Genomic DNA, 56,875 nt, shown 5'->3' on the forward strand with positions numbered 1-56,875 from the left:
ATGATCGCGATGGACGCCGCGAGCAGGAGCGGCGATCGCACACCGTCACACCGCTATTCGCTCGAGGACTTCGGTCTCACCGATGCCGTCGTCGACGACGCCTTCGACGGTCTGGTCGCTCGGCGTTAGATGCTCTCGCTGACGTCGGCGGCGTGCACCACGATCGGGTAGGGCTGCGGGACCTGGAAGTGGTAGCCCTGCGCCAGCGGGCAGTGCAACGCGACCAGTGAGGCCACCTGTTCGGGGGTCTCGATCCCCTCGGCGATGACGCTGAGATCGTTCGCCGCGGCGTGGCTGATCAACCCGCTGAGCAGGTGGTCGACGACGTCGGTGCCGAGGCCTGCGGTGAGTGACGCGTCGATCTTGAACCCGTCGATGGGCCAGGTGATCATCCGGCTCAGCGACGACCATCCACGACCGACGTCGTCGATGACGATGTTGGTGTCGAGAGCGCGGAGTGAGGAGATGGCCTCGATCGCCTCGGAGTCGTCGAGGGTGGCCGACTCGACGAGTTCCAGACACAGGCGTTCGGCGGGCAACGCGCCCTCGGCGACCGCGTCGAGCAGCAGCTGCAGACGCGCCGGCCGGATCAGGTGTGCGCCGTCGACGTTGACGTGCAGCACGGTGTCCGCCGAGGCGGCCATCACCGCCATCGCGGTACGCATCACCGACAGGTCGATGTCGAGCATGATGTCGGTGTCGCGGACGGCGGGCAGGAACCGGCTCGGCGGCAGCAGGCCGTCGGTGGGGTGCATCCAGCGGCACAGCGCCTCGTACCCGTGGGTGCGGCGGGTTCGGGGGTCGACGATGGCCTGGAAGTACGGCCGGATCTCGCCGCGCTGCAACCCGGTGATGATCTCGTCGAGGGGGTAGACCCCGGCGGTCACCTCCCGGTCGCGCTGCAACTCGAGTTGTTCCTCGAGGACGCGGGCGTACTTCTGCAGGAGGGTGAGGTCGTCGACGTCGAGTTCGCGCACCTCGGTGTCGGTGAGGCACAACGTCCCGATCGCGGTGTGCTCGCGGCTGAACAGCGGTACACCGACGTAGGTCCGCAGGCCGGCCTTGCGCAGCGGGGTGAGCAGTGACTCATTGATCGTCGAGTCGGTGGTGTCGGCGATGACCAACGGCCGCCCGGTGTCGACGACCTCCCGGCAGGTGGTGTCCTGGCGAGGCGTGACCGTGCCGGTGAGCCCGCGGACACCGTGCGCGGCGAGGACGTACTGGTTCTCGTCGTCGAGGATGTGCAGGATCGCCATCGAGAAGTCGACCGCACGGGCCGCGAGCTCGAGGGTGGTGGTCAGAGCAGCGCTGACCGCCTTCGGGTCCACGTAGTTCGCCGCGTTCCCGCCGCGCGAACTCGAGCGGTCGTTCATCATCGCGATGGTAATACGACAGTCCCGACGGCGGACTGATGTGGCCGCAAGTCGGTCGAACAGCTGAACTTTCGCTACAGGCCGAGGGACCGGGCCAGGCCGTCGGTCTCCCTCTGCGGCCGTCCGAACAGCTGTGCGCCGGTATGGGCCCGCTTGAAGTACAGGTGGACGTCGTGTTCCCACGTGATGCCGATGCCGCCGTGCATCTGGACCGCCTCACCGGCGACGGACGCCGCGGCCCGCGCGCAGTGGATGCGTGCCGACGCGATGGTGGTGTCGGGGCCGACCGGCGATCCGCCGTCGGTCGACCCGACGTCGCGCACCAGGGAGTGCGCCGCGGCGTAGGAGATCGATCGCGCCGACTCGACCGCGACGAACATGTCGGCCATCCGGTGCTTGAGGGCCTGGAACGAGCCGATGGGGCGACCGAACTGGTTGCGGGAACCGGTGTGGGCGACGGTGCGGTCGAGAAGTTCGGCAGCGACCCCCACCTGTTCGGCACTGACCGCGACCGCGGCGACGGCCTGCAGCCGGTCGATGAGGTCTCCGGGCGCGGCGATCGTCTGCGACGGGGTCTCGTCGAAGGTGACCCGGGCCAGCGGTCGCGTCGGGTCGAGAACGGGGAGCGCGGTGCGTGAGACGCCGTCGGCGTCGGGGGAGACCTCGTGCAGTGTCGTGTGCGTCCCCGACCGCGCGATCACCAGGAACACGTCGGCGTACTCGCCGTCGAGCACATAGTGCGCCGTCCCGGTGAGCAACCCCCCGTCGGCGACGACCCCGGGGCTGTCCCAGCCGGTGTCGTCCGCCCAGCACAGGGCGGCGACCGACTCCCCCGCGGCGATCGGTGGGAGCAGCCGTGCACAGGCGTCGTCGTCGCGGGTGAACAGCAGCGCCTGTGTCGCGAGCACCGATCCGAGCATCGGCACGGGGTGCAGCGACCGGGCGAGTTCCTCGAGCACGACGTGGCTCTCCACGAGCGTGGCTCCGACGCCACCGAACCGTTCGGGGACGGCGAGGGCGGCCACGCCCACCTGCTCGGCCAGCGTGGTCCACAGCGCGGCGTCGAATCGGGGGGTCGCGGCCATCGCCGCGCGCAGGGACGCCGACCCGCCCCGACGGGCCAGCGCGGTGCGCACCGCATCGCGCAGCGCGGCCTGTTCGGCGGTGTCGACCCCGGGCGCGGCGAACACGATGTCGTTCATGCGGTGATCGCCGCCAACACCGTGCGTCGGTGCCGCGCAGCGGTGCCCCACGCGGACTGCAGCGCACGGGTCTTCGTCATATACAGCGAGAGATCGTGTTCGGCGGTGTAGCCGATCGCGCCCAGGGTCTGCAGCGCGGTGCGCGCGGCGAGGTCGGCCGCGCGGCCGCAGGCCACCTTGGCGGCGGAGACGTCGCGACCGGTCGTCGCGGCGCCGGCGTCGACGGCGAGTGCGGCCCCGTGCACGAGAGGGCGTGCCATCTCGACGGCGATGGCGACATCGGCGAGGTGGTGTTTGACGGCCTGGAACGATCCGATCGGTCGGCCGAACTGGGTGCGGTTGCGCGCATGGTCGCTCGCCGTCGACAGCATCGCCGACGCGAGGCCCACCAGCTGGGCCGCGGTGGCCAGAGCGCCGAACTCGAGGGCCCGTCGTGCGTCGACGTGGGTGGCCACGGACTCGCGGGCGACGACGGTGGAGACGGTCCGTGATCGGTCGACCGAGGCGTGGGTGATGTCGGTTTCGGCGCTAAACAGTGTCGAATCCTGCAGGAGCAGAACCAGATCGGCGACCGCCGCGTCGGCGGCGTAGGGCACCTCGTCGGGAACCGCGATGGTCGCGAGACCCCCGGTGAGCAGCGGGTCCAGCAGATCGGCCCGCCCCGCGGTGGACAGCACGGTCGGGACGACGGCGATCGTCTCGGCGACCGGACCGGGAACGCAGTGGCGACCGAGTTGTTCGGCCGCCACGACCATCTCGACCGCGCCTGCGCCGACCCCGCCTGCCTCCTCGGGGACGAGCAACGCGGTGACGCCGGTGTCGGCGAGCCTGCGCCACACGGCGCGTCCCGGAGCGTGATCGCCGTCGTTCCACGCCCGCACCACCGCCGGCATGTCGGCGCGGGCGAGCATCGCGTCGATGCTGCCCGCGAGATCGAGGTGTTCGGTGTCGAGCAGGAATCTCATCGGTCGCCCCTCGGCAGTCCCAGCAGGCGCTCGGCGATCACGTTGCGCTGGATCTCGTTGGTGCCGGCGTAGATCGGACCCGACAGGGAGAACAGGTGACCGCCCATCCAGTCGTGGTCCACTCCGGGGGAGTCGACGCGTTCGGCATGCGCGCCGAGGAGGTCGAGCGCGGTCTCGTGGGTGGCTATGTCCCACTCCGACCAGAACACCTTCGTGATCGACGACTCCATGCCGAGTTGCCCGCCCTCGGCGAGACGGCTCACCGTCGCGTACGTCGACAGCTCGTAGGCGCGGGCTCCGATCCACGCGTCGGCCACGCGTGCGCCCAGTGCCGTGTCTTCGTCAGCGGGATCACGCTGCCCCCACAGCTCGAGGAGTCGGTCGGTGGTCGCAAGGAACCGACCCGGTGACCGCAGCGACAACCCGCGTTCGTTGGCCGCGGTGCTCATCGCGATCTTCCACCCGTTGCCCGCCTCGCCGATGACCCCCGAGTCGCCGGGATGGTCGGGGTCGTCGGGGACGAAGACGTCGTCGAGGAACAGTTCGGCGAAACCCGGCTCGCCGTCGAGCTGCGCGATGGGCCGCACCGTCACGCCCTCGGCGCGCAGGTCGAACATGAAGTAGGTCAGGCCCTTGTGGCGGCTCGAATCGGGGTCGGTGCGGAACAGGCCGAAGCCGCGGTCGGCGAAACTCGACCGCGAGCTCCACGTCTTCTGGCCCCGCAACAGCCACCCGCCCTCGGTGCGGACCGCGCTCGATCGCAACGACGCGAGGTCGCTGCCCGCCTCGGGTTCGCTCCAGGCCTGTCCCCAGATGTCGTCGGCCCGAGCCATCCTCGGCATGATGCGGGCGAGCTGGTCGGGGTGCGCGTGGTCGAAGAGGGTCGGGGCGAGCAGGAAGATGCCGTTCTGGCTGACCCGGCCCGGGGCGCGCGAGCGGTAGTACTCCTCCTCGAACACCACCCAGTGCAGAAGGCTCGCGTCGCGGCCGCCGAACTCCTCCGGCCAGCTCACCACCGACATCCGCGCGTCGGCCATCGTGGCCTCCCACGCGCGATGCGCGTCGAACCCCTCCGCGGTGTCCATCGACGGCAGTGGGGTGGTCGGGACGTGGGCGTGCAGCCATTCCCGGACCTCGAGTCGGAACGCCTCGACATCGTCGTCGAACTCGAGATTCATCTACGACGCCCCACTGGCCTTCATCGACCGGGCGTCCATGCCGCCCAGCGCATCCCCGCCGGATGCCTCGGCGTTGGCGCTGTGGGCGAAGTGATGCCAGCCGAACACCGAGTCCATGGAGTTCCTCAGACCCATCTGGTCCTCGCAGATGTTCACGGCCTTCTTGCACAGCGCCAGCCCCAGCGGGGGCATCTCGGTGATCGACGCGGCGATCTCGGCGACCTTCGTCGACAGCTCGTCGCGCGGCACCACGTGGTTGACCATGCCCCAGTCGAGCGCCTCGGCTGCCGTGAAACGCCGGCCGGTGAAGAGGATCTCCTTCGCGCGACGGGGACCGAGCACGAAGGCGTGGGCGAAGTACTCCACGCCCGGGATACCCATACGGGCAACCGGATCGGAGAAGAACGCGTCATCGGAGGCGACGATGAAGTCGCAGATCCACGCCAACATCAGGCCCCCGGCGATGCACGCGCCGTGCACCTGCGCGATCAGCGGCTTGGGGATGTCGCGCCACCGTCGGCACATGCCGACGTAGACCTCCATCTCGCGCGCGAGGCGCTGATCGCCCCCGGTGCGGTCGGTGTGGTCCCACCAGATGGTCGCCGTGTTCGGGTACTCGACGTGGGCATCGCGTTCGGGTGTGCCGATGTCGTGGCCGGCGGAGAAGTGTTTGCCGTTGGCCCGCAACACGATCACGGTGACCGCGCGGTCGGAGACGGCACGGACGAACGCGGCGTCGAGCGAGTAGGTCATCACCGAGTTCTGCGCGTTGCGGTAATCGGGACGATTGAGGGTCACGTAGGCGACACCGTCGACCACCTCGTAGGCGACCGGGCTGGAGTCCGCGGTCAGCTCGGCGCCGGTGAGAGGGGCCGGGATCTCCGGTGGTGAGGTCATGGCCCGACCATACCTAGCAAGTGCTTGGTTGGTAAAGCGACCTCAGGGCGCCGCCGGGACGTCTGCGGTGGTGGCAGCCTCGCGCAGACGCGCCACGATGCGCTCGACATCATCGGCGTCCGACGGTGAGCCCGGGCAGGCCACGAGTGACGCGGTCACACGGTGCGTCGGGCTCCCACCGTCGCGGGCGACCGCGACCGGTACCGCCACCGACATCGTGGGCACCGTCCCGGACAGATCCTCCGGGCGGTAGTCCGACGTCATCAGGTCGATCAGCAGGTCGGCGATGCGGCGTTGCACCGCGGGGGCCGAATCGGCGCGGTGCACCGAGTGCAGTGCCGCCATCACCTCGGTCGCCTCGCGCCCCAGGTTCTCCACGGTGACACCGCGATCACGCACGGTGTCGATCACGCGCGCGACCGCCTCACGGGCTGCCGGCGGAACGGTGCCCAGCCACTCCGCGCGCTCGGCGGGGCTCTCCCACGCGATGAACTCCCGACACAGAGGAGCCCAGATCGGGATGCGCATACCGACCTGCGCCCACGCGATGTCGCCGGCGATGTCGGTGACGGTGATCGACGCGTCGGTGCGCTCGGCGAGGAAGACCGGCACACCGAGGTCGCGTGCGGCGGCCCGGATCGCGGGCCCACACGCGATGACCAGGGGACTCGTCCTCGCCGAGGCGGCCATCCGTCCGAGGAACGTCGGAGCCAGCGCGAAACGGTGGTCGTCGCCACGGATCACCCACCCGTCGGTGCACAACTGCGTCAGCACGGCGTGCGCGGTCGCCCGCGTCATACCGACCGCGCGCACGATCTCGGCGAGCGACGGACGCCCGGCGGGATCGGAGGCGAGGAACTCGACGACGGTGACCACGCGGTGCGTCGGGGCCGACGCCGGTTGACGCTCCCGTGTCGTGGTGTTTACTGTCACATAGTCGAACGCTACTGTCGAATAATCGACACCACAAGCGCTGAGCCGAAGGAATCGCATGCTCGACGGTGGATACGAGCTGTCGCACCTCGCCGCCCTCGAGGCGGAGTCGGTGCACATCATCCGGGAGGTCGCGGCCACCGCGCAGCGACCCGGCCTGCTGTTCTCCGGCGGCAAAGATTCGGTGGTGATGTTCCACCTGGCGCGCAAGGCGTTCTGGCCCGCACCCGTCCCGTTTCCGCTGATGCACGTCGACACCGGGCACAACTTCGACGAGGTGATCGAGTTCCGCGACCGGATCGTCGCCGAGACCGGTGTGCGGTTGCTCGTCTCGAGCGTGCAGGACGACATCGACGCCGGCCGCGTCGTCGAGCAGACCGGCCCCGGCGCGAGTCGAAACCGACTGCAGACCGCGGCGTTGCTGCGCGGCATCACCGAGAACCGTTTCGACGCGGTGTTCGGCGGGGCGAGGCGCGACGAGGAGAAGGCCCGCGCCAAGGAGCGGGTCTTCAGCTTCCGCGACCGGTTCGGCGCCTGGGATCCCCGGGCGCAGCGCCCCGAGCTGTGGAACCTCTACAACGGCAGACACGCACCGGGCGAACACATCCGGGTGTTCCCGCTGAGCAACTGGACCGAGCTCGACATCTGGCAGTACATCGCGGCCGAGTCCATCGACCTCCCGCCGATCTACTACGCGCATGACCGCGAGGTCGTCGAACGCGACGGGATGCTGCTGGCGCGTACCCGCTTCCTCGAGACCGCCGACCACGAGACCGCGCGCACCGAGACCGTGCGCTTCCGGACCGTCGGCGACGCGACCTGCACCGGTTGCGTTCTCAGCACCGCGACGACGGTCGCCGAGGTGATCGACGAGGTCGCCGCCACCCGCCTCACCGAGCGCGGCGCCACGCGAGCCGACGATCGCATCTCCGAATCGGGGATGGAAGACCGCAAGAAGGAGGGCTACTTCTGATGGCGTTGCCGATCGCGGCCGAGGGCCGAAAAGAACTGCTGCGCCTCGCGACCGCGGGAAGCGTCGACGACGGCAAGTCGACGCTGATCGGACGGCTGCTCTACGACTCGAAGTCGATCTTCACCGATCAGATGGAGTCGATCGAGCGGACGAGCGCCGAACGCGGCGACGAGTACGCGAACCTCGCCCTGCTCACCGACGGTCTGCGCGCCGAGCGCGAACAGGGCATCACCATCGACGTCGCCTACCGCTACTTCGCGACCCCGCGGCGCAAGTTCATCATCGCCGACACCCCGGGGCACGTGCAGTACACGCGCAACATGGTCACCGGGGCATCGACCGCCGACCTCGCGATCGTGCTGATCGACGCCCGCAAGGGAGTGCTCGAACAGACCCGGCGGCACGCGTTCCTGTCGTCGCTCCTCGGCATCCCGCACCTCGTGCTCGCGGTGAACAAGATGGACCTCGTCGACTACTCGCAGGCCCGCTTCGAGGAGATCCGAGACGAATTCTCCTCGTTCGCCTCGAAACTGACCGTCACCGACCTCACCTTCATCCCGGTGTCGGCGCTGCTCGGCGACAACGTCGTGACCCCGTCGGCGAACATGGGCTGGTACCACGGCGCGCCGCTCCTCGACCATCTCGAGGAGGTGCACATCGCCTCGGACCGCAACCTCATCGACGCCCGACTGCCCGTGCAGTACGTGATCCGACCCCAGCGCAGTGACGGTTCCGATCACCGCAGTTACGCCGGGACCGTGGCCGGCGGCACGTTCTCGCCCGGCGACGAGGTCGTCGTGCTGCCAGGCGGGTTCACCACCACCATCGACCGCATCTGGGCACCCGGCGGTGTCGAGGTGGCGCAGGCGTTCCCGCCGATGGCGGTGTCGGTGTCGTTGCGCGACGAGATCGACATCAGCCGGGGCGAGATGATCGCGCGACCGAACAACCGTCCGTGGGTGGGCCGCGACGTCGACGCGATGCTGTGCTGGTTCTCCGACGACACCACCCTCTCGCCGGGCAACCGCTACGTCATCTCCGCGACCACGGCATCGGCACGCGCGGAGATCACCACCCTCAACTACCGGCTCGACATCAACACCCTGCATCGCGACGAGACCGCGGAGACGTTGTCGGTCAACCAGATCGGGCGCGTGACGCTGCACGCCCAGCAGCCGCTGATGTTCGACGCCTATCGCCGCAACCGCGACACCGGCAGCTTCATCCTCGTCGACGAGACGACCAACACCACCGTCGCCGCGGGAATGATCAGCGGCCCGGTCGAGCACCAGAGCACCGTCGTCTGGCACGGGTCGAAGGTGTCACCCGATCAGCGCCCGTATCGTGGTGCCACGATCTGGCTCACCGGACTGTCCGGATCGGGAAAGAGTTCGATCGCGGTGGAGGTGGAGCGTCGCCTCGTCGCGGCCGGGCGCCCCGCCTACCTGATGGATGGTGACAACTTGCGGCACGGACTCAACTCCGACCTGGGCTTCGGTGACGACGACCGGCGCGAGAACATCCGACGCACCTCCGAGGTCGCGTCGTTGTTCGCCGACTCGGGCTCGGTCGCGATCGTCTCGCTGATCAGCCCCTTCGCCGCCGAGCGTCGGCGCGCACGCGAGATCCACGCCGCCGCGGGCCTGCCGTTCTACGAGGTGTTCGTCGACACCCCGCTCGCCGAGTGCGAGCGCCGGGATCCCAAGGGCCTCTACGCCCGGGCACGCCGCGGAGAGGTGAAGCAGTTCACCGGGATCGACTCGCCCTACGAACGTCCCACCGACGCCGAACTGGTGGTGACCCCCGAGCACGGGTCGCCGACCGACATCGCCGACGCCATCATCCGGGATCTCGGACTGTGACCCGTGGCGCGTCCTCCGATGCACGTCTGGCCGCCGAACTGGCCACCGCGGCCGGCGAACTGCTCGTCGGTCTGCGAGCCGAGAGTGGACTGAGCGGCACCGACCTCGGCGACGCCGGTGACCAGCAGGCCAACGAGTTGCTGCTGGAACGGTTGCGGGCGGAGCGTCCCGACGACGCTGTGCTGTCGGAGGAGTCGGCCGACGACCGCCGACGGCTCGCCGCCGACCGCGTCTGGATCGTCGATCCCCTCGACGGGACCCGCGAATACCGCACCGAGGGTCGCCACGACTGGGCCGTCCACGTGGCGCTCTGGTTCGCCGGCAGCGGCCTGGTCGCCGGTGCCGTCGCCCTGCCCGCGCTGGGGGTCACCTACGACACCGGTTCGATGCCGACCGAACCCGTTGCCGGACTGCTCGATCCGCGCACCGACGACACCGTGCGCGTGGTGGTCAGCGGGTCGCGGCCGCCGACGTTCTCCGACGCCGTCGCCGACGCGGTCGGTGGTGTCGTCGCGCCGCTGGGGTCGGCCGGCGCCAAGGCGATGGCCGTGGTCCGCGGCGAGGCCGACGCCTACGTCCACGCCGGCGGTCAGTACGAATGGGACTCCGCCGCACCGGTTGCCGTCGCCGAGGCCGCCGGGTTGTTCTGCAGCCGTGTCGACGGGTCGCCGCTGCGGTACAACGCCGACGACGTCTATCTGCCCGACCTGGTGATCTGTCGGCCCGAACTCTCCGACACCATCCTGTCGGCGCTGCGCCGGGCGCGGTGACCCGGGCGGTGGCCCCACGCACCTGGGGTCTGCTCGGGTGCGCGATCGCAGCCGAGGTCGCGGGTTCGCTCGCCCTCAAGGGCGCGCTCGACCATCCGGCCCTCTACGCGGTGGTCGCCGTCGGCTACCTCGGAGCCTTCGTCCTGCTCGACCGTGTGCTGCGCGCCGGTCTCGGACTCGGCGTCGCCTACGGGATCTGGGGTGCACTCGGCGTCGCCGCGACCGCGGTGCTGTCGGCGGTGATCTTCGGCGAGGCGTTCACCGCCCTGATGATCGTCGGCATCGTCCTGGTGATCGGCGGGGTGCTGTGCATCGAGTTCGGTTCCCCCGCGCGCCGCTCGCCGGAGGCCGGCGACTGATGGGGTGGTTCTTCCTGGCGATCGCGGTGCTGGCCGAGGTGTCGGGCACGGTGGCGTTGCGCGTCGCCGCAAGTGGGCGCCGGGTGTTCTACCTCGCCGTCGCGGTCGGGTACGCGATCTCGTTCGTCGCGCTCTCGGCCACCCTCGCCGCGGGCGTCGGACTCGGTGTCGCCTACGGCATCTGGGCCGCGACCGGTGTCGCGCTCACCGCGCTCGCAGGTCGCGTCCTCTTCGGCGAGGCGCTCACCCGGGTGATTGTGCTCGGCATCGTGGCGGTGATGGCCGGGGTCGTCCTCATCGAGGTCGGGGCCCGGTGACCGCCATCGCGTGCCGTGGGCGAAGCTCATCGATATAGTCGCTACACAGATGTACGGTCGACCGTTCCCCGGTCGACCCCGCTGCGCGGCGGAACCGAATGGGCCGCCACCGCGTCTGATGGTGTGGGTGACGATCGACAAGAGTGGAAGAGGGGATCGGGTGGAGTTGGATTTCGAGTCGCTGCGTCGCGAAGCTCAGGAGCAGATCACCGAACGGATGGGCGAGCTCACCTCGATGATGTCGAAGGTGAGCGCCCTTCAGGCCGAGGCTCGTGCGTCGATGGGCACCGCCGACTCCCGCGATCGCCTGATCTCGGTGACCGTCAACGCGTCCGGGGTACCGATCGAGATCGAACTCGACTCGTCGGTCTATTCGGAGTACTCGCCGTCGGAACTGTCCGCCGAACTGTTGTCGGTGGCGCAGGATGCTGCGGTCGACGTCCAGGAGAAGGTCGGCGCGATCACCACTCGGATGCAGGCTGCGGCGCGGATCGAGCATTCCGACAGCATCATCCCGGAGATCCCCGGGATCAACGATCTGCTGGCGACCCAGCGGCCGAGTGTCGATCCCCCCACGGCGGATTCACGGCTGCGACGCGAATTCGACGGAGGGGGGAACTGATGGGTATGCGGGCGGATATCGAGGGTTTGCGGAGGTCCGCGGCAAACTTCGGCGAAGCCGCGGTTCTGACGCGGTCTGTCCTGAGCAGGGTGGCAGCCGAGATCGACAGTCACGATGCCGGGACGTGGGGCGGGGACGAACCCGGCGGTGTCTTCGGCGATGGCTACGTACCTGTGCACGCGCAGAACAAGGCGAACCTCGTCGAGATCGCCCAGCGGTTGGAACAGGCCGCGGACGGTGTGAACAGAGCTGCCGACCAGTTGGAGGAACAAGAGCGGGCCAACTCCGAACGCATCGGAGGCTGAGGCCGGTGACGCTCACCATTCCCGGCCATCTCGACGCGGCGCTGTCGTTTCTCGGCATGAGCAACTTTCCCGAGGGAGACGAGGACGCCCTCCACGCGATGGCTCAGTCGTACCGGTCGGTCAGCAACCTGCTGTCGACCGCCTCGGACGACGTCTCGCGAGGGGCCGACCAACTCGGTGACGTGATCGAAGGCATCGTCCACGATGCGATGCATTCGTACTTCACGGAGATCGCCGGCTCACCGAACGGACTCGAGCAGGTGGCCAAGGATTACGCCACCTCGGGCGACCTTGCGAGGGCCACGGCCGAATACGTCCTCATGTGCAAAGAGCTCTACATCATCCAGCTCGAGATCTTCGCGGCCGTCTTGACGGTGTGCATCATCTCCGCCTTCGAGACGTTCGGCGCGTCGATGGCGGTGGCCGCCGCCGAGGGCGTCGCGACTCGCGTGGCCCTTCAGACGTTGGTCAAGCAACTCACGACTCAAATTCTCGAGCGAGTGATGGCCACGACCGCAAAGGAGATCGGTGTCCACGCACTGAAAGGTGCGGCGATCGGCGCGGCGATGGACGGCGGCAAGGCCGGTGTCGGGTCTCTGCTCCAGCAGCTCGTGGGCAAGAACTACTTCGGAGGGCCTGTCGATCTCGGAAAGGTCGGGGGCGAGGCTCTGCAGAAGGGGGCTGCCGGGGCGGTCGGCGGTGCCGTGGCCGGAGCCGGGAAGAAGGTGGTCGACGGGCCCGCACCCTTCGGACCGCAGCCTGCTTCGCCTACCGTTCGAGATCGACTGCAGGGAGTTTTCACCGATCGCGCCGACACCACCGACGCGTATCGCAGGTACGTAGACGGCTCGATGACCGACGCCGAACGGCGTGCCTATCAGGACAAAGTGCTCGCCGACAAGGGTCCGGAGCTCGCGGGGAAATCCGGGGCCACTGCCGCGGAAAAAGGGTACGAGAAGCTGGCCGGCAAGGGTCCTGGGCAGCCAGAGGTGCCGCCGTCGCTCGCCGGTCCATCGGTGAGCAGCTCGTCCGTCGAACGTCTGGTCGTCGGCAGTACGCCGGTGGAGCCGCGCTCCGCGCCGTCGTCGTCCAGAGGTACTGAATCGTCTGGTCAGGATTTCGTGGCGCAGCCGCCGCAAGGCGCAGCCCGCGACCCGGGCTTCTCGGCGCAACTCCCCGGCGACGATGGGTGGACACCGAACGACGGTCAGCCATTCCGCTACGAGCCGCTGTCCGGCGTCTCGTCGGAGACGGGTTCATCGCTGTCGCCAGACGGATCTGCCCAGTTCCTCCCGTCCGCCGCCCTCAGTGAGGGTGTGGCCCAGCCTTCTGTCGAATCCGTCGACGAACCCAAGGGCAGACGGGGTCTGAACCTCGACACCACCTAGTCCACTACCGGGGTCTCGACTCATCAGATGCTGACCGCAAATTTGGGCCTGCCGACCGTATCGGCTTGTGTTTGACTATGTTTGACTTGGTGGATGGAAACGACTGTGCCACACGAGCCGTCGACCCAGCGGACGGTAATCAAGTGGGTCCTCGTCGCCGTCGCGTTCGCGATCACTGCTGGCACTGTGGTGTACCCGCTCGTGTTGGTGCCCGACTTCAAGGTATTTTTGACGGCGGGCATCGTCACCGTGCTAGCAGGTGTGGGCGTCTGGATATCGGTGCCGAGTCCACCGCGCGTCGCGTTCGCCACTGTCGTGAGGTCGATCGTCTTCGTGGTCGCAGCCGTGGGCGTGTACGCGAATCTCGATGCGGCGACGCGTGCGTTCGAACTTCGATCGGACAGGGCCGCGACGGCGAATGTCCTCTCCCGCTACGCAACGGTGACGATCGGTGCGTACTCAACCGACGGGCTTCCGGTGACGATCCACAATCGGGCGCTGACCGCGGAGTACATGAAGGTGGCCATCGAGGCGAGGGGGCCTGACGGCATCGTGATCGCCAGTGAGCGGCAGGGTCCCGTGGTGGGAGCGCGAGGGACGCTGCGAACCATGTTCTTCAAGCCAGGAAAGAGGCGGACGGACCCGCATGATGATCCTGCTTTTGATGTCCGTGACAAGTACATGCGCGCCGCAACATTCACGATTGTCTTCGCTGACACCGAAGCTTATAGCTCCCGGCGGACGTCGAGATGACCACACGCTCCCATCGCAATGAGATCGCCCTGGCCGGTGCCGCGTTGGGTACCTTTGCCGCGTTCTCGACGGTCAGCCGTCCCTACGCGGCCATCGGCGGGGTCATCGCAGTGTTCGCGATGTTCGCCAAGGCGCCTTCTGGTGACCATGAACGCAACCGCATTTCTTCGGTCGTCAAGATACTCGCGTCGCTCGGCGCTGTTGTTTCGGTGGCCGCGAGCATCTCCTACTGGACGAGCTATTCGTCAGATGCGGCGCTCGCGGGCGGTCCTACGGTCACAGCGCGAGCCATAGGTCCGCTGTCCCCCGACGCGTCGGGTTACGCCGCGTCGCTGACGCTGGAATTGACGAGTCACACCGAGGAAGGTTCATACATCATCAACGTCTCGGTGATGGACGGACACAACAACAGCAACTCTGTGTCGTTGCTGGCCATCGATTTTCGCCAGGGTAGGCCGATCACGCGAACTGTGCTGGTGCTCAACGACTTCGTGACAATCGCGGCTACCTCGAACCCGGAGGTGGCCTTCGACGGCCTCATCAAACTGAAGAGTTGATCAGGCCGGACCGTCAGCGCTGTCCCGTGGTAGGGGCGCCCCCGGAAGAGTGTCCTCGGCGCTGGCCGCATTGAACGCCGAGATCCGCTCGCCCATCTGACCGAACGCCTTGCCGGCGGCCGTGGCGGCGGTGGTCACGATGAGGTCGCCGAGCTCGGCCGGGCTCATCGACATCGCGCCGTCGTCGATGCGCAGCGAGACAAGCGCGCCCATGGCATCGACGCGCACCGTCACGTTCTCGTCCTCGGAGGTCTCGTCGACCGCGATGGCCGATATCGCCTCGCTCACCGACTGCATCCGTTCGAGTGCGCGTCGTGCCGACGCTTCGATGTCGTCGAAGGTGATCCCGAACTTCGGCGGCATCGGCGCGGAGTCGGGAAGTGGTGCGCGGGGCGGGAATCCGGATTCGGTCATACGCGTCGCATCCACGTGTCGGGTTCGGAGTCGTCGAGGTAGGAGTCGACGTGGAGGTCGAAGTCGGCCGCCTCGCGTTCGGTCGGCAGGTTGAGGTAGGAGACGGCCTCGAGAGGATGCCCGTCCGCCAGCAATTGTCTGCGGTGTGCTGCCGCAGCGCGTTTCCCGGCCTGTTGACACAGCAGCAAAATGGTGCGTGCAAGGGCGTCGGCGGGTTTGTCCATCTCCGACCGCTCGATCTTGATCGCGGTGGGCAGGCCCTGTTCGGTGGTCCGCACCTCGATCGAGCCGGACGGCGTCGCGGCGCGGCCCACCGTCTGCAGAGCGTATTCGGCCGATGCCGATGCCGCGGTTTCGGGGTCACCGTCTCCTACGGCACCGTCGGAACCCGACGTCGGCTCGTCGTCGTAGGGGGTGTCGTCGAATGGGTCGTACTCGTGGTACCCGGTCACCGCTCCATGATCGCATCTCCGGATGCGGGGGAGTGGTCTACGTGGGGGTTGTACACAGAGTGCCGCGGCACGCATCTGACTGTGTGTGTGCCGAACATCGTGAGCAGCGCCGGCACTCGTCCACGCCGGGTTGCCCACACCCACGGCAACACGCATCGACATGTCCCGACCTCGGCACACCGACGGTGACGGCCGCAGATCCTGTCGACGATCTTCCACCTGGAACCATTCGACCCCGGGCGACGTCGGATGTGGTGACCGGGCAGCGATCGTGAACCCGGTTCTAGTGACCGCTACTAACGACCACGTAGAAATATGACCTCAGCTGCGATAAAGTTCAGGCCGATCGACACCGGACATGCGTCCAGCTGCACTCAACAGGGGAGATCTCGATGACTGACTTCGTTGCGGATCCGAACGCGATCCGCGGTTACGGCGCCGCTTCGTCTGCCATCGGTGGTGTGATCGACAGTGCCTCGGCCATGGACCTCGCGGCCAACGTCGCGGTGATGGTGCCGGTGTTCGGGCTCATCGGCCAGGACTTCCTGGCCAGCTTCGGTATGTCGCAGTTCGCCAACGCCGTGTCGACCGCCTCTCTGGTCGCGGTGCATCAGGGCACGGCCGTGTCGGCTGTGTCGACCGCGGCGAAGTACGAGGGCGCCGACGGCGACACCTCGGCCGCGCTGAACTCCGCGGCCTCCTCACTGTGACCGAGGGTGCGGGCCACGGGCCGGCACCCGCATCCGGATCCGGGCCCAGCGTGATGGACATGCTGGACCACAGCGCTGTGGCGCCGTTGCTGCACATGCCGGTCAACGACGTCCTCAAGCAGATGGGTCTCCCGCCCCTTCCGCAGCTGCCCCCGATGCCGCCACTCCCGCAGATGCCTCCGCTGCCGACCATCGACATCGGCGCGCTGCTGAAACCGCTCACCGATCTGATGAGTGGGTTCGGCTCGGGTGACATGTCGTCGGCACCGTTCAACCCGATGCAGCTGTTCGAGGGTCTGATGCAGGCGTTCCAGAGCGTGGTGCAGATGGGTGGTCAGGCCATGTCGGCGCTGACCCCTCTGTGGACCGGTCCGGCGGCCGCGCAGGCGATGGCGTCGGGGACCGCGGCACAGGCCAACGGCACGGCGACCGGCGCCCAGAGCGGCGACATCTCCACCGTCGTGGCCACCGCGACCGCCACCGTCGCCAAGGGTGTCGCGATGTTGCAGGGCATCATCGCGAGCTTCGTCGCGACGTTGCCCGCGGCGATCGGTCTCGCCTTCACCCCCGGCGGGCAGGCGGCCATCATCGCCTCGGCGACGGTCCATCTCAACGAGGGGCTGGCCGTGGTCGCCGAGACGCGCGGCGAACTTTTCGCGCACACGGCGAACATGACCCGCGCCGGTGCCCCGGTGGCGATCACCGCCGTCCCGCAGGTCGCCTCGCAGATCCCCGGCATGGCCATGACCACCGTGCAGACCATCAGTCAGCCGATCCAGTCGCTCATCAAGGCGGGTGGCGGCGCCGGCGGGCTCGGCGGACGCCACAGCGCGGACCTCGGCGGACGCGGCGGCGACGACTCCCCACTCGGGGCACGTGGCGAAGGTGCCTCGTCCGGTGGCGCCGGTGGCGCCGTGCCGATGGGGCCAGGTGGGTTCGGTGGAGTCGGATCATCCACTCCCGCAGCGCCTCTGAGCCCGCGCACCACTCCGGACTCGCTCGGTGGGCCACGCGGTGGCATACCCGGCGGGAAGGTCGTGGGTGACAGCGAGGAGCGCGTGGTGACCCGTGCGACCACGCCGGCCGCGATGCCGATGGGCGCAGGTGGCGCCATGGGTGCCACGCCGTCGGCCGGCGGTCAGCACAACGCCGACCGCGAACAGGTCGTCGACGCACGCCACACCGAGGAGATCGTCGGCGAGATCCCCTCGGCCAGCCCGACCGTCCTCGGCGGGGTGGAAGCCCCTGTGAGTCAGTCGATCTGGGAAGAGTCCGACGAGTTGGAAGCCTGACTGTGTCCGCCCCACCCCCCACCGCCCGCGAAGGAGCACCCCGATGACCGCGAACCTTTCCGTCGACACCGAACACCTCTCCGAGGCGGTGCGACGCCTCGAGTCCATCGCCACGTCGCTGGAGAAGACGATGGGGACTCATCGCGCCTCCCTGACGGTGCCCGCGGCGGGCTCCGACGAGGTGTCGGTCGCCGCCGCGAAATCTTTTTCCGATTCGGCGGAACTTTTCTCCGATCAGCTCGTCAAAGGAATATCGGCCATCCGCGACGTCGCCGGTGCGCTGCGGGAGCAGACCTCCGCCGTCGACAGCCACGACGAAGCGGTGGCCGGTGATCTGACGGCGCTGTAGAAACCGCGCCCTACACCTGCGCACGCACGAACGACGAACCAGGAAGGTATCGAGCACATGACGGGCTTCACCGGCATCAGGTGGGATGCGCGACCGGCTGAGCAGCTGAGTCGCGACCTGAGCCGTGGGGCAGGGGCCAAGCCGTTGTTCGAGGCGGGGATGTCGTGGTCGGCGATCGCCACCGCGCTGCACGATCTCGACCGGGAATTCGCCGGTATCCGCAAGCTCGTGGGCGAGGGCTGGCGCGGCAAGGGTGACGCCGCGATGGCGCAGTCGCTCGACAAACTGTCCACCTGGGTCTCGGAGACCGCGGACATGGCCTCACGCAACGCTACTGCGGCCGAACGGCAGGCGGTCGCGCACACCGTCGCCATGGCGGCCATGCCCGACGCCGAGGTCATCAGCGCGCTCGGGCAACTCGAGGACGCACTCAAGGCCGTTGCGGCTCCGCCGCATTCGCTCATCGCCGGCGGACTCGCCAAGCTCGACGAGCAGGCGCACGGGATGAAGGCCCAGGCCGCGCGGGTCATGGAGTCCTACGAGCTGGCGACGACACCGGTGGCGAAATCGTGGGAGTCGGTGCCCGTGCCCGACCACCTCGTCCACCGCGCAGCACTGACCGCGGAGAGAGAGAAGGCCGCGGCCAAGATCGCCGAGCAGCAGGGTCTGATGGGGCAGGGTGCGATGCTCGCCCAGATCGCCGCGATGAGCGCAACCCCGTTGGGCGCCTACCGTTCCGACGAGTACGTCACGCAGACCCGCCGCGACCTCGCCCGCATCGACGCCGCCGCCCAGGCCCAGGGAGAGGTCGTGGTGCAGGCGGCCGGTTCCGGCGTCGACGGTGTGGTCGCCGACGGACAGTCGGCCACCCAGTCGCAGTTCGTGCCCGCCACCCCGATGTCGTCGGCGGTGGCCAGTGCGCCGGGGCATCACAGTCAGGCCCCGCTGCCGGTCACGACGAACTATGCTTCTGTACAGGAAGCGGCATCGGCGGGGTCGCAGGTGGCCTCGCCGTCGGTCATCGGGGTACCGGACGGGGAGGGGACATGATCATGGTCGACACCTCGACCGCGTCGTTCGACCTCGAGCTGGGCGAACTCCTGGCCCTCTGCGACGCTCTCGTCATCCAGACCCTGCCCGCGGTCCTGCGCGTCGAGGAACCCTACGAGACCGACTCCGCGGCAGTCGACTTCCGTGCTGCCGGACACTCCACCCTCGCCGAACGCGGTGTGCTCGACGCCATGGGCAACGTGCATCCGACTCTCCGGTGGATGCTGCAGGCGGCAGCCGCCCCGGAGTGGATGCTGGAGCTGCGGCGCATCGACGTCACGCAGGTCTACCGGATGTGCATCGTGGCCGACGGTGAACGCCGCGTGCTGGTCTCCCGTTCCGGGGAGCGCTTCTCCTTCGAGGAGATCAGGGCCGACGACGATGCCAAGTTGCTCGTCCGCGAGGTCACCGCGCGCATCGGTGCCACGGCAGGCGCACCGATCACCCCGCTCCGCGTCCCGAGTGACGTGCTCGACGCCGCTCTGGCCTCGTGCGTCGACGAGGTCGATTACACCGCAGCGCTCTTCCATCTCGGTGTGCCCGAGGCGCAGGGCCGCGCTGTCGCGGCGACACTGTCGCACTGCGTCGGTCAGACCGAGATCGTCGTGAACAACACCTCGCCGACCGACCGTGCCGTGCTCGCCGTTTTCGACACCGACCGCGGGCGAGTCGTGTCGCTCGCCGTGCCGTCGCTCGGAGGCGAGCGATGGACCTCCATCGCACCCGGCGACGACTACGCCGTGGTCTCGGCGGTGCGACAACTCGCACAAAATCTTCCTGGACGCGATCGATGATCGCGCAACGGGATTCGAGCGTGGCAACCGCCTCGACTCGTATGACGGCGTTCGACTCGCGGATGCCAACGATGAAAGGAACGCACTGTGGCAACGCAGGTTGATATCGAGGGGATGAACGCGGCCATCAACAAGGCCAAGGATGTGCACCAGCAGATGGTCGGCCTGCTCGCGCGCGTCAACTCCACCGTGAGTGAGTCCAGTGGAGTCTGGAAGGGTGCCGCGCAGGCTGCCTTCATGAACGTGACCTCGGAGTACCACCAGGCCGCGACGAAGATGAACACCTCGATGGACGAGATGATCAGCATGCTCAACCAGAACATGAACCAGTACTCCTCGCAGGAGGAGCAGGCGCAGAGCTCGATCAAGTCCGCCGGCGGCGGTCTGAACACCGCAGTCTGACGCCGACCCCACCACCACAGGAGAACATCATGGGACAGATCCATTACGACTACGCCGGCATCGAAGGTCTGCTGTCGCAGGCCAAGTCGGAGCAGGCCCAGCTCGTCCAGATGACCGAGGAGATGAACGGCATCCGCAACCAGACCGCGTCGCTGTGGGAGGACCCCGCGTCGGCCGAGGCCTTCCAGGCCGTCTACCAGAAGTGGATCCAGGGCTCGCACGAGGTGCAGCAGGTCCTCGCATCGATCGTGACCGCGGCGGGCTCGGGCAACTCGGACATGCAGTCCACCAACAGCTCGATCGCCAGCGGCTGGGGCTGATCGACACCGCACCACGAACCATCAACGGGCGGCGCTCCTCTCACGAGGTGCGTCGCCCGTTGCGTGGGTAGGGGACCTCAGGCGTCGTCGGGCTGATTCGAGTGACGGCCGGGCGGAGGGCTGTGTCGCCCGATCCGCGGGTGCTGATCGGTTGGCGGCCCGTCGTCGCGCAGATCGGGGCGCGGAGGCCCGGGCATGTCCCGTGTCGGCGGCATCGGTGGCTGCCGCCGGTCGAACCCGGGGCCCGGCGCGTACGGGTTCTGCGGCCCGGGGCCGGGTTCGCCCTGACCGGGACCGGGACCGGGGCCGGAGGTGAAGGGGGCGGGGCGTCGAGGCCCGTTGTCGCCCTGCGGACGCTGCGGCGCCGCGGACACCGGTACCGGTGGCCGGGGTGCGCGCGATCCCTCGATGAGGTTGTTCTCCGCCGGCACCGACACCAGCGTCAGCGCCATCGCGCCCGACGACGTGACGAGATGGATGCGGCTCGTCGACGAGGCGTCCTGGTAGATGGCGACGTCGGCGGTCTCCCCCAACGGCGCCACCTCACCGGTCTCGCGATGTACCCGGATGTGGGTCGTGATGGTCTGATCCTCGGTGGCCTGCCTGCTGTCGAGCAGACAGACGGTGTAGGTGTTCGTCGGATACCGCTGGTCGGTCGCGTTCGCCGAGATGTACAGGCTGCGCGCGTCGTTCACGCCTTCCGACAGAGCGCGCCACGTCTCGGGTCGGTCGGTGCGCACGAGGATCCGCGCACCGAGCGCGATCGCGCGCGCCGCGATCTGGAGCATCAGATATGGGTCGCCGTAGAGGTCGACGCGCCGCACGTCGGGTCCGAAGAGGGGGACGGCCACCGCCGACCCCGACTGATCGGCGCCGATGAGCTGTCCGCAACCCCCGTCGGGGACCACCGTGGCGTCGAGCGCGGCGAGGTCGCCCACGTCGACGGGCATCCGTCGCACCCCGGGCCGTTGCGCCGGTACCGTCCAGGCGATCGCCGGCTCCTGTTGTCCCGCGAGCGATTCGAGGCCGTCGGGTACGTCGAGCTGCAGGTCGCCGACCGAGCCGTACCGGACGACGGTGGCCAGCGCGAACTCGTCGGGACCGTCGTGGGTGATCGTCGTCGACGTCGTCGTCGACAGCGCGGTGGTCGACCAGATGTCGGTGAGGACCGCCGCGTCGAGCGATCCGGGCACCGCCCAGGCGCTCGTCCGGTACGACCCGTAACGCACCTCTTTCCAGTCCTCCTCCGCGGAATCGACCGGTGCGCCGTCCAGCAGACGACCGGTCATCGCCGCGATCTCGCCGGCGGTCAGGATGCGGGTGCGGTACCCCTCGCGGGCCAGATGGTTGCCGACCCGACGCGTGGCGGTGATGGCGGTGCGGATGACGCCTGTCGACCCGCCGCCGCGCGAGGCGATCGCATCGGGACACTGCAACGGGTTGAGCCGCAGCACGATCCACACGTCCTGCTCGGGGACGGCGGGGAGGCTGCCGGTGAGGCTCTGATACGGGCCGGCGACGTGCGAGGCACCACGGGTGCGCCACCCGTGGGCCACGACGTCGATCGACTCGAGCTCGATGTCGAACTGTCGCAGTGCGCGCGCGACGACGCCCAGTTTGAGGCCGGAGCCGCTGACGACGGTCTGGGTGGGGCTCAGGATGCTGGGTCCGACGGGTCGGGAGAGTCGGATGACGGAGATGAGCCGCCCGTCGACCCACCGCAACCCCATCAGGGTGCGATCGGCCGTCGGCACGTCGAACGGCATCGGCGGGTCGTCGGTGTCGCCGACACGGCGACGGAGGAACCGGATGCGGCGGCGCAGCCGACCCCACACCGAGATGAGCCTGCGCGTCGAGATCGCCAACGCGGCACCGATCACCCCGACCGCGAGAGCAGCGGCCGCGGAGGGTATCTGGGCGACACCGATGGCGCGGAGCAGCGCGTAGAGAGCTATCGCGACGATCTCGGCGACGACGATCGATGACAGGGGTAATGCGGAGGTGAGCCCCCCGCTCCGTGGCCGGGTACCCGGCCCAGCCGATTCCACCACGTCGAGTACCTTAACAGCAGTAATTTCTCGACTTGATGACTGTACGAATGCCGGTATCGGCGCACGCCACGGCCTGCGACGAGCATCGACACCGATTGCGGGGGTGGCAGCCGATCATGGCCCAGAGGACCACGAAGTCCCAGGTCAGTGGTTACCGATTCCTGTTGCGTCGCCTGGAGCACGCGCTCGTGCGGCGCGACGTGCGGATGATCCACGACCCGATGAGCGGACACGTCAAGGCGTTGATCGTCGGCCTCGTGCTGACGCTGGTGGTACTCGGTGGCGCGGTGGCGCTGTCGTTCTTCAAACCACAGGGGTCCGTGGGCGACTCGAAGGTGCTCATCAGCAAGCAGTCTGGCCAGCTCTACGTCCTCCTCGGCGACCAACTGCACCCCGCGCTGAACCTGGCGTCGGCGCGTCTGGCCGTCGGTGTCGACGAGAACCCCAACTCGGTGAGCGACAAGATCCTGTCGAAGTACACCCGCGGGCCCCAGTTGGGGATCGCCGGTGCGCCGAGCAGCCTGTCGGCCAAGGGCGCGCCCGGACGGTCGATCTGGACGGTGTGCGACCGCCTCGACGAGCCGAAGAACCCTGACGGCCAGCCGACCGTCGGTGTCGTGGCCGGACCGCCGGTCACCGCGCCGACGACCCGGGGGATCGGACCCGACGACGCGATGTTGGTCCGCAACGGGGACGACGCCTACCTGATCTACCGCAACACCCGTGCCGCCATCGACCCCGCCGACAGCGCCGTGCGCCAGACGCTCGGCCTGCAGGACGCCTCGGCCCGGTCGGTGAGCAACGCGGTGCTCGACGCGATCCCGCCGTCGCGGCCGATCGTCGCGCCGACCATCGCCGACGCCGGACGGCCCAGCACGTTCACCCTCAACGGGGCGCGCATCGGTTCCATCGTCACCGCGACGAGCCTCGACAACTCCGGCGGAACCACCTCGAAGCTCTACGTCGTGCTCAAAGACGGTGTGCAACAGATCTCGCCGTTGGTGGGCGATCTGATCCGTGCGAAGCAGGCGATCAGCGACCGGCCCATCGAGGTGCCGCTCAACGCGCTGACGACGGTTCCGACGGTCGACGAGCTCGCCGTGTCCGGGTACCCCGACACCGCCCCGCGCCTCGTCGACGGCACCACCGACAAGGCCCTGTGCCTGGGATGGACGAAGAACGGCGACGACGCCGCCTCGGTCGGACTGTCCCTCGAACCGGACTTCCCCGTCGGCGACCCCACCTCGATGGTCCCGACGGTCGGTGCGACCGGTGACGGGCTCAGCGCCGACGTCGCCTACATCCCGCCGGGCAGTGGCTATTTCGTGCGCACCACCGGAATCGACGCGAACAGCACCCGTTCGGCCTCGGATTTCCTCGTCACCGACACCGGCGTGCGCTACGGGGTGCCCGCGTCGTCGGCGTCACCCCTCGGGATGCCCGATCCACTCGCCGCGCCCTACGCGATTGTGGCGCTGCTGCCGCCGGGGCCGACACTGGCCCAGAACGCGGCACTCACCGCGCGCGACGACCTGGCTCCCACGGGCGGCAGTTAGATGACCCGCGTTCGTGTCGCGGCGACGACGGGTCTGCTCGCCCTCGCGGTGGCGGTCGCCGGCTGCGGTACCGCCGCCGAGCCCGACGCCACGCCGCAGTCGTCGACGTCGTCGGTGGCGACATCGACATCGCGGACGCCGAGCCCCGCCGAGCAGTCCGCGTCCGCCGAACTCGAGAAGGCCATCGGTGCGACCCGCGATCAGGCGTTCCTGGGGATCCTGCAGATCTCGTCGCTGCAGTACGGGGACCTGAAGTTCGCCGACGACGCGACGCTCGTCGCCACCGCACAGAAGATCTGCACCGATCTGGCGTCCGGTACGCCGCGCGCGTCGGTCGTCGCCGACGTGTCGCAGAACTACGGCGGCGACACCCGTCGCGGCGACTACTTCGTCACCCAGGCGACATCGACGTTCTGCGCGAGGTGACCATCCCTCGACAGCTCAGCGTGAGCGGGTCGTCTGAGTTGTCGGCGGCGTATCTGTGGTGTCGAGGTTGAGGCCGCCGAGGACGGTGGGCGCAACGTCGTCCTGCTCGCCCACGATCTCCTCGCCGTTCTCGGTCGACCGGAGGTAGCGCGCCGACTTGTGTGTTTTCCCGTCCTCGCCGCCCCCGCCCGGGCGTGCACCACCCATCGGCGTTGCGCCCGTTGCTGCGGGGTTGGCCCGCGAATTCGACAACGCGCCCTGCTCGGCTGCCATGGCGCGCTCGGCTGCGGTCATCGCTGATGCCCCGCGAGCCGACAACGCCTGCTTCTCCGCTGCTGCGAGTCCGGCACCCCCCGCTGAGCCGCCACCTCCGGCGCCACCGCCGCCGGCCGCTTTGGCCGCCGCCTGAGCCGCGGCGCGCTTGGCCTGTTCCGCGGCCGCCTTCTCGGCCGAACTCATCGATCCGAGTCCCGCTGAGTTTGTACCAAGTCCGCCACGGGTCAGACCTTGTCCGGTCTGCCCTGCCTTCGACGCGGCTGATTGCGCGGCAGCGGCGGGATTGCCCGATCCAGATTGCGACGGCCCGCCCGCAGGTGGTGTGTTCGCCGGATTGTTCGCGGTCTTCGCGGCTGATGCTGCGTCCGTCGTTGCGCGGCGTTGCAGGGCGGCCGCGGCATCGGAACCACCGCCCCCACCACCGCCGCCGCTGCTGGAACCACCGCCGCCGCCACCGCTCGCACCCCCGCCGCCCGAGAACGGCGCCGCAGCAAACGTGGGTCCGCTTCCACCATTGTTGGGGCCAATTCCGGGGAGGAAGAGGGGAGTGGTCCCTACAGGGCTGCTCGGGTCGGAGATGTTCGACAGGCCACTGCTGACGGCGGTCACAGCGGGGTTGTAGGTGCCGTCGATGGCCATCCGGGCGGCCTGGTCGTAACTTTGCTGTACCTGGAGCTTCGTCTCCGGGGGTGCCGCGCCCATGCTGTCGCGCGGCCCCCTTCCAACTGCTGGATCGCCGACTTCGAGTTGCCGAGACCGGTCGCCCAGACGTTGATCGCACCCGAATTGGCGTGCGATTGGTCGGCGATACCCTGCACGTTGGTGGTGAACTCGGTGAGCTTTCCTCGCATCGTGTCCGCGAGATAGCCGTTCCAGGTGGGGCCCCCGAGAAGCTTCTGGAAAACGCCGTTGAAACCCGCAATCGCGGTGTTCAACGAGTCGGCGACCTGTTGCCACTGCTCGGCGAGTCTCACCAGCGCCGCCGCGTCCGACGGATTCAGGGCAGAGAGGATGGCGTCGAGTGTCAGCGCCCCCGAGGCCTCCGGCGCTGCGTTCGTTTGGAACTTGCCCGCTGCGTCCGCTCCTGGGGATTTCGGGGCCTCGGGAGGCGCGGCCAGCAGACCGGGCAGTCCGCCGCTCACACCTAGGGGGCTTTGCTGCTGGTGGACTGTGCCGTTCACCAATCCGTTGATGAGCGGACCGATTCCTGGCACGGACGTTGTTCCGCTGGAGGACGACGGCGCGCCACCGGTCATGATCCCCGACAGGTCGGGCGGCGGGCTTCCTGACGGCTTCGGATTACGAATCGCTGCGGCGGATTCCTCCTCTTGACCGTCGATGATATTCCCTGCAGCTTTCACCGATTGATCGATCTCTTGGAGTACTGAGTAAAGACGTTGCATAGCCTCCACGGCAATCTTCCCTAGCGCGACTAGGGCAGCCTGGATTGCTGAACCGGAGGGAAAATTCCCACAGCCCATTACCTGTTCCAGGCCCGAAGAAATCAAACGGAGCTGGTCGACTGCCTCCTGAAGGGCGCCTGCTGCGGACTGTAACTGCTCTGCGGCTTCAGTACTGAAGGTGACTTGACCGTCGGTCATGGCGTCCCTCGCATTTGGCTCGGATTCTGCGGCATGTACGGTGCGATTGCCTTGGCTGCTTCGATCGCCCTGGCGCAGGTATCTGCAGAAAATCCCGGATTTATGTTGAAATTAATAGTGGCAGAGCCATAGAACGTCCCCCATGCGACCCGGCAGGTTTCAAATCCGTCGCCGTCGTTCAGGTCTGATCCAGAGTTCTGAAATACTGTTGCGACTACGCGAGCCGATAGGGGAACATCTCTTTCTATAAGTTTAGTGCTCGCCTGTTCGATAAGCTCTCGAATGTTGTTCACATAGATATTTGCAGAGATCGCGTACGAAAGGGCGCCAGGCGGTGGCTGAAGCAGGCATGATTGTGTGACGAGCCGTGTACCGGTAAATCCTTTTTTCTTGCGCGTCGCTCCCAATCGCTGAACTACGGAATCGGGAATCAGCTGGCAAATGTCAGGAAGGTGATCGATATACGGGCTCTTATTGATCGGTACCGTGGTGACCACCCCGGTCATGTCCTTGGTCGAGTTCAGGTCGAAAACGCTGTCTTTCGCGACTCCGGCCGGCACCGACTCCGACGGAGCGCCCGCCGACGAACCGGTACTCGATGATTGCGCGACGGGCGTGTCACCTGTGCTCCCCGAGCTGCACGCGCTGATCGCCAGAACCGACACCAGGCCCAGCACCGACGCGCATGTCGTCGAACGGATGGTTCCCTTGCCGCCCTTGTTCATCACGTCCCGTTCCTCAGATCGCTGTCTGCTTGTGTCGCTTGCGGAGAAGATTGATCACGCGGTTGAGCATTTTTGCCGGGTAACGGAATCGACGGGCATTGCAGCTCCAGGATCGTCGATTATCAACAGGTAGCGACCGTCCTCCGCGATGTCGCGATACCGCGCTTCCATCGACGTCGGACGGCGACCGTCGGTGACAGATCCGATCTGGACGCGGAAGGTGCCGCATGTCGCCGGCGCGACTGTTGTTGAGAACGCCGCCGAAGCCATGTTCGGTCGCTCTCGTGTCACCACGGCAACAGTGGATTCAGCCAGGAGGGGCAGCCGCTCGAACGCCACCGCGGTATCGCTTCGCAGGCGGCCGGCCCCGCTTGATCGCGGCAACATGTCGACGACGGTCTCGGGCATGGAACTGGCGAGGGTGCGCGACACGGTGATGTCGGCGCCGTTACTGATGTGCGCGCCCATCTTTTGTCGTGCGACATACGCGTACTCCGCGCCTGCACGCCAGGCCGCGGTGATGTGGAGATGGTGGATCGGGTCGGCGAAGTCGCGGGATGCGTCGATCCCGCTTACTCCTATCGACACGCTCGGTCGTGTGAACGCTGTCATCGCTGCGAGGCTGCTGCCGGCGAGTGGTGTCTGCTCCGTATCGACGCGCCTTTTGGCGACGTCGTCACCAGGGTCGCCGACGGGGAGGAGCTCGGGCGGGAAGTCCGACCCATCCTGTTGCTCCCAGAGGAGCCGGAAGTCGGTTGTGCTCAGCACCCAGTCGCTGTTCGAAATCAGTAGTCGGTGCCTTCGCGGAGTCGACGGCGATCGCCGTTGCGGCGCAGGAGAGCCCACGAGGCGACGGCGAGCGCGATCGCCAGCAGTGACACACCGATGGCGATGTTACGGGGCGTGTGGTCGGGTGCGGGCGCGGCGGCCGGAGGGGTGATCTTCTCCGCGGCGTAGATGTTGCGGGTGTCGCCGGTACGCGGGTCGGCGACGTCGGTACCGGTGACGGTGGAGTCTGGTGTGGTCGTCGTCAACGCGGTCACGGGATCGATGAGGCCGTACCCGACGGCGTTGTCGCGACCGTCCGACGGGTGGTGTGCGGTGCGGGTGATCCGGTCGATCACCTGTCCGGCGGTCAACTGTGGGAAGCGCGCCTTGATGAGCGCGGCGAGACCCGCCACATACGGGGCGGCGTAACTGGTCCCGGTGATCGGCTGCGACCTGTCCTGCAGCTGCACGGCGTCGATGAGCGGTGGGTTGGCGGTGAGGTTCAGCGACACCTGGTCGGTGCCCGGTGCCGCGACGGTCACCCAGGGGCCGGCGAGGGAGAAATCCGACGGACGGCCGTCGGGGTCGACCGACGCCACCGACACCACGTACGGCGAGAAGTACGCCGGCGACGACTGCGTCAAGACCGACGCCCACGGGTTGGCCAGCCGCGCCCCGTTGGCGCCGGGGTTCTGGGTCTTGCAGTTCTGATCCTGGCTCGAGACGTTGCCGGCGGCGGCGACCACCACGACGTTGCGGCTGAACGCGTATCTGACCGCGGCACCGAGGGATTGGTCGCGCATCGGCACGTTCACCGGGAAGCACGCCGTCTCGGAGATGTTGATGACGTCGGCACCGAGGTTCACCGCGCGGACCACGGCGCGGGCCAGGGTGGTGACGTTGCCGTAACCGTTGGCGTTGATCGGGGTGTCGTCGCCGGCCTGGCGGGCGTCGGCGGGGGCGTAGGACTCCGATGTCTGCCGGATCGCGATGACCTGGGCGTCGGGTGCGACACCGGCGAAACCGTCACCCGACGACTGCTTGCCCGCCGCGATACCGGCCACGATGGTGCCGTGTCCGTCGCAGTCGCGGGTGCCGTCGCCGCCGGAGACGTAGTCGCCACCCGGGATCACCGACAGCCGCGGATGGCGGAACACGCCGGTGTCGATGACCGCGATCTTCTGTCCGGCGCCGCGGGAGAACTCCCACGCCTTGGCGACGTCGAGGGCGACGAGACCGGCCGGCGGGGAGACGAAGTCGCCGCGTGTGGCGATCTCGGTCGCACACACCTGGGTCTGCTTGGTCGGCACGAGCGGCGCGACGGGGCCCTCGCGCGGGATCGGGCCGGTGATGACCGGAGGGAGTTCTCGCGCCATGCCGGGCAGCGCCTGCGCCGGCGCGACGGTGATCAACGGTCCGCCGACACCGATGGCGGCCACCAGCGCGAGGCGCGCGAGACGCCCCGCGGGACCGCTCGTCACAAGCCTCGGGCCAGCGAGTACACGCCGATCACCCACGCCGCCAACGGAACCGTGACCGCGATGATGAGGTACTCGACGAATTCACCGATCCGGCGCAGCACGGGGGAGAACTCCATCGACGGGGTCACCACCCCGAAGGCGAACGCCACCAGTGCCAGCAGCATGCCCAGGCCGATGGCCCAGAGCGTCCACTCGCCGCCCGCGACGGTCTGCACGCCGAGGACCGCGAGGACCCCGATCGCACCGAGGGAGATCATCCCGGTGGCCTGCACGAGGTCGGAGTGCGAGCGTCCGCGCAGGATCAGGGCCATCGACACCAGCAGTCCGAGGACCATGCTCTGCCAGTAGAAGTCGGGATGGGGGACCGCACCGAGGACGGCGGAACCGACGACGACCGCGGCGGCGCCGAGCATCATCCCGGACATGTGCGCGTTCGCGGCCTTGGCGCGGACCTCGAGGGCGGTGGCCTCGGGAAGGGCGACCGCGCCGATCGCCGCGACACCGGCGTTGACATTGGCGGTGGCCGGGGAGTCGATGGCGTCGAGTGACGCCCCCGCCGCGGGCACCGACGGGATCGGCAGGCGCACCAGGAGGATCGTCAGGCGCGGGGCGAGGAGCGCGACCATCAGCGCGACCACGGTGACGATCGCGGCGGTCTCACGGGCACTCTCGCCCGACACCACGGCGATCAGTGCGCCGATCATGACCAGCAGCGAGCTGGTGGCCAGCGCCAGGTGCGTGAAGGGTTCGCCGGTGGTGGTGCGCATCGCCACGATCGCGACGAGCGTCGAGACACCCGCTCCCAGCAGGATGTTGGCGGCGTTGTCGTCTCCGGGCAGCACCGCGAAGCACCCGACGAAGACCGCGAGGCAGGACCCGGTGGTCAGCGCGGCGCCCACGAGTCGGTCGGGTTCGGCGGAGTTGCCGGCGATCAGTCCGGCGACCGCGAACAGGGCGAACGCGACGAAGCCGATCGCGGCGACGTCGTAGCGGTGCTCGCTCCAGGTGGCGGCGATCGCGAGGCCACTCGCCGCGGTCGCGGCGACGAGGAACGCGACGACACCGAGCCATCGTGCGGCGGCGGGTGTCCAGGAACGGAACTCACGTCGGGTGATGCCGGCGACGGCGTCGATGACGTCGTCATAGACCGTGGCGAGTTCCGTCGTCGAATCCGACCGCAGCACGAGCAGATCGCCGTCGAGCACTCCCGACTCGGCCAGCGACAGACCGTCGTCGAGCGGATCGTGGCCGACCTTGCCCAGCGTCCAGCGGACGGTGAGGTCGTCGGGGACGCGTTCTGGTTCACCGAACTGGTTGCGCAGCAACAGTCCGGCGAGCTCGGGGAGGAGGGAGGCGACCGGGACGTCGGCGGGCAGCGCGACATCGACCTGGGTGCGGCCGGACAACACCGACACCCGACACAGTTCGGGTTCGACGGCGCGGGCGATACCCGCGGCGGCCGACGGTGAGAGTGGACCAGATGTGCGCGGCCCGGCCAGGACACCACCGGAGCCGGCCGGGATGATGCCGCCCGTCGGAGCGGATCCCGGCGTCGATGTGGTCATGGAAGACCGCCCCTCCCTGTCATCTGTGCGAAACGTACGATAGCCGACGTCACGATTTCGTACACAGGGAGGGCGTCGATGACGACCGAGGGTTTTGTCCGTCGACCACGTCCGCCCCGCCCCCGTCTGCCCGGCGGTGAGCTGGCCGTTCAGCCGCCACCGGAGATCCCCCGCAACATCCCGGCGAGCATCGTCACGCGACTGCTGCCGTTGGTGATGGTCGTCGCGATGGTCGGCATGATGGCGCTGTTCTTCACCGCCGGGTCCTCGGCTCTGCGCAACCCGGTGACCCTGCTGTTCCCGATGATGATGCTGATGTCGATGGTCGGGATGTTCGCGACGGGCGGCAGCCGCGGCGGAGGCCAGCGATCGGCCGAGCTGAACGAGGAACGCAAGGACTACCTCCGGTATCTCGGGCGCACCCGCGACGACGTCGAGGAGACCTCGCGCAACCAACTGAAGGCCCTGCTCTGGTCGCATCCCGAACCCGGGTCGATCCTCCCGGCGATCGGGTCGCGGCGGATGTGGGAACGCCGCACCGACGACAACGACTTCTGTCACGTCCGCCTCGGGATCGGCGCCCAGCGCCTGGCCACGCGTCTCGCGCCGCCGGAGACCGGCCCCCTCGAGGACCTCGAGCCGGTGTCGATGATGGCTCTGCGACGGTTCGTCCGCATGCACTCGGTGGTGCGCGGGTTGCCCACCGCGATCTCGCTGCGCGCGTTCCCGGCCATCAACCTCGAGGGCGAGACCGCGAAGGTCAACGACCTCGTGCGGTCGATCCTGCTGCAGCTGACCACCTTCCACGGTCCCGACCTGGTGCGCGTGGCGGTCATCTGCGCCGACCCCGACAGCAGCGAGTGGTCGTGGGCGAAGTGGCTGCCCCACGTCGGACACCCCGAACGCCGCGACGGTGTCGGCAAGGTCCGCATGCTCTACCAGTCGCTGCGCGAGTTCGAGTCCGACCACGACCTCGATCTGCAGGAGCGTCCGCGGTTCTCCCGCAACGCGACGCCGGTAGACGGGCGCGCCCAGTGGCTGATCGTGATCGCCGACGGCTACGTCGCCGGCGACGAACGCGTGATCAACGACGGCGGTCTCGACTCGGTGACCGTGCTCGACCTGACCGCACCGAAGTTCGGGCTCGCCGCCCGCAAGGGCACCCAACTCGTCATCGACGGCCCCTCGGTCGGCGCGAAGTCGGCGTTCGGGGTGGAGAACTTCGCCGTGCACGACCGGGTGTCGGTGCCGATGGCCGAGGCCGTGGCGCGGCGCATGGCCCGCTACTCGCTCGCCACCGCGGCGCAGCTGGTGAACCTCGAACCCGACAGCGGGCCCCGCGACCCGGGTCTGATGCGTCTGCTGCACATCGGCGACGCCGCGACCATCGAACCCGACACCGTCTGGCGGACACGCAGTTCCCGTGAGCGCCTGCGGGTGCCCGTCGGTGTCACGCAGGACGGCCAGCCCCTCGAGATCGACATCAAGGAGGCCGCCGAGAACGGCATGGGCCCGCACGGGTTGTGCATCGGCGCGACCGGATCGGGTAAGTCGGAGTTCCTGCGCACCCTGGTGCTGTCGATGGTGACCACGCACTCGCCCGACGCGCTGAACCTCGTCCTCGTCGACTTCAAGGGCGGCGCCACCTTCCTCGGCCTCGACGACTTGCCCCACGTCGCGGCGGTCATCACCAACCTCGAGGACGAGCTCGCGATGGTCGACCGCATGCGCGACGCCCTCGCGGGAGAGATGAACCGACGGCAGGAGGTGCTGCGGGCGTCGGGCAACTTCGCCAACGTCGCCGAGTACGAGAAGGCCCGTCTCAACGGGGCGCCGCTCCCGCCCCTGCCCGCGCTGTTCATCGTCGTCGACGAGTTCTCCGAACTCCTGGCGCAGAAACCGGATTTCGCCGAACTGTTCGTCATGATCGGCCGCCTGGGTCGATCGTTGCAGATGCACCTCCTGCTGGCCTCACAGCGCCTCGAGGAGGGCAAGCTCCGCGGCCTCGACTCGCATCTGTCCTACCGGATCGGTCTGAAGACGTTCTCGGCCAGCGAGTCCCGCACCGTTCTCGGTGTCCCCGACGCCTACCACCTGCCCGCCATCCCCGGCTCGGCGTACCTCAAGTGCGACTCGTCGGATCCGGTGCGGTTCAACGCCTCGTACGTGTCGGGGCCGTATGTCGCAACCCGCGCCGCACGCACCCGCCGCGGTACGTCCGGTCGTGGACCGGTCGTTCCCGTGCGCGCCTTCTCGGCCACGTCGGTCGCCGAGATCGCGCCCCCGCCGGTGGTCGAGGAGATCGCCGCGCCGGTGGAGGAGTCGGGCCCGATCCTGCGCGACGGTCGCACCGTCACCGAACTCGACATGGTGGTGTCGCGGCTCGAGGGTCACGGCCGCGCCGCCCACGAGGTGTGGCTGCCCCCGTTGGAGGACTCGACCCCGGTCGATCAGCTCGTCCCCGTGCGGGATTGGCGCGCGGCCGCCTCGAAGGAACACTCCGCACTGCGGCTGCCCATCGGTGTCGTCGACCGCCCCTACGACCAGCGCCGCGATGTCCTGTTCGTGGACCTCGCCGGCGCGCAGGGGCACGTCGCGGTCATCGGCGGTCCGCAGGCGGGCAAGTCGACGGCGTTGCGCACACTCATCCTGTCCGCGGCGGTGACCCACAGTCCGCTGCAGGTGCAGTTCTACTGCCTCGACTTCGGTGGCGGCACCCTCGCCGCGCTCGCCGGGCTGCCCCACGTCGGGTCGGTGGCGACGCGACTCGAGGAGGACCGCGTGCGACGTACCGTCGCCGAGGTCATGACCATCCTGCGTCGGCGCGAGAGTCGCTTCCGCGAGCTCGGCATCGACTCCATGCAGGAGTTCCGGCGTCGGCGCGCGGCGGGCGATCCCGGCCTCGACGGCGACCAGTTCGGCGACGTGTTCCTCGTGGTCGACGGATGGTCGACCATCCGAGGCGAGTTCGAGTCGATCGAGGACCAGTTCAACGCGATCGCCACCCAGGGCCTCGCCTTCGGTGTCCACCTCGTGCTCGGCGCATCGCGGTGGATGGAGATCCGCCCGGTGATCAAGGACCTGATCGGCACCAGAGTCGAACTGCGACTCGGTGATCCGGCCGATTCCGAGGTCGACCGCAAGATCGCCGCGACCGTCCCCATCGGCCGGCCGGGCCGTGGACTGAGCCCCGACAAACTGCACATGCTGATCGGCATCCCCCGCCTCGACGGCTCGTCGAGCACCCAGGACCTGTCGGTCGGGGTGGCGGCGGCGGTCGAGCAGGTGGCGGCCTTCTACCCCGATCTCGGCGCCCCCGCGGTGCGGATGCTGCCCGAGGCCATCGACCGCGGCGCCCTTCTCGACACCGCGTACGCCGGCCGCGATCGGCGGCCCTCGCAGGTGCTGCTCGGTGTCGACGAGGCCGAACTCGCCCCGGTGTTCCTCGATTTCGCGGCCCAGCCGCACTTCCTGCTCTTCGCCGACACCGAGAGCGGCAAGACCAACGCGATCCGCACCATCGTGCGCGGACTCGTCGAGAACGGTCGCCCCGCCGACAACAAGATCGTCATGGTCGACTACCGGCGGTCGCAGCTCGGCGAGGTGGAAGGCAATCACCTCGCCGCCTACGCGACCTCGGCGCAGGCACTGGGACCACTGGTCGCCGAGATCGCGACGCTGATGGAATCGCGCGCACCGGGGCCCGACGTCACGCCGGCGCAGCTGCGTGACCGCTCGTGGTGGCAGGGACCCGACTTCTACATCGTGGTCGACGACTACGACATGGTCGCCGTGGCGACCGGGAACCCGTTGCTGCCCCTGCTCGATCTGCTGTCGCAGGCGCGCGACATCGGTCTGCACCTCATCGTCGCCCGCCGATCCGGCGGCGCGTCGCGGGCCATGTTCGACCCGATCCTGGCGCGCCTGCGTGACCTGTCGGCCGACGGTCTGGTGATGAGTGCGTCGAAGGACGAGGGCGTGCTGCTCGGCACCACCAAGTGCGCGCCGCGTCCACCGGGTCGGGGCATGCTCGTGTCGCGTCGTGGCGAGGGCCTCGTCCAGGTCGCCTGGACACCGCCGAAGGAGTGACGCGGCCCCTCGCGGGTCAGCGTTCCTGTTCGGTCGGCCGGATCAGGATCTCGTTGACCGCGGCGTGATCGGGTCGGGTGACCATGTAGACGATCGCGTCGGCGATGTCGTCGGCCCGCAACGGATCCCCGGTCGTGGCGTCGGGGGCACCCTTGCCGCCGCCGGTGGTCATCTCGCTGCGGACGACCCCGGGCTCGACGACCCCGACGCGGACCCGCGCGGCCACGAGTTCGCGGCGCAGCGCTTCGGAGAACGCGTTCACCGCGTGCTTGGTGGCGGAGTAGACGTTGCTCTCGGCGGTGGGGACCCGCCGACCGGCGAGCGAGCTGACGGTCACGATGTCGGCGACACCACGCACGCCTCCGACCGCGGCCTTCACGTGCGGCAGCGCCGCGTGGGTCGCGTTGAGCACGCCGCCGATGTTCACGTCGAGCATGCGGTGCCAATCGTCGAGGTCGGCGTCGCGCGCGAGGCTGTTGGCGAGGAACCCGGCGTTGGTGACGAGGATGTCGATGCGACCGAAGCGCTCGGCGATCGACGCCATCACCTCGGCGACCGCCGACGCATCGGTCACGTCGACCTCGTGGGCATGGGCGGTGCCGCCGTCGGACCCGATCGCGGTCACCACCTCGTCGAGTCGGTCGCGCCGGCGTGCGAGCACGACCACGGTCGCGCCCTCGGCGGCGAGAGCCCGGGCGGTGGCCTCGCCGATCCCGCTGGAGGCGCCGGTCACCACGGCGATCGTGTCCTGCAGTCGGGCTGGGCCCATGAGGTGACTCCTTCTCAGCGGACGCGGGCGTCGAGGTTCATCGACGCGATGATGCCGTCGACGGCGGTCTGCACGTCCTGCGGCTCGATGCGCATGAGCGCGTCGGCGTCGAGTTCGGTGATGTCGATGTCCCCGGAACTGAGGCGGAACTCGCGTTCCTCCTCGGCGCTCTCGATGACGTTGCGGACGAAACGGCCGTTGCCGGCGAGGTCGATCAGGCGGACCTGCTGGCCGCTCTGGTCGGTCACGACGGTGTCGTAGAGGGGGATGCACGCGCGGTGCAGCACCGACGCCGACGCCGCGGGCAGGACCGAATCGCGGGCGGATGCGATGACCTCGGCGATCTCGGCGAGTTCCTCGGGGCGGTAGGAGTCGAAGCGGATGCGACGGGCGAAGCGTGACGCGAGACCGTCGTTCGACGACAGCAGGCGGTCGATCTCGCCGTCGTATCCGGCGATGATGACGACGAGCCGGTCGCGGTTGTCCTCCATCCGGGCGAGCAACGTGTCGACCGCTTCCCGGCCAAACGCGTCGCCGCCGGACAGACCGGTCTGGATGAGGGTGTAGGCCTCGTCGATGAACAGCACGCCGTCGAGCGCACGGTCGATGACCGCCGAGGTCTTGGGGGCGGTGGAACCGAGGTGCTCGCCGACGAGGTCGCGTCGGCTGGCCTCGACGATGGAGTCGGTCTTCAGGAGGCCGAGCCCGCAGTAGGTCTTGGCGATGATGCGGGCGATGGTGGTCTTGCCGGTACCGGGAGGGCCGGTGAACGCCAGATGCAGGCTGCGCGACTGGCTCGCGAGTCCCTTGTCGGCGCGCACCTTGGCCAGCGCCACGGCCGACGACAGTTTCGCCACCTGGCTCTTCACCGAGGCGAGACCGACCTGTCGTTCGAGTTCGGCCTTGGCCGCCGCGAGCTGATCGGTCTGCGCCCCGGTCACCGGATCGGCGATCGACGCCGGCGTCTCCTCGGGTACCGACGCCGGGTCCCAGCGGTCGGTGCGGCGGGCGATGCGGTCGGGTTCGACGACGACGAGGCGATACCGCTGGTCGGCCAGGGCGCCGGCGTTCGCGCTGAAGCTCGGGTCGCGGGAGTAGACCTGCTCGAACAGCGCGCGGGCCTTGTCCTCCTGGCCCTCCTCGCGGAGCACGAGCCCGTGGGTGAACATCGCCGCGGTCGCCGCAGCCGGGATGGGACCGGTCTCGGCCTCGGACAGTCGTCGGTTCGCCTCGGCGAACATGCCCAGCTGTGCGCACGCCGAACCGGCCATCACGTTCGCGCCCGCCTGCATGTACTCATCGGTCCACGATCCCGAGTTGGACAGGATCGTCAGCACGTCGGGCCACCGCTGGGTGCGGAAGTGCATGATCGCCCGGACGTAGGTGGCGATGGGTGCGTCGATGCCGGCGGGGATCTCGTCGAGAACCTCCTCGGCACCGGTGTAGTCGAGTCCACCGATGAGCGACGCGGCGTAGGCGGCGACGATCTCGACGGTGTCGGTGATGGGGTAGTCGATGTAGAGGCCGGTCGCGAACCGGCCGACCAGGGTGCGCGGCGGCAGACCGAGGCGCCGCAGCTCGGCGTTGACCGCGCCGCGGGAGCGGTAGAGGCTCATGATCGCCTCGGGGGCGTCGTCGCCGCAGGCGAGGCGGCCCAGCCAGGCGTCGCACATCTCCGGTGCGTACTCGGTGGCCCTCTGGAACGCGAGCTTCGCCTGGTTCGGATCGCGGACGGCCTCCTGGCCGTCGACTTCGATGCCGAGCGACAGCACGCCGAGATCGAACAGCGCTCGTGCCTGACGGATATCGACCACGACCACGACCCCCGGCATGTCTGGAGCGGGAACGCTCCCGCACATTCCTACGATTGCGCCCGCCAGACTATCCCGAGCGGCCGACGGCGAGGTCGCTCGGGCGCGACCGGCAGCGTGGCGACCCGACCACTTACGATGTCGCTGTGAGCGCACAGGTAGATACCGTTTCCGTCGCCGCCGACACTCCCGACGTCCCGCAGCCGTTCCGCGAGCTCGGTCTCAAGGACGACGAGTACGCGCGGATCCGCGAGATCCTCGGCCGGCGTCCCACCGACGCCGAGCTGGCGATGTACTCCGTCATGTGGTCGGAGCACTGCAGCTACAAGTCGTCGAAGGTGCACCTGAGGTATTTCGGTGAGACCACGACCGACGAGATGCGGTCGTCGATGCTCGCGGGTATCGGTGAGAACGCCGGCGTCGTCGACATCGGCGACGGATGGGCGGTGACCTTCAAGGTCGAGTCGCACAACCACCCGTCCTACGTCGAGCCGTATCAGGGCGCCGCGACCGGTGTCGGTGGCATCGTCCGCGACATCATGGCCATGGGTGCCCGTCCGATCGCCGTGATGGATCAGCTGCGCTTCGGTGCGGCCGACGCCCCCGACACCCGCCGCGTCGTCGACGGTGTCGTGCGCGGCGTGGGCGGGTACGGCAACTCCCTCGGCCTGCCCAACGTCGGCGGCGAGACCGTCTTCGACGCGAGCTACGCGGGCAACCCGCTCGTCAACGCGCTGTGCGCCGGCGTGCTGCGTGTGGAGGACCTGCAGCTCGCGTTCGCCTCGGGTGCGGGCAACAAGATCATCCTGTTCGGCGCGCGGACCGGCCTCGACGGCATCGGCGGCGTGTCGGTGCTCGCGTCGGAGACCTTCGACGACACCGGCGACGGACACGAAGGCGAAGCCGGAGCTGGACCAGTGTCGCGACCGAACCGCAAGAAGCTGCCCGCGGTGCAGGTCGGTGACCCGTTCACCGAGAAGGTGCTCATCGAGTGCTGCCTCGAGCTGTATCACGCAGGACTGGTCGTGGGCATCCAGGATCTCGGCGGCGCCGGGTTGTCCTGTGCCACATCCGAGCTCGCGTCCGCGGGCGACGGCGGCATGAGCATCCAACTCGAAACCGTCCCCATGCGAGCCGAGGGCATGACCCCGGCCGAGGTGCTCTCCAGCGAGTCGCAGGAGCGCATGTGCGCGGTGGTGACGCCGGAGAACGTCGACGCGTTCCTCGCGGTGTGCCGCAAGTGGGATGTCCTCGCCACCGTCATCGGTGAGGTCACCGACGGTGAGCACCTCGAGATCACCTGGCACGGCGAGACCGTCGTCGACGTGCCGCCGCGGACCGTCGCCCACGAGGGGCCGGTGTACCAGCGGCCGGTGGAGCGGCCGGACTGGCAGGACGGCGTGATCGCCTCCCGGAGCGCCGATCTCGCGCGTCCGAAGTCCGACGACGCGTTGCGCTCGACGCTGCTGACGATGCTGGCCTCACCGGCGCTGTGCAGTCGCAAGTTCATCACCGAGCAGTACGACCGCTACGTGCGCGGCAACACCGTGCTGGCCGAGAACGCCGACGGCGGCGTGATCCGCATCGACGAGAACACCGGTCGCGGAATCGCTCTGGCCACCGATGCCTCGGGTCGCTACACCTACCTCGACCCCTACCGCGGGGCGCAGCTGGCGCTGGCCGAGGCCTACCGCAACGTGGTGGTCACCGGGGCGACGCCCAAGGCGGTCACCAACTGCCTCAACTTCGGCTCGCCCGAGGACCCCGCGGTGATGTGGCAGTTCTCGCAGGCCGTGAAGGGTCTCGCCGACGGCTGCGCGCAGCTCGGCATCCCGGTGTGCGGCGGCAACGTCAGCTTCTACAACCAGACCGGGTCGACCCCGATCCTCCCGACCCCGGTGGTCGGCGTCCTCGGCGTCATCGACGACGTGCACCGTCGCATCCCGACCGACATCGGCACCGAGCCCGGCGAGACGCTGATCCTCCTGGGCGACACGAAAGACGAACTCGACGGCTCGATCTGGGCGCAGGTGGCCCACGATCACCTCGGCGGTGTCCCGCCGGAGGTCGACCTCGAACGCGAGCGTCTGCTCGGGTCGATCCTCACCGCGGCGTCGCGCGACGGACTGATCTCGGCGGCACACGACCTCTCCGAGGGCGGGCTCGCCCAGACCGTCGTCGAATCGGCGCTGGCGGGCGAGACCGGTTGCCGCATCATCCTTCCTGAGGGAGCCGACCCGTTCGTGTGGCTGTTCTCCGAGTCGGCCGGCCGCGTGCTCGTCGCCGTACCGCGCACCGAGGAGACACGCTTCTGCTCGATGCTCACCGCGCGCGAGATGCCGTGGACGCGTATCGGTGTGGTCGACCAGGGCAGCGATTCGGTGGAGATCCAGGATCACTTCTCGGTGACCCTCGCCGAGCTGCGCGAGGTCCACGAGGCGACGCTGCCCAACCTCTTCGGATGACGCCGGCGGCGGCGCTGCTGCTGTGCGGCGCCATCGGGTGCGACGTCTCGGCCGCGGTGTCGCTCAAGGTGGCCGAGGGCTTCACCCGTCCGGTCCCGTCGGTGATCGTGGTCGTCGGCTACATCGGCAGCGTCGTGTTCCTCGGCCTGGCCATCGACCGCGGTCTCGACATCGGTATCGGCTACGCGCTGTGGTCGGCTGCGGGTACGACTCTCGTCGCGATCGCCGGCGCGGTGTTCTTCCGGGAGCGACTCGGGATCGTCGCGCTGGTGGGCATCGCGTTCATCGTGGTCGGGGCCATCCTGGTGAACCTCGGCACCGCGCACGTCGACGCGCAGTAGCCCCGCCGCACAGGCTTGTACGCTTGTCCGATGACCCGGGGGAGTCGTGTGGTGGTCCGGTGGTGGCGTGCACCGTCGGACTATGTGACTGCGGTGCAGTACACGCGTGCGATCGGCCTGCGCCGGCCGTTGGAGCTGCTCATCGGCACGGGCTCCTTCGTGTACGGGCTGGCGGCGGCGCTCTCCGCGGTCTACTTCGGCTCGGGTACCGGGGTCGCCTTCTCGGTGCCCATCGCGCTGGGCGTGGCGGCGACGTCGACGCTCATCGGCGCTCAGTGGCTCCGTGGGGTCGAGATCTCCGAGCGGTGGTCGCTGGCCTTCCTCTTCTACAGCGACCTCTCGGTCATCGTCGTCGTGCTCTGCTACGCCGATGCGTTCACCGCGTGGCCGGGGTTGGCGCTGCTCGCCGCGAACGGCATCTACGCCGCCTTCCAGCACGATGCGCCGGCCGTGACGGTGCACTTCGTGATCTCGGTGGGCGCCATGATCTGGTGTGCGGTCGCCTCATTGCTCGACGGGACCGACCCGGTGCTGGTCGCGATCCGCGGACTCGTCCTGGTGCCCATCGTCACCGCGGTGCCGCTGGTGGTGTTGCCGGGGGTGCGGATGCTCAACGCCGACGCCATCGGCGCCCGCCGCGACAGCCTCACCGGCCTGCTGAACCGACGGGGGTTGGTGGCAATTGCATCCGAGCACGTCCGCGGCGGTGGACCCGTCTCGCTGCTGGTGCTCGACATCGAAAAGTTCAAGGCGATCAACGACGCGTTCGGGCACGTGCGGGGCGACGAGGTGTTGGCACAGATCGGTGCCGCGCTCGGCTCGGCGGTCCCGAGCGATGCGGTGGCGGCGCGGATCGGGGGCGAGGAGTTCGGGATCCTCCTCCCCGGCGACGACGCCCACGAGGTCGCGGCGAGGATCCACGACTGCACGCTCGCCTGCCCGGCCGGTGTCGCCATCACTGTGAGCATCGGTATCGCCTCGACGCCGCGCCTCGAGTCCCCGGACGCATTGACCGCGTTGCTCGACCGCGCGGACGCGGCGATGTACCGCGCGAAGGCCGACGGGGGACGGCGCACCGCGGTCGGGTGACGCCGTGGCCGAAAGCCACCTCGAGAACTAGAACCTGTTCTATTCTCAAGTCGATTGCCGGCTGTCGGACACGGAGGTCTCGCGTGGTGCTCAGAGTTGTCGAATGGTCCACGGGGACGGTGGGTCGACACGCGATCGCGGGCATCGACGCCCGGCCCGACCTCGAGCTTGTCGGTGTGTGGGTGTCGAATCCCGACAAGGTCGGCAAGGACGCGGGTCGACTCGCCGACCTGGACCGCGACCTCGGCGTCACCGCCACGAACGACCGAGACGCGCTCCTCGCGCTGAAGCCCGACTGCATCGTGCACACCGCGATGGTCGACGACCGGATCTTCGAGGCCATCGACGACCTCGTCTTCTTCCTGTCCCACGGCATCAACGTGGTGTCGTCGGGGCCGGTGCTGCTGCAGTTCCCGACCGGGGTCGTCCCCGACGACGTCGTGGCGCGGGTGCACGACGCGGGTGTCGCGGGCAACGCCAGCCTGCACGTCAACGGCATCGACCCGGGGTTCGCCAACGATGTCCTGCCCCTGGCGATGACGAGCCTCTCGCAGCGGATCGACCAGGTGCGCTGCTACGAGATCGCCGACTACTCGACCTACTACCAACCGGTGGTGATGAGCGACATCTTCGGATTCGGCAAACCCCTCGACGAGACGCCGATGCTGTTCACCCCCGGTGTGCTGTCGCTCGCGTGGGGCAGCGTGGTGCGCCAGATCGCGGCCGGTCTCGACCTGACCCTCGACGAGCCGCTCGTCGAGAAGGTCGAACGCATCCCGGCCGAACGTGACATCTCGACGGTGTCGTGCGACATCGCCGAGGGCACGATGGCCGCGGTGCGGTTCCAGGTCATCGGCACCGTCGACGGCGTCGAACGCGTGGTGCTCGACCACATCACCCGCACCGACCCGACGCAGCGACCCGACTGGCCGACACCCCACACCGGCGACGGCTGCTACCGCATCGAGATCACCGGCGAACCGATGATGACCGTCGACTTCACCCACCACGGTGAGCACGGCGACCACAACGTCTCCGGGATGATCGTCACCGCCATGCGACTGGTGAACGCCGTCGAGGCCGTCGTCGCCGCGGAGCCCGGCCTCGTCACCGCCCTCGATCTACCGCTGGTCACCGGCCGGGGCCTGGTGCCGCCGCACGCCTGATCGCTCGGCGCGCGCCGACGCACACGCCGTCGTAGCCTCGGCGCATGGGAGCCATCACAGGTCACGGTGTCTTCGGGACCGACGAGATCGAGGACCTGCTGTGGTTCTACGACATGCACGGGTACGCGATCCTGCGTGGTCTCGTCGACGAGACGCGGCTGGCGCGGATCGAATCGGAGTGTGTCGAGGCGCAGGAGAACGTGCGCTCGGGTGTGCTCGGCGACCGGTACGGCTCCACGGTGTTCCTCGACGAGGCCACGCCGACAACGGGTTTCGTCAACTACGTCGAGTACGTGTCCGAGGTCTCGCCCGCGGTGTCCGACGCGGTGGGCGACCCGGTGCTGAGGTCGATCATGACCTCGCTGCTGGGTGAGAGTTGTTGGCTGCGTGCCCACGAGCAGTTCGGCGTGGTCTACCAGGACGCCCGTCCGGGCAGGGAATCCGGGTACGCGCGCATCGGTTGGCACACCGATTGGCAGGCCGGTCCCAGCCTCGACGTCTGGCCGAGTACGGCGTTCACGATCCACGTCGACGGCACGAGCCCGGCCAACGGCTTCCTCAGAGTGGTTCCCGGAAGCCACCTCTGGGCGACGCCCGCGCCCTACCGGAACGCCACGGGGGTGACGGTGCCCGACGGGGCGCGTCCCGCCCGCGGTCGCACAGACCGCACGCCGCCGTTCGAGATGCCGCTGCGCTTCGAGAAGGTCCGCGGAGAGGTCGCCGTGTACGCCGACGCCGGCGACATCATCCTCCACGACGCCTACCTCTGGCACTCGGCGGCCCGGGCGACCGACGACGGTGAACGACGTCGGCACGTACGCGGCGGCTACTTCGGTGGCGTCCGACCGCCGGCAGGCGTCGAGGAGTTCGTGAAGAACGCGGCCCGGTAGGCCGACAGGGTCAGCCGGGGAACTTCGCCTTCGACGACGGGCACAGCTTCCAGTCGTCGCCGTCCTTGTGGAAGTAGATAGCGCCGTCGGGCTGGCCGGTGGTCTTGACCGTGCCGGTCGCGTCGTCACCCGCGAACTTCACGTCGACCAGGGTGAACGCGGGCAATGCCTGGGGGAGCGGCCGGGTCGACAAATTCGAATACCGGCTCTTGTCGGCGGAACACACCGCGTCGCGGGCGGTGGTCGCGTCGCCCTTGCTGGCGGCATCGGTGAACTGGTGCGCGACGTCGCTGACCTGCTGGGTGTCGGTGCGACCGCCCTTCGCGTCGTCGCTGCTGTCGGAGAAGTAGGCGATCAGTCCCACGGCCAGCGCGGCGATGGCGACCACCACCACGACGGCCACGATCACGAACCCGCGGCGGTTGGAGCGGTCAGGTGTCGTCGGATCGGGTGCGGCGGTCATGTACGCCACGGTAGCCGTGCGTCGATCGGGGCAGGACGCCGCCGAGCCGAAATTCGCTCGCGCCGGACGGGTCGTCGGGTGGAGACTTCTCCCGACCATGAAGGAGTGACCCCGTGACCACCCGCATCGACAACCTGAAGCTGCTCTGCTTCGCCTCCGAGATCGACGACGCGACGATCGACCAGGCGAAAGAGACCGCAGGTCTGCCCTTCGTGCACCCGCACGTGGCGTTGATGCCAGATGCCCACCACGGCATGGGTTCTGCGGTCGGGACGGTGATCCCCACCGTCGACGCCGTGATCCCGGCTGCCGTCGGCGTCGACATCGGGTGCGGCATGATCGCCGTGCGCACCACCCTCGACGCCACCGCGATCGCCGAGCTCGACCTTGCGGCCCTCCGCATCTCGATCGAGTCGGCGATCCCGCTCTCGCCGGGCAACTACAACCGCAGCACCGCCCGCTACGCGTTCACCGCGGCGCGCATCGCCGCGCTGGAGGCGATGGCCGAGGCCGACGGCGTCGACCTCTCGCACTCACCGACCTGGCGTGAGCAGCTCGGCTCTCTGGGCGGCGGCAACCACTTCATCGAGCTCTGTCTCGACGAGGACGGCCGGGTGTGGATGTTCCTGCACTCGGGATCTCGGGGTGTGGGCAACCGCATCGCGAAGCGCCACATCGCCATCGCGCAGAAGTTGTGTCGGCAGTGGCACATCCCGCTCCCCCAGGACGACCTCGCATACCTCCCTGACGGGACACCGGAACTCGACACGTATCTCGGTGATCTCGCGTGGGCGCAGCGGTTCGCGTTCGAGAACCGGGCGGAGATGATGGATCGCTTCCGTCAGGCGTTCGCGCACTGGGTCGGCCACGTCGGCGAGCCGGCCGATCTCGAGGCCGAGCGGATCAACTGCCACCACAACTACACGGTGCGTGAGCGACACGGCGGCAAGGATGTGTGGCTCACCCGCAAGGGTGCGATCGATGCCCACGAGGGTGTCCGGGGCATCATCCCGGGATCGATGGGAACCCGGTCGTACATCGTGACGGGCAGAGGCCACGGCGGTGCCCTGTGTTCGGCGCCCCACGGTGCAGGACGACGGTTCTCCCGCAGGGAGGCCAAGCGTCGGTTCACCGAGGCCGATCTTGCCGCGGCGATGACCGGCATCGAGTATCGGCACGGCGCGGAGTGGGTCGACGAGATCCCGCAGGCATACAAGGACATCGATGTGGTCATGGCCGATGCCGAACGGCTCGTCTCGGTCGACCACACCCTGCGTCAGATCCTCAACGTCAAGGGAACCTGAGCGACGGTTCGCGCTCCACCTGTGCAGCCGCGCTCCACATACACGTGGAGCGCGGCCACAGAAGTGGAGCGCGAACTCGTCGCCGCTACAGATCCCAGGTGTGGACGGCCTCGCCCTCGTGCATCCTGTCGACGTACTCGCGCAGCATGCCCGACAGGGCGCGGTCCCGGGAGTCGCCCGCGCGCTCACGGGCAGCCACCGATTCGCGTTGCCACACCGCGCCGGTGCGCCGGGTGAGGCAGCGGCCCTCGATCACCGACAGGTAGCGCCGGCGCGCCCGGTCGGACACCCCGAAGGCGGCCAGGCCGCGGTCGGCGAGGGGCAACAGCCGCCGCAGCACCAGTTCGTCGGGCGACACCCATCCGACAGCGGGCCAGTACAGCTGGGCGTCGAGACCGTCGCGTGCGCCCGAGTGCAGGTTCTCGGTGGCGGCGTCGAACGACATCTGCGACCACAGTGGCCGGTCGGCGTCGACAAGCGTCCGGACCACGCCGTAGTAGAACGCCGAGTCGGCCATGGTGTCGAGCACCGTCGGCCCAGCCGGCAGAACGCGGTTCTCGATGCGCAGGTGCGCGTGCCCGTCGACGACGTCGTAGATCGGGCGGTTCCAGCGGTAGACCGTGCCGTTGTGCAGTTTCAGCTCGGGCAGCTCGGGGATCCGACCCGCCGCGAGGGTCTCCAGCGGGTCGTCGTCACCGCAGACGGGCAGCAGCGCCGGGAAGTACCGCGTGTTCTCCTCGAAAAGGTCGAAGATGGTCGTGATCCACCGTTCGCCGAACCACACCCGCGGTCGCACGCCCTGGTTCTTCAGTTCCAGGGGGCGGGTGTCGGTGGCCTGCTCGAACACCGGTATCCGGCTCTCGTGCCACAACGCCTTGCCCGCGAAGAACGGGGAGTTGCCGGCGACGGCCACCTGGACGCCGGCGATCGCCTGGGCGGCATTCCAGTGCGCGGCAAAGGTTTCCGGCGCCACACGAAGGTGCAGCTGTACCGAGGTGCAGGCGGCCTCGGGAAGGATCGAGTCGCTGGTGGTGACCAGGCGTTCGCCGACGCGTTCGTCGCCGAGCGGCACGCCGTCGATGTCGAGGGCGATGTCCTCCCCGCGTGCGGCGAAGATCTGCTCGTTGAGCAGGTCGTAGCGGGGGTTCGCCGAGATCCATTGGTGGTTGAGGTGATCTGTGCGCAGGGTGGGCAGCATGCCGATCATCACTATGTGATTGTCGGTGGCTGCCGCGCGCTGTTCGGCGCGGTTGAGCGACGCGCGAAGCGCCTGCTCGAGGGCGATGGTGTTGTCGTCGGTCAGCGGTCGGGGAGCGACGTTGATCTCGATGTTGAACTGCCCGAGTTCGGTCTGGAACTCCGGATCGGCTATCGCCTGCAGCACAGTCGCATTCGACATCGCCGGGTTCATCGCCCGGTCGATCAGGTTGAGTTCGACCTCCATGCCCAGCAGCGGCTCGACCTGCTGATGTGCGTCGGTGAACATGCCGTCGGCGAGCATCCGCGCGATGGCGTCGGTGCCGCGGCTGACCTGCTCACGAAAACGTCGCCGGTCCTCCCGGGTGAACTCACGCTTGGAGACCTCGGCGCCCATCGCCCCATCGTGTCACCGCCGAGGGGGTTCGTGTCGGAGATGTCGGACATCGTGGACGCGCCGCCGCCCATCTCAGAGATGCTGCAGAACGTTGACGACCGTGCCGTCGGTGTCGCGGTAGAAGAACCGCCGCACGCCCCACTCCTCGGGTTGCAGGTCGTGCACGATCTCCGCCCCGGAGGCGAGGGCTCGTTCCCAGGCAGCATCGACGTCGTCGACCTCGACCGAGATCGCCGGGTTGCACGGTGCGGTGAGGTCGGTCGTCATCAGGCTCAGTTGGAGTCCCGAGTCCGGGTCGGCGAAGGTCGCGATCCATCCGTGGTTCATCACCTCGGTGAGCCCGAGGATGTCGGTGTGGTGCCGACTCGCCGTCGCGATGTCGGACACGGTGATGATCGGCATGATCCTTCTCACGGTCATGATGGGAATTCCTCGCCTCTGCTCGTCCGCGGTGTACGTCGGTGCCCACCGCTGCTGTCATCATCGATGGTCATGGCTCCCAAGACCGTCGATCCCGCACAGATGCGCGAATCGGTGCTGGCCGTGGCGGCGTGGCTGCGCGACGCCACGCTGCCGACGCCGGCCCGCGCCGAGCTGGCGGCCGCGGTGCGGATGTCCGCGCGGACCGTCGCCCAACTCGCTCCGGGGGCATCGGTCGAGGTCAGGGTGCCGCCGTTCGTGGCGGTGCAATGCATCCAGGGGCCGCGCCACACGCGGGGCACGCCGCCGAACGTCGTCGAGACCGATCCGCGCACCTGGCTGCTGCTCGCGACCGGACTCCTCGACCTCGACGACGCGGTCGCCGCGGGAGCCGTGTCGGCGTCGGGGAGTCGTGCGGTGGAGGTGGCGGCGTACCTTCCGGTGGTCGCGATCTGATCTGTGGTGCCTGCGGGGCGTACGGGGCAGACGCGCATTCACATGATTCGCCCAGGTCGTCGCGGGGGCCCTAGACTCACTCCTACGCCCTCCACCGCCCACCTTTGGGAGCGTCACCGTGACCGAGCTGTCGATCCACAGCCCGAATCTTCTCGCGCCGACCAGCGTGAACCCCTCAGCCCGAGCCGACGGCAGCGACCTCGACATCGCGGAGAACGAACCGCGTGAGGAATGCGGCGTCTTCGGTGTGTGGGCTCCCGGCGAAGATGTCGCCAAACTCAGCTACTACGGGCTCTACGCCCTGCAGCACCGCGGCCAGGAGGCCGCCGGTATCGCTGTCGGTGACGGTTCGCAGGTGCTGGTGTTCAAGGATCTCGGCCTGGTGAGCCAGGTGTTCGACGAGCAGACCCTGGCCTCGATGCCCGGCCACGTCGCCATCGGACACTGCCGGTACTCGACCACCGGATCGACCACGTGGGAGAACTCGCAACCCATCTTCCGCACCACCGCCGCGGGAACCGGTGTCGCGCTGGGCCACAACGGCAACCTCGTCAACACCGCCGATCTCGCCAGCACCGCACGCGCGGCGGGTCTCATGGAGTCGCGACTGCACGGCGGGGCGACCTCGGACTCCGACGTCGTCGGCGCGCTGCTCGCCCACGGTGCCGCCGACCGCACCATCGAGCAGGCCGCGATGGAACTGCTGCCCACGCTGAAGGGCGCGTTCTGCCTGACCTTCATGGACGAGCACACCCTCTACGCCGCGCGCGACGCCCACGGCGTCCGTCCGCTGTGTCTCGGTCGCCTCGACCGAGGGTGGGTCGTCGCCTCGGAGACCGCCGCGCTCGACATCGTCGGCGCCTCGTTCGTCCGCGACATCGAACCCGGCGAGCTGCTGGCGATCGACGCCGATGGTGTGCGCAGCTCGCGGTTCGCCCAGCCCACGCCCAAGGCGTGCGTGTTCGAGTACGTCTACCTGGCCCGTCCCGACAGCGTCATCAACGGGCGCTCGGTGCACTCCTCGCGGGTCGAGATCGGCCGTCGCCTGGCGCGGGAGTTCCCCGCCGAGGGCGACCTCGTCATCCCGGTGCCCGAGTCGGGCACCCCGGCGGCCACCGGTTTCGCGCAGGAATCGGGGATCCCGTACGGCCAGGGTCTGATGAAGAACGCCTACGTGGGGCGCACCTTCATCCAGCCGTCGCAGACCATTCGCCAGCTCGGCATCCGGCTGAAGCTGAACCCGCTCAAAGAGGTCATCCGCGGAAAGCGCCTCGTCGTGGTGGACGATTCGATCGTCCGCGGCAACACGCAGCGCGCGCTGATCCGCATGCTGCGCGAGGCCGGCGCCGCCGAGATCCACGTCCGCATCGCCTCGAGCCCGGTGCGGTGGCCGTGCTTCTACGGCATCGACTTCGCCTCGCCCGCCGAACTCATCGCCAACGGCATGGAGTCCGAGGAGGGCATGGTCGAGGGTGTGCGACAGGCCATCGGCGCCGACTCGCTCGGTTACATCAGCATCGACGAGATGATCGCCGCCACCGATCAGCCACGAGACCAGCTGTGCGCTGCCTGTTTCGACGGCAGGTACCCGATCGATCTGCCCACCGAGACCTCGATGGGCAAGGCCGTTCTGGAGACGATGCTGTCGAACGCCGTGGGTTCCGACCCGCTCGGCGCGGTCAACGACAACGCGAGCGCACTGCGTCGTCCCTGATCGCCCGTCGTCCCTGATCGCCCGTCGTCACTGACCGCCACCGCGGTCGATCAGATCGGGGTCTCGGGTTTCGCCGGGACGGTGGCCGACTCCGACACCTTCTGGGTGCGCTTGTAGAGCCACCCCACCACGACGACGAACGCCAGGATCCCGACGATCTGTGCCCAGTTGTCCCATCCCTCGCCGACGATGCGGAGCGGGTCGTCGTCTCCCGACGCCGCGACGATGCCGGCGAATACCACGCCGAAGAGGCTCTCTCCCACGATGAGTCCGCAGGCCAGCAGCACGCCGAGGCGTTTCGTGCGTTCGACGTTGGTGGCGTGGTTGTCGGCCCAGCGGTTGTAGAAGAAGCCCATGACGGCGCCGATCGGGATGACGAGCGTCAGCGAGATCGGCAGGTACATGCCGAGTCCCACCGCCAGCGGGGGCAGGCGGAAACGAGTGGTGCGGCTCATCGTCTCGTCGATCGCGATGACGCCGAGGCCGATCAGCGCCCCGAGTCCGATGAGTGCCCAGTCGAGCGAGCTGCCGAACACGCCGCTGACGAGCGAGGAGATCAGCGAGGCCTGAGGCGCAGCGAGCGCGTCGTCGCCCGCGTTCGGGGCGCCGGCGAATCCGAACGCGGTCTGCATCAGCTGCAGGATCGGTGGGATGACGGCCGAGCCGAACAGCACGCCGATCACCAACGCCACCTGCTGTTTCCACGGTGTCGACCCGACCAATTGACCGGTCTTGAGGTCCTGCAGGTTGTCGTTGGAGATGGTCGCGACGCCGAACACCACCGACGTCGTGAACAGCGTGTAGGCGATGAGCGCCGTCATCTGCGAGCCGCTCGCGTCACCGAAGGTGACCTTGATCAGCAGGGCCGCACTGATCGCGACGAGGATACCGACACCCGACAGGGGGCTGTTCGACGAGCCGATGAGCCCGGCCATGTAGCCGCACACCGCGGCGATGACGAGACCGAACACGAGCAGGTACACCAGGCTGACCGTGATGATCCCGGCGACACCGCCATTGAGCGCGGTACTGCTGGTGAAGTCCCACAGCAGCCAGCCGATGGGGATGAGCATGAACACCGTGACGCCGGCGACGATCTGGATGGGGATGTCGCGTTCGACGACGTCGACCTCGGTGCCTCCGCGGCGTAGGCGGGCCGAGCGCGCCGACTCGATGATGCCGGTGACGATCGGACGCAGGATCGTGACGAGGGTCCAGACGGCCGCGACGGCGATCGCGCCGGCGCCGATGAAGCGCACGTCCGAGGAGAAGGTCGACGACACGGTGTCGGCGAGCGCCTCGGACCCCGACAGGTTCCCCGAGGTGCGGATCGGCAGCAGGATCCCGAACGAGATGACCAGCCCGACGACCATCGCGATCGCGACGGTGAGTCCGACGAGGTGGCCGACGCCGATGAGCGCCATCGACAGACTCGCCCCGACCATCGTGCCGCCGGAGCCGACCTTGAACGACGTCGACACCGCGTTGCTGATCACCTTCAGCGACGACACGAGCGAGAAGCCCGCCGCCACGACGGCGGCGACCGAGAGCATCCGCAGTCCGGTCTTGTTGTCGGCGGCGGCCTGCTCGGAGTCGGACGTGCCGACCTTGAGGACCTCGGCGCCCGCGACACCCTCGGGAAACGGGAGATCGGATCCGGTGACCAGGGCCCGTCGTAGCGGGATGGAGAAGGCGACGCCCAGGATGCCGCCGGTGGCGCAGACCGCGGCCGTCGTCCAGTAGGGGAAGCCCGTCCACCAGCCGACCATGATCAGCCCGGGCAACACGAAGATGATCGCCGAGAGCGTGCCCGCGGCCGAGGCGATGGTCTGCACGATGTTGTTCTCGACGAGCGAGTGGTTGCGGAAGTACCGCAGCACACTCATCGAGATGACTGCCGCGGGGATCGAGGTCGCGAACGTGAGTCCCACCTTCAGCCCGAGGTAGACGTTGGCGGCGGTGAAGACGAGCGTGATGATGCCGCCGAGGATCACACCGCGCACGGTGAGTTCGCGGACGGCGGTGCCCGTGGTGCGCACATCGGTCATGGAGTCCACCTGTTCGTTCGCAGGACAATGGTTACGAAGTATGGCGGACTCGCTCCGGCGATGTGCGACCGACGCCACACCCGGTTCGGGGTCCGCCGGCCAAAGTGGGGCGATACGGGCCCCGTGCGCTCCGGTAGCGTGTGGCGCGTGACCAATCAGGACTCCGATCCCGCAGGTGATAGCACTCCGGTCCGGCGGGGGGCGTCCTACGCCGACGCCGGGGTCGACATCGACGCAGGTGATCGGGCTGTTCGACTGTTCGCCCCGCACGCCAAGCGTGCGTCGCGTCCGGAGGTGCTCGGCGGCATCGGCGGCTTCGCCGGGCTGTTCGCCCTGAAGGGCAACTACCGCGAGCCGGTTCTGGCCTCGTCCACCGACGGCGTCGGGACGAAGCTCGCCATCGCACAGGCCATGGACAAGCACGACACCGTGGGTCGCGACCTCGTCGCGATGGTGGTCGACGACCTCGTGGTGTGCGGCGCCGAGCCGCTGTTCCTGCAGGACTACATCGCCGTCGGCAAGGTGGTCCCCGAGACCGTCGCCGAGCTGGTGAAGGGCATCGCCGACGGCTGCGTCGAGGCGGGGTGCGCCCTGCTGGGCGGCGAGACCGCCGAGCACCCGGGACTGATGGAGGACGCGCACTACGACCTCTCGGCCACCGGAGTCGGTGTCGTGGAGGCGGATTCGGTGCTCTCACCCGACCGTGTGCGGCCTGGTGACGTGGTGATCGCGATGGGGTCGTCGGGTCTGCACTCCAACGGCTATTCACTCGCCCGCAAGGTGCTGCTCGAATGGGGCCACATGGATCTCGGTGGTCATGTCGAGGAGTTCGGACGCACCCTGGGTGAGGAACTGCTCGAACCGACACGGATCTACGCCAAGGACTGCCTCGCGCTCACCGCCGAGACCGATGTCCGCACGTTCTGCCACGTCACCGGGGGCGGGCTGGCCGAGAACCTGGCGCGCGTCATCCCCGACGGTCTGCTGGCCGAACTCGATCGCGGCACGTGGACACCCGATCCGGTGTTCGCGATGATCGCCCAGCGTGGACGTGTCGAGCGCCTCGAGATGGAGCGCACCTTCAACATGGGGATCGGCATGGTCGCGATCGTGGCCCCGGAGGACACCGACCGCGCGCTGGCCGTGCTGACCGCCCGACACCTGAACAGCTGGGTACTCGGGTCGATCACGAAATCCCACAACGGAAAAGACCATGCGGGAGCCGCTGCACTGAAGGGTGAGCATCCGCGGTTCTGAACCGGCTGCGGCCCGTGCGGGCCGCGTCGCCGTCAGATCAGCACGGTGGTGGTGACGGAGCGGTCAGGCCCGACGCCACTCGTCCTCGTCGGCCCACGCGTCAGCGGGGTCCGGTCGATCGGAGGGGCGTTCGGGTTCGTTCGCCAGCTCTCGCTGCAGGCTGGAGAGGTCCATGTTCGGGGAGCTGTACTTCAACTCCCGAGCAACCTTCGTCTGCTTCGCTTTTGCTCTGCCGCGGCCCATAGGGGGACCCCCTCGCACAATGACGGGGCGGCCAATCGTGACTGGCGGCCCCATTCTGAGTTTATAAATCTTGTCGTGTGCAACAGTCTAGCGCGCTCTGAGGCCAGATGCGGACCAGCCCGCGGCCGCGATGCGGACCAGCCTGCACTGCGCGAGGGTGGGTCATGTCGCGGCGGCCACTCAGCGGGTCCGACCAGGCCAATTGTACGGTTGTGCATCACGTCGAGAAAGGTGTCCTGTCACGTGGCCGACCTCATACGCGCGTCGATCGACAACTACGGGACCCGGCGGTTGCTCGCCGACAACAACCAGCGGCTGCGGTGGATGCTCGCCGATCTCGTCGACCGCGCGCTGCGACGTCATCCCGCGGACCTGTCCGACCACGTCGTCGAGGACTTCTCCCGGATCGCGCTCTCGATGCACCCGGCGATGTACGACGAGGAGACACTCCACGAGGACGAGTCGTTCGTCCTGGGTGACGCCGGCGTCCCCACGACCGAGGTCTTCGGCCGCTACACCTACGGCGGCCCGGAGCTGCACCTGTACGGCGAGCCGCTCGACGCCGCCGAGGTCTACGAACGCACACGTCGCGTCCATCCGGCCGGCGTGGCGGTCCGCGAGGCGCGATTCGACGAGGTGATCCTCTACCGCAACGCGGTCTACCTGCGGCGAGACGGTGTGATCACCGCGCTGTACGAGAGCGCGCGGTCACACGACCGGGTGGCGCTGCAGCAGCCGACCGCGGCCGATCTCCGCCTCACGCGGACCCTGCCCGATCACCCCGACACCGTCTATCTGGGATCGCCCGGCAGCAGCAACTTCGGCCACTGGCTCACCGACGACCTGTCCCGCGCGGTCGCCGCCGCGGCGAGCACGGCGCCGGGCACCTCGCCGCGGTGGGTGATGACCGATCGCGGCACCCTCATCAACCAGCGCCGACAGGAGTCGCTGGGCCTCGCGCTCGGTGAACCGGACGTCGAGGTGACGCTCGTCCCATTCGAGCGCCCCGTCGTGGTGCGCGACGTCCGCTACATGTCGCAACCGACACTGCACCCGATGCGGAAGTCACCCGACGCGATCGCGGCATCGCGCGAGGCCGTGGTCGCCCGGCTGTCGCCGCGGCCGGTCGGACCCGGTACGCGTCTGCACATCCTGCGCCGCGGTGGGGCAGCGGGCCGACGGATCGTCAACGGCGCCGAGATCGAGGAACTGTTGGCGCGCCGCGGGTTCGTCACCCTCGACCCGATCACGGCGTCGGCACGGGAGCAGGCGGAGGCGTGTCTGCGGGCCGACGTCATCGTCGGCGTGATGGGCGCGGCGATGGTCAACAGCATCTTCTCCCCGCACGGGACATCGGTGATCCACCTGGCCGCGAGCGGGTGGACCGAGCCGTACTACGCCGATCTGGCCGCCGCCTGCGGTCACACCTACTCCTGCGTGTACGGCCCCACCGTGGAGGCGGGTTCGGCCTGGCTGGTGCCGTTCACCATCGATGTCGACGAGGTCGAGCGCGCTCTCGATCGTGTGGATCAGATGCAGGGGTAGGTGCCCCGAGGCGCCTCAGTCCGGGGAGACGGCGCCCGCTCGGGCTGTCCGCGCGGCCTCGCGGGTGTGTCGGCGCTGCACCTTCGACGCCTCGCGATGCACCTTGCCGGTGTAGCGGGGCTCGGTGGTCAGGTGCTCGAGGGCCTCGGTGGTCACGTCGCCGGTGAACAGGGCGCGTGCGGTGACGCCGTGGTCGGGTCGGTCGAGCACGACGATGCCGTCGCCGGCGGCGATCGGTCCGGGGACCATCACCTTGAGGTAGGCGCCGACGTCGGCGCGATCGGCGAACCGCGCGACCCAGCGGTCCTCCTCGGCCCACGCCGCGAACGTCCGACAGGGGACACGGGGGATGGTGACCTCGAGCTCGACGGTGTCGCCGACCCGCCACCGTTCGCCGATGACCGCGTCGCTCACCGCGACACCGTCCACGCGCAGGTTCTCGCCGAACCATCCCGGCGCGAGATCACGGTCGAGCTCGTCGGCCCATCGTCGTGCCTCGGTGTCGCTGTAGGCATAGACGGCCTGATCGATGCCGCCGTGGTGCTTGGTGTCGCAGATCAGGTCACCCACGACACCCTCGGCGGTCACCGAGACAGCGCCGGTGAACGGCGTCTTGGCGATGCCGCTGTCACCGATGCGGTCGAGCGCGACCGGGCGGTCGGCGCCACACACTGCGAGGACCGAGCCCGTATCGGAGATGCTCAACGGTTTCGCAGTCCCTCGATGGCGGCGCGTCCGGCCTGCACGCGGTCGTCCTCGCGCAGCGACGACGGGTCGATGGCGGCGGCGGCCCCGCCGGCCTCGAGCGCGATCCCGGCCGGGACGCTGCGCTTGACCAACGCGAGAGCGACGGGCCCGTACTCGTAGTGATCGATCACGGTGCCGATCCGGCCGACCGCGCGCCCGTCGGCGGTGACGGCGTCGCCGGTGACCGGGCGGGTGTCGGAGCTGCCGTCGAGCTGCAGCAGCACCAGGCGCCGCGGGGGCTTGCCCAGGTTGTGCACCCGCGCGACGGTCTCCTGCCCGCGGTAGCAGCCCTTTTCGAGGTGGACCGCGCCGAATTCCTCTGGCCCGCCGATCCATTCGACCTCGTGGGGGATGGTGCGGTCGTCGGTGTCGATGCCCAGGCGTGGGGACACCGCGACGACCCGCGACGCCTCGTAGGCCCAGGTGCCCGCGGGCCGGGCGCCGGCCTCGACGAGGGCGTCCCACCAGCGGCCGAACTCGCTCCTCGGGACCACGACGTCGACGCGGGGGATCGTCGGTCGGCCATCGGCGCCGCGCTCGCCCAGCGGGGGCATCACACGCCAGAACCCGACCGGTTCGGCGTCGTGGTGCTGTTCGGGGATGCTGCCCGCCTGATAGACCGCGGCGCCCTCGGGGAGTTCCAGCAGCGCCGCGACCGGCCCCGACATCGCGTTCGGCCCGAGCAGGGTGAGCACGGCGAGGTCATCGCGCAGAACCGGTTCGGCCTTGGCCCAGAACACCATTCGCTGCAGGAAACTCAGCAGCGGCTGTGTCCGTTCACCTTCGGTGTCGATGAGGGTGAGTCCGTCGATGTCGGTGACGACGAAATGCTCCTCCACGCGGCCGTTCACGTCGAGGCTGAGGTTCTCCGCCGACTGTCGGTCGGGGAGGTTGCTGACGAACTGGCTGGTGATGGTGTGCAGCCAGCTCAACCGTTCGTGACCGCTGATCTCGATCACGCCGCGGTGCGATCGATCCACCACCACCAGCGATTGCGCTGCGCTGCGTTGTTCGCCCAGGGGGTCGCCGTGGTGCCATGCGACACCGGCGTCGGGGGAGTCGTCGGGGGCCGGGATGGGGGTCGAGGTGACGGGGGCGTCACCGTTGCGGTCGGTCACGGTTCCATCGTACGAGCACCCGCTACTCTGATCGCCATGCCGCATCCGATCCTGGTGACCTACGACGGTGCTGTTCTCGACCCGGACGTGCCCTACCTGCACGCCGACGACCTCGCCGCGGTACGCGGCGACGGGGTGTTCGAGACGCTGCTGGTGCGGTCGGGGACAGCCCGGTTGGTGGGTCTGCATCTCGAGCGACTCGCGCGCAGCGCGGCGCTGCTCGATCTGCCCGAGCCCGATGCGGGGCAGTGGCGGACGGCGATCACGACCGGCGCGCGGGTGTGGGCCGAGGAGAACGGGAGAGACACCGAGGGCCTCATGCGGCTGGTCTACTCGCGCGGCCGTGAGAGCGCCCCGGTCGGTGCGCCGGGCCCGCGTGGCGGCGCCGAGACGGGTATCAGTCGTGAATCCAACGAGGCGACGGCCTATCTCACCGTCGGTCCGGTGGCCGACCGCGTCGCCTCGGCGCGCGAGAACGGGACGTCGGTGATCACCCTCGACCGCGGGTACTCCATCGACCTGGCCTCGTACGCGCCGTGGCAACTGATCGGGGCGAAGACACTGAGCTACGCCACGAACATGGCGGCTCAGCGCCACGCCGCGGCCCAGGGTGCCGAGGACGTCATCTACGTCAGCAGCGAGGGCGAGGTGCTCGAGAGT

56 protein-coding genes (2 of these 56 cut by a window edge) are annotated in these 56,875 nt (G+C 68.7%); 32 read left to right on the forward strand and 24 right to left on the reverse strand.

Features of this window, described 5'->3' with window-relative positions:
• A protein-coding gene (locus ACQ7HM_RS14190) for a sulfotransferase family protein (RefSeq protein ID WP_434216874.1) crosses the window boundary here: on the forward strand, positions 1-129 show its 3' end. 1,023 nt of this gene lie to the left of the window's left edge; only the last 129 of its 1,152 coding nucleotides appear in the window; its start codon lies off the left edge, out of view; it ends in the stop codon at positions 127-129.
• Here the strand turns inward: ACQ7HM_RS14190 and ACQ7HM_RS14195 are convergent.
• The 6 genes from ACQ7HM_RS14195 to ACQ7HM_RS14220 all read right to left on the reverse strand — a co-directional run bounded on the left by ACQ7HM_RS14195 (position 126) and on the right by ACQ7HM_RS14220 (position 6,548).
• Positions 126-1,373, reverse strand: a complete 1,248-nt coding sequence (locus tag ACQ7HM_RS14195) for a sensor domain-containing phosphodiesterase (protein WP_434216875.1) — start codon at positions 1,371-1,373, stop codon at positions 126-128. The genes ACQ7HM_RS14190 and ACQ7HM_RS14195 overlap by 4 nt on opposite strands.
• A 74-nt stretch (positions 1,374-1,447) precedes the next feature.
• Positions 1,448-2,575 (reverse strand): acyl-CoA dehydrogenase family protein, encoded by a 1,128-nt coding sequence (locus ACQ7HM_RS14200; RefSeq protein WP_434216876.1) that lies wholly within the window; start codon positions 2,573-2,575, stop codon positions 1,448-1,450.
• Positions 2,572-3,540, reverse strand: coding sequence for an acyl-CoA dehydrogenase family protein (locus tag ACQ7HM_RS14205; protein ID WP_434216877.1), 969 nt, complete (start codon positions 3,538-3,540; stop codon positions 2,572-2,574). The genes ACQ7HM_RS14200 and ACQ7HM_RS14205 overlap by 4 nt, the downstream gene beginning before the upstream one ends.
• Positions 3,537-4,718 (reverse strand): acyl-CoA dehydrogenase family protein, encoded by a 1,182-nt coding sequence (locus ACQ7HM_RS14210; RefSeq protein ID WP_434216878.1) that lies wholly within the window; start codon positions 4,716-4,718, stop codon positions 3,537-3,539. Before ACQ7HM_RS14210 ends, ACQ7HM_RS14205 begins: the two co-directional genes overlap by 4 nt.
• A complete protein-coding gene (locus ACQ7HM_RS14215; RefSeq protein WP_434216879.1) occupies positions 4,719-5,615 on the reverse strand; it encodes an enoyl-CoA hydratase in 897 nt (298 codons plus the stop codon).
• Between the two features lie 42 nt (positions 5,616-5,657).
• Positions 5,658-6,548, reverse strand: a complete 891-nt coding sequence (locus ACQ7HM_RS14220; RefSeq protein ID WP_434216880.1) for a helix-turn-helix domain-containing protein — start codon at positions 6,546-6,548, stop codon at positions 5,658-5,660.
• Between the two features lie 58 nt (positions 6,549-6,606).
• Here ACQ7HM_RS14220 and cysD point away from each other — a divergent pair, with 58 nt between their 5' ends.
• From cysD to ACQ7HM_RS14270, 10 genes are all read left to right on the forward strand, one after another.
• The gene (cysD, locus tag ACQ7HM_RS14225) at positions 6,607-7,521 is read left to right on the forward strand and encodes a sulfate adenylyltransferase subunit CysD (RefSeq protein ID WP_434216881.1); all 915 of its coding nucleotides are present in this window, start codon (positions 6,607-6,609) and stop codon (positions 7,519-7,521) included.
• A complete protein-coding gene (gene cysC / locus ACQ7HM_RS14230; protein WP_434216882.1) occupies positions 7,521-9,383 on the forward strand; it encodes an adenylyl-sulfate kinase in 1,863 nt (620 codons plus the stop codon). The genes cysD and cysC overlap by 1 nt, the downstream gene beginning before the upstream one ends.
• Positions 9,380-10,153 carry a 3'(2'),5'-bisphosphate nucleotidase CysQ gene (locus ACQ7HM_RS14235; protein WP_434216883.1) on the forward strand — a complete coding sequence of 258 codons (774 nt, stop codon included), beginning with the start codon at positions 9,380-9,382 and terminating at the stop codon, positions 10,151-10,153. Before cysC ends, ACQ7HM_RS14235 begins: the two co-directional genes overlap by 4 nt.
• An 8-nt stretch (positions 10,154-10,161) precedes the next feature.
• Positions 10,162-10,512: a DMT family transporter gene (locus tag ACQ7HM_RS14240; RefSeq protein WP_434216884.1), complete on the forward strand. Its 351-nt coding sequence runs from the start codon at positions 10,162-10,164 to the stop codon at positions 10,510-10,512.
• Positions 10,512-10,829 (forward strand): DMT family transporter, encoded by a 318-nt coding sequence (locus ACQ7HM_RS14245; RefSeq protein WP_434216885.1) that lies wholly within the window; start codon positions 10,512-10,514, stop codon positions 10,827-10,829. The genes ACQ7HM_RS14240 and ACQ7HM_RS14245 overlap by 1 nt, the downstream gene beginning before the upstream one ends.
• A 160-nt stretch (positions 10,830-10,989) precedes the next feature.
• Entirely contained in the window at positions 10,990-11,451 is a 462-nt protein-coding gene (locus ACQ7HM_RS14250; protein WP_434216886.1) for a YbaB/EbfC family nucleoid-associated protein, read from the forward strand.
• Positions 11,452-11,540: 89 nt separating this feature from the next.
• Positions 11,541-11,756 carry a hypothetical protein gene (locus ACQ7HM_RS14255; RefSeq protein ID WP_434216887.1) on the forward strand — a complete coding sequence of 72 codons (216 nt, stop codon included), beginning with the start codon at positions 11,541-11,543 and terminating at the stop codon, positions 11,754-11,756.
• Between the two features lie 5 nt (positions 11,757-11,761).
• Positions 11,762-13,144 (forward strand): hypothetical protein, encoded by a 1,383-nt coding sequence (locus tag ACQ7HM_RS14260; protein WP_434216888.1) that lies wholly within the window; start codon positions 11,762-11,764, stop codon positions 13,142-13,144.
• A gap of 93 nt (positions 13,145-13,237) precedes the next feature.
• Positions 13,238-13,897 (forward strand): hypothetical protein, encoded by a 660-nt coding sequence (locus tag ACQ7HM_RS14265; RefSeq protein WP_434216889.1) that lies wholly within the window; start codon positions 13,238-13,240, stop codon positions 13,895-13,897.
• On the forward strand, positions 13,894-14,454 hold the full coding sequence (locus ACQ7HM_RS14270; RefSeq protein ID WP_434216890.1) for a hypothetical protein: 561 nt from the start codon (positions 13,894-13,896) through the stop codon (positions 14,452-14,454). Before ACQ7HM_RS14265 ends, ACQ7HM_RS14270 begins: the two co-directional genes overlap by 4 nt.
• Here the strand turns inward: ACQ7HM_RS14270 and ACQ7HM_RS14275 are convergent, their stop codons facing one another.
• Together ACQ7HM_RS14275 and ACQ7HM_RS14280 are read right to left on the reverse strand one after the other, a co-directional pair.
• On the reverse strand, positions 14,455-14,868 hold the full coding sequence (locus tag ACQ7HM_RS14275) for a YbaB/EbfC family nucleoid-associated protein (RefSeq protein ID WP_434216891.1): 414 nt from the start codon (positions 14,866-14,868) through the stop codon (positions 14,455-14,457).
• Positions 14,865-15,320 (reverse strand): hypothetical protein, encoded by a 456-nt coding sequence (locus ACQ7HM_RS14280; RefSeq protein WP_434216892.1) that lies wholly within the window; start codon positions 15,318-15,320, stop codon positions 14,865-14,867. Before ACQ7HM_RS14280 ends, ACQ7HM_RS14275 begins: the two co-directional genes overlap by 4 nt.
• Positions 15,321-15,712: 392 nt before the next feature.
• Here ACQ7HM_RS14280 and ACQ7HM_RS14285 point away from each other — a divergent pair, with 392 nt between their 5' ends.
• The 7 genes from ACQ7HM_RS14285 (at position 15,713) to ACQ7HM_RS14315 (ending at position 20,237) form a co-directional block, all read left to right on the forward strand.
• Positions 15,713-16,030: a type VII secretion target gene (locus ACQ7HM_RS14285; RefSeq protein WP_434216893.1), complete on the forward strand. Its 318-nt coding sequence runs from the start codon at positions 15,713-15,715 to the stop codon at positions 16,028-16,030.
• Positions 16,031-16,089: 59 nt separating this feature from the next.
• Positions 16,090-17,322, forward strand: coding sequence for a hypothetical protein (locus ACQ7HM_RS14290; RefSeq protein WP_434216894.1), 1,233 nt, complete (start codon positions 16,090-16,092; stop codon positions 17,320-17,322).
• 43 nt (positions 17,323-17,365) lie between these two features.
• The gene (locus tag ACQ7HM_RS14295; RefSeq protein WP_434216895.1) at positions 17,366-17,671 is read left to right on the forward strand and encodes a PE domain-containing protein; all 306 of its coding nucleotides are present in this window, start codon (positions 17,366-17,368) and stop codon (positions 17,669-17,671) included.
• 57 nt (positions 17,672-17,728) lie between these two features.
• Positions 17,729-18,721 (forward strand): PPE domain-containing protein, encoded by a 993-nt coding sequence (locus ACQ7HM_RS14300; RefSeq protein WP_434216896.1) that lies wholly within the window; start codon positions 17,729-17,731, stop codon positions 18,719-18,721.
• Complete coding sequence (locus ACQ7HM_RS14305; protein WP_434216897.1) at positions 18,718-19,515, forward strand: ESX secretion-associated protein EspG; 798 nt, start codon at positions 18,718-18,720, stop codon at positions 19,513-19,515. The genes ACQ7HM_RS14300 and ACQ7HM_RS14305 overlap by 4 nt, the downstream gene beginning before the upstream one ends.
• An 87-nt stretch (positions 19,516-19,602) precedes the next feature.
• On the forward strand, positions 19,603-19,917 hold the full coding sequence (locus ACQ7HM_RS14310; RefSeq protein WP_150116595.1) for a WXG100 family type VII secretion target: 315 nt from the start codon (positions 19,603-19,605) through the stop codon (positions 19,915-19,917).
• A 29-nt stretch (positions 19,918-19,946) separates the two neighbouring features.
• Positions 19,947-20,237, forward strand: a complete 291-nt coding sequence (locus ACQ7HM_RS14315) for a WXG100 family type VII secretion target (RefSeq protein WP_434216898.1) — start codon at positions 19,947-19,949, stop codon at positions 20,235-20,237.
• A gap of 77 nt (positions 20,238-20,314) precedes the next feature.
• Here the strand turns inward: ACQ7HM_RS14315 and eccE are convergent, their stop codons facing one another.
• Positions 20,315-22,288, reverse strand: coding sequence for a type VII secretion protein EccE (gene eccE, locus ACQ7HM_RS14320; RefSeq protein WP_434216899.1), 1,974 nt, complete (start codon positions 22,286-22,288; stop codon positions 20,315-20,317).
• Positions 22,289-22,404: 116 nt separating this feature from the next.
• Between eccE and eccB the strand changes: the two genes are divergently transcribed.
• Positions 22,405-23,844 carry a type VII secretion protein EccB gene (gene eccB / locus ACQ7HM_RS14325; RefSeq protein WP_434216900.1) on the forward strand — a complete coding sequence of 480 codons (1,440 nt, stop codon included), beginning with the start codon at positions 22,405-22,407 and terminating at the stop codon, positions 23,842-23,844.
• Positions 23,845-24,270 (forward strand): DUF732 domain-containing protein, encoded by a 426-nt coding sequence (locus ACQ7HM_RS14330; protein WP_434216901.1) that lies wholly within the window; start codon positions 23,845-23,847, stop codon positions 24,268-24,270. It begins immediately after the preceding gene.
• 15 nt (positions 24,271-24,285) lie between these two features.
• Here the strand turns inward: ACQ7HM_RS14330 and ACQ7HM_RS14335 are convergent, their stop codons facing one another.
• From ACQ7HM_RS14335 to eccD, 6 genes are all read right to left on the reverse strand, one after another.
• Positions 24,286-24,729, reverse strand: coding sequence for a hypothetical protein (locus tag ACQ7HM_RS14335; protein ID WP_434216902.1), 444 nt, complete (start codon positions 24,727-24,729; stop codon positions 24,286-24,288).
• A gap of 422 nt (positions 24,730-25,151) precedes the next feature.
• Entirely contained in the window at positions 25,152-26,147 is a 996-nt protein-coding gene (locus tag ACQ7HM_RS14340; RefSeq protein ID WP_434216903.1) for a hypothetical protein, read from the reverse strand.
• Entirely contained in the window at positions 26,144-26,875 is a 732-nt protein-coding gene (locus ACQ7HM_RS14345) for a hypothetical protein (RefSeq protein WP_434216904.1), read from the reverse strand. Before ACQ7HM_RS14345 ends, ACQ7HM_RS14340 begins: the two co-directional genes overlap by 4 nt.
• Before the next feature lie 51 nt (positions 26,876-26,926).
• On the reverse strand, positions 26,927-27,640 hold the full coding sequence (locus ACQ7HM_RS14350; RefSeq protein ID WP_434216905.1) for a hypothetical protein: 714 nt from the start codon (positions 27,638-27,640) through the stop codon (positions 26,927-26,929).
• Between the two features lie 17 nt (positions 27,641-27,657).
• Positions 27,658-29,121: a type VII secretion-associated serine protease mycosin gene (gene mycP / locus ACQ7HM_RS14355; protein WP_434216906.1), complete on the reverse strand. Its 1,464-nt coding sequence runs from the start codon at positions 29,119-29,121 to the stop codon at positions 27,658-27,660.
• Positions 29,118-30,686: a type VII secretion integral membrane protein EccD gene (eccD, locus tag ACQ7HM_RS14360; protein ID WP_434216907.1), complete on the reverse strand. Its 1,569-nt coding sequence runs from the start codon at positions 30,684-30,686 to the stop codon at positions 29,118-29,120. Before eccD ends, mycP begins: the two co-directional genes overlap by 4 nt.
• A gap of 78 nt (positions 30,687-30,764) precedes the next feature.
• Here eccD and eccCa point away from each other — a divergent pair, with 78 nt between their 5' ends.
• A complete protein-coding gene (eccCa, locus tag ACQ7HM_RS14365; protein WP_434216908.1) occupies positions 30,765-34,775 on the forward strand; it encodes a type VII secretion protein EccCa in 4,011 nt (1,336 codons plus the stop codon).
• Between the two features lie 16 nt (positions 34,776-34,791).
• Here the strand turns inward: eccCa and ACQ7HM_RS14370 are convergent, their stop codons facing one another.
• Both ACQ7HM_RS14370 and eccA read right to left on the reverse strand, forming a co-directional pair.
• Positions 34,792-35,544, reverse strand: a complete 753-nt coding sequence (locus ACQ7HM_RS14370) for an SDR family oxidoreductase (protein ID WP_434216909.1) — start codon at positions 35,542-35,544, stop codon at positions 34,792-34,794.
• A 14-nt stretch (positions 35,545-35,558) separates the two neighbouring features.
• Positions 35,559-37,358 (reverse strand): type VII secretion AAA-ATPase EccA, encoded by a 1,800-nt coding sequence (eccA, locus tag ACQ7HM_RS14375; RefSeq protein WP_434216910.1) that lies wholly within the window; start codon positions 37,356-37,358, stop codon positions 35,559-35,561.
• A 143-nt stretch (positions 37,359-37,501) separates the two neighbouring features.
• Here eccA and purL point away from each other — a divergent pair, with 143 nt between their 5' ends.
• From purL to ACQ7HM_RS14400, 5 genes are all read left to right on the forward strand, one after another.
• Complete coding sequence (gene purL, locus ACQ7HM_RS14380) at positions 37,502-39,820, forward strand: phosphoribosylformylglycinamidine synthase subunit PurL (RefSeq protein ID WP_434216911.1); 2,319 nt, start codon at positions 37,502-37,504, stop codon at positions 39,818-39,820.
• On the forward strand, positions 39,817-40,161 hold the full coding sequence (locus ACQ7HM_RS14385; protein ID WP_434216912.1) for a DMT family transporter: 345 nt from the start codon (positions 39,817-39,819) through the stop codon (positions 40,159-40,161). Before purL ends, ACQ7HM_RS14385 begins: the two co-directional genes overlap by 4 nt.
• A gap of 30 nt (positions 40,162-40,191) precedes the next feature.
• Positions 40,192-41,250 (forward strand): diguanylate cyclase, encoded by a 1,059-nt coding sequence (locus ACQ7HM_RS14390; protein WP_434216913.1) that lies wholly within the window; start codon positions 40,192-40,194, stop codon positions 41,248-41,250.
• A gap of 83 nt (positions 41,251-41,333) precedes the next feature.
• The gene (locus tag ACQ7HM_RS14395; protein WP_434216914.1) at positions 41,334-42,416 is read left to right on the forward strand and encodes an NAD(P)H-dependent amine dehydrogenase family protein; all 1,083 of its coding nucleotides are present in this window, start codon (positions 41,334-41,336) and stop codon (positions 42,414-42,416) included.
• Between the two features lie 44 nt (positions 42,417-42,460).
• Positions 42,461-43,306 (forward strand): phytanoyl-CoA dioxygenase family protein, encoded by an 846-nt coding sequence (locus ACQ7HM_RS14400; RefSeq protein WP_434216915.1) that lies wholly within the window; start codon positions 42,461-42,463, stop codon positions 43,304-43,306.
• A 10-nt stretch (positions 43,307-43,316) separates the two neighbouring features.
• Here the strand turns inward: ACQ7HM_RS14400 and ACQ7HM_RS14405 are convergent, their stop codons facing one another.
• Positions 43,317-43,769 (reverse strand): Rv0361 family membrane protein, encoded by a 453-nt coding sequence (locus tag ACQ7HM_RS14405; RefSeq protein ID WP_434216916.1) that lies wholly within the window; start codon positions 43,767-43,769, stop codon positions 43,317-43,319.
• Positions 43,770-43,882: 113 nt separating this feature from the next.
• Between ACQ7HM_RS14405 and ACQ7HM_RS14410 the strand changes: the two genes are divergently transcribed.
• The gene (locus ACQ7HM_RS14410) at positions 43,883-45,073 is read left to right on the forward strand and encodes an RtcB family protein (RefSeq protein ID WP_434216917.1); all 1,191 of its coding nucleotides are present in this window, start codon (positions 43,883-43,885) and stop codon (positions 45,071-45,073) included.
• Positions 45,074-45,158: 85 nt separating this feature from the next.
• On the opposite strand, the gene ACQ7HM_RS14415 is transcribed toward ACQ7HM_RS14410, so the two are convergent.
• Both ACQ7HM_RS14415 and ACQ7HM_RS14420 read right to left on the reverse strand, forming a co-directional pair.
• Positions 45,159-46,667: a glutamate--cysteine ligase gene (locus tag ACQ7HM_RS14415; RefSeq protein ID WP_434216918.1), complete on the reverse strand. Its 1,509-nt coding sequence runs from the start codon at positions 46,665-46,667 to the stop codon at positions 45,159-45,161.
• 72 nt (positions 46,668-46,739) lie between these two features.
• Positions 46,740-47,087: a VOC family protein gene (locus tag ACQ7HM_RS14420; RefSeq protein WP_434216919.1), complete on the reverse strand. Its 348-nt coding sequence runs from the start codon at positions 47,085-47,087 to the stop codon at positions 46,740-46,742.
• Positions 47,088-47,159: 72 nt separating this feature from the next.
• On the opposite strand from ACQ7HM_RS14420, the gene ACQ7HM_RS14425 reads away from it, so the two are divergent.
• Positions 47,160-47,543, forward strand: coding sequence for a sterol carrier family protein (locus tag ACQ7HM_RS14425; RefSeq protein ID WP_434216920.1), 384 nt, complete (start codon positions 47,160-47,162; stop codon positions 47,541-47,543).
• Positions 47,544-47,661: 118 nt separating this feature from the next.
• Entirely contained in the window at positions 47,662-49,257 is a 1,596-nt protein-coding gene (purF, locus tag ACQ7HM_RS14430) for an amidophosphoribosyltransferase (protein WP_434216921.1), read from the forward strand.
• A 50-nt stretch (positions 49,258-49,307) separates the two neighbouring features.
• On the opposite strand, the gene ACQ7HM_RS14435 is transcribed toward purF, so the two are convergent.
• Positions 49,308-51,305: an OPT family oligopeptide transporter gene (locus ACQ7HM_RS14435; RefSeq protein ID WP_434216922.1), complete on the reverse strand. Its 1,998-nt coding sequence runs from the start codon at positions 51,303-51,305 to the stop codon at positions 49,308-49,310.
• 147 nt (positions 51,306-51,452) lie between these two features.
• On the opposite strand from ACQ7HM_RS14435, the gene purM reads away from it, so the two are divergent.
• Positions 51,453-52,562, forward strand: coding sequence for a phosphoribosylformylglycinamidine cyclo-ligase (gene purM, locus ACQ7HM_RS14440; protein WP_434216923.1), 1,110 nt, complete (start codon positions 51,453-51,455; stop codon positions 52,560-52,562).
• A 63-nt stretch (positions 52,563-52,625) separates the two neighbouring features.
• Here the strand turns inward: purM and ACQ7HM_RS14445 are convergent, their stop codons facing one another.
• On the reverse strand, positions 52,626-52,805 hold the full coding sequence (locus tag ACQ7HM_RS14445; protein WP_045824286.1) for a DUF3073 domain-containing protein: 180 nt from the start codon (positions 52,803-52,805) through the stop codon (positions 52,626-52,628).
• A gap of 243 nt (positions 52,806-53,048) precedes the next feature.
• On the opposite strand from ACQ7HM_RS14445, the gene ACQ7HM_RS14450 reads away from it, so the two are divergent.
• A complete protein-coding gene (locus ACQ7HM_RS14450) occupies positions 53,049-54,350 on the forward strand; it encodes a glycosyltransferase family 61 protein (protein WP_434216924.1) in 1,302 nt (433 codons plus the stop codon).
• A gap of 15 nt (positions 54,351-54,365) precedes the next feature.
• On the opposite strand, the gene ACQ7HM_RS14455 is transcribed toward ACQ7HM_RS14450, so the two are convergent.
• Together ACQ7HM_RS14455 and ACQ7HM_RS14460 are read right to left on the reverse strand one after the other, a co-directional pair.
• Positions 54,366-55,055 carry an MOSC domain-containing protein gene (locus ACQ7HM_RS14455; protein WP_434216925.1) on the reverse strand — a complete coding sequence of 230 codons (690 nt, stop codon included), beginning with the start codon at positions 55,053-55,055 and terminating at the stop codon, positions 54,366-54,368.
• The gene (locus tag ACQ7HM_RS14460) at positions 55,052-56,173 is read right to left on the reverse strand and encodes a YgfZ/GcvT domain-containing protein (protein WP_434216967.1); all 1,122 of its coding nucleotides are present in this window, start codon (positions 56,171-56,173) and stop codon (positions 55,052-55,054) included. Before ACQ7HM_RS14460 ends, ACQ7HM_RS14455 begins: the two co-directional genes overlap by 4 nt.
• Positions 56,174-56,251: 78 nt before the next feature.
• On the opposite strand from ACQ7HM_RS14460, the gene ACQ7HM_RS14465 reads away from it, so the two are divergent.
• Positions 56,252-56,875 carry the 5' portion of an aminodeoxychorismate lyase gene (locus ACQ7HM_RS14465; RefSeq protein ID WP_434216926.1) on the forward strand. Its footprint extends 294 nt past the window's final position, so only the first 624 of its 918 coding nucleotides appear in the window; the start codon lies at positions 56,252-56,254; the stop codon falls past the right edge of the window.

It is taken from the genome of Williamsia sp. MIQD14 (genome assembly GCF_051025635.1).
GTDB lineage: Bacteria > Actinomycetota > Actinomycetes > Mycobacteriales > Mycobacteriaceae > Williamsia_A.

Coding starts and splice junctions, on each gene's coding strand:
- ACQ7HM_RS14420 (WP_434216919.1), bottom strand. CDS start 47,087: ATGACCGTGAGAAGGATCATGCCGATCATCACCGTGTCCGACATCGCG.
- ACQ7HM_RS14265 (WP_434216889.1), top strand. CDS start 13,238: ATGGAAACGACTGTGCCACACGAGCCGTCGACCCAGCGGACGGTAATC.
- ACQ7HM_RS14390 (WP_434216913.1), top strand. CDS start 40,192: ATGACCCGGGGGAGTCGTGTGGTGGTCCGGTGGTGGCGTGCACCGTCG.
- ACQ7HM_RS14295 (WP_434216895.1), top strand. CDS start 17,366: ATGACCGCGAACCTTTCCGTCGACACCGAACACCTCTCCGAGGCGGTG.
- eccCa (WP_434216908.1), top strand. CDS start 30,765: ATGACGACCGAGGGTTTTGTCCGTCGACCACGTCCGCCCCGCCCCCGT.
- ACQ7HM_RS14210 (WP_434216878.1), bottom strand. CDS start 4,718: ATGAATCTCGAGTTCGACGACGATGTCGAGGCGTTCCGACTCGAGGTC.
- ACQ7HM_RS14290 (WP_434216894.1), top strand. CDS start 16,090: ATGCTGGACCACAGCGCTGTGGCGCCGTTGCTGCACATGCCGGTCAAC.
- ACQ7HM_RS14270 (WP_434216890.1), top strand. CDS start 13,894: ATGACCACACGCTCCCATCGCAATGAGATCGCCCTGGCCGGTGCCGCG.
- ACQ7HM_RS14330 (WP_434216901.1), top strand. CDS start 23,845: ATGACCCGCGTTCGTGTCGCGGCGACGACGGGTCTGCTCGCCCTCGCG.
- ACQ7HM_RS14205 (WP_434216877.1), bottom strand. CDS start 3,540: ATGAGATTCCTGCTCGACACCGAACACCTCGATCTCGCGGGCAGCATC.
- ACQ7HM_RS14285 (WP_434216893.1), top strand. CDS start 15,713: ATGACTGACTTCGTTGCGGATCCGAACGCGATCCGCGGTTACGGCGCC.
- ACQ7HM_RS14340 (WP_434216903.1), bottom strand. CDS start 26,147: ATGACCGACGGTCAAGTCACCTTCAGTACTGAAGCCGCAGAGCAGTTA.
- ACQ7HM_RS14245 (WP_434216885.1), top strand. CDS start 10,512: ATGGGGTGGTTCTTCCTGGCGATCGCGGTGCTGGCCGAGGTGTCGGGC.
- ACQ7HM_RS14405 (WP_434216916.1), bottom strand. CDS start 43,769: ATGACCGCCGCACCCGATCCGACGACACCTGACCGCTCCAACCGCCGC.
- ACQ7HM_RS14215 (WP_434216879.1), bottom strand. CDS start 5,615: ATGACCTCACCACCGGAGATCCCGGCCCCTCTCACCGGCGCCGAGCTG.
- ACQ7HM_RS14415 (WP_434216918.1), bottom strand. CDS start 46,667: ATGGGCGCCGAGGTCTCCAAGCGTGAGTTCACCCGGGAGGACCGGCGA.
- ACQ7HM_RS14335 (WP_434216902.1), bottom strand. CDS start 24,729: ATGAGTTCGGCCGAGAAGGCGGCCGCGGAACAGGCCAAGCGCGCCGCG.
- ACQ7HM_RS14300 (WP_434216896.1), top strand. CDS start 17,729: ATGACGGGCTTCACCGGCATCAGGTGGGATGCGCGACCGGCTGAGCAG.
- ACQ7HM_RS14305 (WP_434216897.1), top strand. CDS start 18,718: ATGATCATGGTCGACACCTCGACCGCGTCGTTCGACCTCGAGCTGGGC.
- ACQ7HM_RS14400 (WP_434216915.1), top strand. CDS start 42,461: ATGGGAGCCATCACAGGTCACGGTGTCTTCGGGACCGACGAGATCGAG.
- ACQ7HM_RS14370 (WP_434216909.1), bottom strand. CDS start 35,544: ATGGGCCCAGCCCGACTGCAGGACACGATCGCCGTGGTGACCGGCGCC.
- ACQ7HM_RS14435 (WP_434216922.1), bottom strand. CDS start 51,305: ATGACCGATGTGCGCACCACGGGCACCGCCGTCCGCGAACTCACCGTG.
- eccD (WP_434216907.1), bottom strand. CDS start 30,686: ATGACCACATCGACGCCGGGATCCGCTCCGACGGGCGGCATCATCCCG.
- ACQ7HM_RS14275 (WP_434216891.1), bottom strand. CDS start 14,868: ATGACCGAATCCGGATTCCCGCCCCGCGCACCACTTCCCGACTCCGCG.
- cysC (WP_434216882.1), top strand. CDS start 7,521: ATGGCGTTGCCGATCGCGGCCGAGGGCCGAAAAGAACTGCTGCGCCTC.
- ACQ7HM_RS14445 (WP_045824286.1), bottom strand. CDS start 52,805: ATGGGCCGCGGCAGAGCAAAAGCGAAGCAGACGAAGGTTGCTCGGGAG.
- ACQ7HM_RS14195 (WP_434216875.1), bottom strand. CDS start 1,373: ATGAACGACCGCTCGAGTTCGCGCGGCGGGAACGCGGCGAACTACGTG.
- ACQ7HM_RS14315 (WP_434216898.1), top strand. CDS start 19,947: ATGGGACAGATCCATTACGACTACGCCGGCATCGAAGGTCTGCTGTCG.
- ACQ7HM_RS14200 (WP_434216876.1), bottom strand. CDS start 2,575: ATGAACGACATCGTGTTCGCCGCGCCCGGGGTCGACACCGCCGAACAG.
- ACQ7HM_RS14425 (WP_434216920.1), top strand. CDS start 47,160: ATGGCTCCCAAGACCGTCGATCCCGCACAGATGCGCGAATCGGTGCTG.
- ACQ7HM_RS14385 (WP_434216912.1), top strand. CDS start 39,817: ATGACGCCGGCGGCGGCGCTGCTGCTGTGCGGCGCCATCGGGTGCGAC.
- cysD (WP_434216881.1), top strand. CDS start 6,607: ATGCTCGACGGTGGATACGAGCTGTCGCACCTCGCCGCCCTCGAGGCG.
- eccB (WP_434216900.1), top strand. CDS start 22,405: ATGGCCCAGAGGACCACGAAGTCCCAGGTCAGTGGTTACCGATTCCTG.